The following is a 54,305-nucleotide window of genomic DNA, read 5'->3' as shown; positions in this document are numbered from 1 at the left end:
TATAGAGGCGACCATAGAGAATGATGGGGGTTCCAGATTCGCGCAGGTCATCTTTTGAGTATCCGCGACCCTTGGAGAACGTGCAGATGTCCCCCAGCTTACGCTGTTCCCAAGCGCGCATCATTGCTCTGTTCCGTCCTGAGTTTGTTGGACCTAGATTCAATGCACGATAGGGACAGACACATGGGAACAGCGTAAGCTGGGGGATGACTTCGCCTTCCTGCGCAACAACACCCTCTCGCGGGCGGACCTGAGCGACTCTGAAGGCTCGGCGTTGGACGTCCACTACGGCGACCTTCTTGTTAGATTTGGCTCCATCTTGGACCTTGGCAGGGAGACACTTCCTCATATCGCCGACGATGGAATTGCTGCAAAGCTGACTTGCGATAGACTCCGGGACGGCGACATCGTCGTCGCAGACACGGCGGAGGATCCGAGTGCCGGCAAGTGCTCTGAGCTGCGGGGGGTAGGTGGATCGACGGTCTTCTCCGGCTTGCACACGATGCCGCTTAGGCCTCTGCGCGAATACGCTCCCCTCTATCTCGGACACTACCTGAACGCTCCCGTCTTCCGAAAGCAGCTTGCGCCCCTCATGCAGGGAATTAAGGTCATATCCGTGTCTCGCACGGCAATGTCAGGGGCGATTATGAGCGTACCGTCAGTCGAGGAGCAGGACAAAATCGCGGAACTCCTCACCCTCCTCGACGACCTCATCGCACTTCACCAGCGTAAGCAGGCGTTTTGGCTCTCCTTGCTATTTTATGAGGTGTTCTTCTCAACGATGCGCTGCATCGACTCGTCAGATTTGTTCCTAAGCCCCTTTTCTTTCATCTGCTCATCACGTATCTCTTTGTCATCTCTTGTTGGCGCAAGTCGTTATCCATTTGAAAGGAGGAGAACGTTATGTTGCATGAGGTTGGCCGCGCCGATGCTTTTTGCGAATACTACCGACAGTGGATTGTTATCTATAAAGAGGGCGCTGTTAGAAAGGTGACACTCAAGAAGTATCTGCTTACGCAGAGCTGGCTTGAGAAATTGATTCCCGATCTCCCTGTAGAGGGACTCGACAGAATGGCGTATCAACGGCTCTTAAATGCCTATGCCGAACATCATGAACGCCAGACGGTCATGGACTTTCATCATCAGCTGAAGGGGGCAATCCTTGATGCTGTTGACGAGGGATTGATGGACCGAGACCCCACGAGAAAAGCAATTGTAAAAGGTAAGCCACCTCGAGAGAAAAAGGTTCAATATCTTAACCAGTTCGAGCTCCATAAACTTCTGAGCAGTCTCGATTTGACATCCCAGCTCAATTGGGATTGGTTGATACTTCTCATCGCAAAGACGGGCTTGAGATTTTCCGAAGCGTTGGCGCTAACCCCGAAGGACTTTGATTTTGCGCGTCAGGTTTTATCTGTAGACAAGACATGGGATTACAAAGAGGGAACCGGGTTTATGCCGACAAAAAACAAGTCTTCGATAAGAAAAGTTGCTATTGATTGGCAGCTTATCGTTCAGTTTTCCGAGCTAATCAAAGGGCTGCCTGCAGATCGTCCCATTTTTGTGCATGGCAGGGTGTACAACTCCACGGTAAATGGCATTTTGGAGCGTCGGTGCCTGAGTGCTGGAGTCCCGCCTATTTCTGTGCATGGGCTAAGGCATACCCACGCCTCCCTGTTACTCTTTGCTGGGGTATCAATTGCTAGTGTCGCCCGACGCTTAGGCCATTCAAGCATGAATACGACGCAAAAGACCTATCTCCATATCATTCAAGAACTGGAAAACAAGGATATAGACCTTGTGATGAGATCGCTGTCAGGGCTCACGTAGCATGTTGGTGGCTTGCGCCGACAAGTGACAAACACACAAAAAAGTTAGGGGATAGGGGAGGCGAATCATCCTTCTTTCATGCTGTGGTAGCCGTGCTTTGCGACGATAAGATGGTCGAGTACGCTGATGCCCATGAGCTCGCCAGCTTCGGTGAGCTTTTCGGTTATGAGCGCGTCCTCATGCGATGGCTCAAGGCTGCCGCTTGGGTGGTTGTGGGCAAGGATGATCGATGCGGCACGGTCCTCTATTGCCTTGGCGAATATCTCTCGAGGATGGACGATGCTTTGATCGAGCGTGCCTTGAAAGACTATCGAACTATCGATAAGTCGGTGCGCTCCATCCAAGGTGAGCACGACAAAGCATTCTTGCTTTCGTTCTTTGATGAACCCTAATTGCTCATAAGCATCGTTTGGACAATTGATGACGGGGCGATCAGAGGGAATGAGGTATCTGCGGCCAAGCTCAAAGAGCGCAACGATCTCACACGTCTTTGCCGGACCCATGCCGGGAATACTGAGCACTTCCTGATAGGTGACCGCATCGCCACGCACTTTGAGCAGCCTGAGAAGACGCCGAGCAATCTGCTCGGCAGAAGCCTGCTGGTTGCCACTCCCAATGAGAATGCGCAGCAGTTCAACATCGGTAAGTTTTGCTGGGCCAAACTTCTTGAGCTTTTCTCTTGGCATGAGTGTCGTCATTGCTGTGCTCCGTCCCGGTGGTTTCGTTTGCCTATTCAGCCGCAAGGCATAGCTAGTATCTGCCCATTACACAGAAGAAGTTGCGTGTGCTTTGGCAGTGGGATTGGTGTCACGCCCCGTGGATAATCGGGCCATCTCGTATACTGCATGAGGAAAACTGATGGCGGGTGCGCCGCAGCGCGCCGCTTCATGGGAGGAATTCGTGGCAGGTTACGAAAAACGCGGCTCGCGTAAAGATTCGGCTTCAAATAAACACGGTCAGGGCGGCAAAACATGGTCGTCGTCCGGAGCTTCGTCTGAAGCCTCCTCCGTGCGTGCGGGAAGGAAGCAAAAGCGAGAGGTCGGTGGGCGAATGGGAGGCACCGCAGGTCGTCCGCGCATGATGGGGGATGTCATCGAGGGCCGCCGCGCGGCAGCCGAGGCTCTGCGCACGGGCTTTCCCGTCAAGCGGGCGCTTGTCGCTGAAGGAGACCTGCGGGACACGACCCTCATATCGTTGATCGGTGCTATTCAAGCACACGACATTCCGGTTGAGTACGTCTCGCGAGCCCAGCTCGACGAGCTCTCGAGCCATGGTGCGCATCAGGGCATCGTGCTCGAGGTGGGGGCCTTTCCCTACGCCGCGCTCAACGATGTCATCGCCCGCGCCGGCGAGGGGCCTGCGCTGGTCGTGGTGCTCGACCATGTGACGGATGCCGGCAACTTTGGCGCCATTGTCCGGTCTGCCGAGGTGGTCGGCGCGGCGGGCGTCGTCATTGCCAACAAGCGCGCCGCCGAGGTCAACGTCGGGGCCTACAAGACATCCGCCGGGGCCGTCATGCACCTCCCCATTGCGCGCGTTCCCAATATCGCCCGCGCACTCGAAGACCTGAAGGAGGCCGGCTTCTGGGCGGTCGGTGCAAGCGAGCATGCACAGGCGAGCTGCTGGGAGGCGGGCCTCGAGGGGCGAATCGCCCTCGTGATGGGCTCCGAGGGCGAGGGTATCTCGCGTCTGGTTCTTGAGACCTGCGACGACCTCACTCGCCTGCCGCAACGGGGTAAGACGGAGAGCCTCAACGTCGCTCAGGCGACGACGGCGCTCTGCTATGAGTGGCTTCGGGTAAACGCCTCATCGTTGGGCGCGGCCCCTGTCGCGGGTGCATCCGACGGGGTGCCGCTTTCTGGCGAGAACCTTCTGTAGGGGGGCGCCGTGGGCAAGAAAAACCGTGCAAAGGCAAAGGCGAAGCGATTCGGGGAGGGCTCGGCAAAGCCCATCGTCTCTGCGAGCACCTTCGGTGTGGGAAACGCCTTCGCTAATCCGAATTACGACGTTACCCTTCCTGCGCGACGCAAGCCGGGCGAGTGCGAGCTCCTGGTGGTCGATGGCTACAACATCATCCATTCCGACACGAGGTATGAGCGTCTCATCTTTGACCGCTCGGACGACCCCTATTCGCGTGACGTGTACGACGCCGCCCGAACGGCGCTCATTGCAGACGTGGCGGCATTTGCCCAGGGTCGCTATGAGCCGGTGATCGTATTTGACGGGGCGGGCAACGTGAACACAGACCGGCCGAATCTGCCTCAGGCGGGAGTTCGCATCGAGTTTTCTCCGACGGGGGTTTCGGCGGACACGATTATCCAGCGGCTCTGCACGGATGCGCGCGAGAGGGGCCGGGCGTGCTCTGTGGTGACGAGCGACGGAACCATTCAGGCGACCGTCATGGGCAAAGGCGTCACGCGCATTTCGGCACGCATGTTTTTGGGCGAAGTCAAGCAAGTGGATGCCGATGTGGCGGAAGTCGAGGAGGCTCCTCAGATCAAGCTGACGCTTGGCAGCCGCCTTTCGCCCGAGGCGCGGGCAAAGCTCGACGCCCTTCGCGGCCGCGTGCGCTGACGGATGCACGCGCCGATGGATGTATATATAGCTATGGGCGCGGAGCCCGCGGGCCAGCGATTGCTCGAGTTTCCCTAGTGCGTTAGGGCCGGAGCACCGTATAGAAAGAAACGCGTTACAGAAAAGGGCCCGCCATCGAGGGGATGGCGGGCCCTAGCGCTCTCTGGAGCCAGCGACAGGAATCGAACCCGCAACCCAGTGATTACAAATCACTTGCTCTACCGTTGAGCCACGCTGGCGCAGGGCATCATCTTACCCGAAAGGGGCGTTCGCGCACAACGGCAGCACAGCTTAAGCAAACATTGATCTCCAAACGAGACCAAGGGGGGCGCTACCAGCACCATCCATAAAGTGTTCATCGTTAGGAAACATAAAGTCGCAGGTCAGAGCTATAAGATACGCCCGGCACCGTGTATTAAAGCAATTTTGTTGACACGCCCCATCGGAACGTCGTACTATTCACCTGCTCGACGCGAGAGCGGGCTTGTGCATGAGCCTAATCAGCGCCGAGACTTGCAAACATGGGAGTGTGCCCGAGTGGTTAATGGGGACGGGCTGTAAACCCGTTGGCTCTGCCTACCAAGGTTCGAATCCTTGCGCTCCCACCAGCAAGTGCCTGTGTAGCTCAGTCGGTAGAGCACCTCGTTGGTAACGAGGAGGTCACCGGTTCAAGTCCGGTCGCAGGCTCCAGTACGGCGGTGTAGCTCAGCTGGTTAGAGCACACGGTTCATACCCGTGGCGTCACTGGTTCGAATCCAGTCACCGCTACCACGGTAACACGGTGGCTTTCCCATCTTGGGGAGGCCACTATGGTTAAGAAGGCATGTCCCATCGGGGACGACCTTAAGGAGGAGGGCTTTATGGCCAAGGAAAAGTTCGAGCGTACTAAGCCGCATGTTAACATCGGCACCATCGGCCACGTGGACCACGGCAAGACCACGCTGACCGCCGCCATCACCAAGGTTCTCTCCGAGACCGACGGCTGCAAGGCTGACTTCACTGCGTTCGAGAACATCGACAAGGCTCCCGAGGAGCGCGAGCGCGGCATCACCATCTCCGTCGCCCACGTCGAGTACGAGACCGCTACGCGTCACTACGCTCACGTCGACTGCCCTGGCCACGCCGACTACATCAAGAACATGATCTCCGGTGCTGCCCAGATGGACGGCGCTATCCTGGTCATCGCCGCTACCGACGGCCCCATGGCTCAGACCCGCGAGCACATCCTGCTCGCCCGTCAGGTCGGCGTGCCCTACATCGTCGTCTTCCTGAACAAGTGCGACATGGTCGACGACGAGGAGCTCATTGACCTCGTCGAGATGGAGACCCGTGAGCTCCTCTCCGAGTACGACTTCCCGGGAGACGACATCCCCGTCATCCGTGGTTCCGCTCTCGGCGCCCTCAACGGCGAGGAGAAGTGGTATGACTCCATCCGCGAGCTCATGAAGGCCGTGGACGAGTACATCCCCACCCCCGAGCGCGACGACGCCAAGCCCTTCCTGATGGCCGTCGAGGACACCATGACCATCTCCGGCCGTGGTACCGTTGCTACCGGCCGTGTCGAGCGTGGCGTGCTCAAGCTCAACGAGCCCGTCGAGATCGTCGGCATCAAGGAGACCCAGTCCTCCGTCGCCACCGGCATCGAGATGTTCCGCAAGACCATGGACTTCTGCGAGGCTGGCGACAACGTCGGCATCCTGCTCCGTGGCATCAAGCGTGAGGACATCGAGCGCGGCCAGGTTCTCTGCAAGCCTGGTTCGGTGCACCCGCACACCAAGTTCACCGGCGAGGTCTACGTCCTCACCAAGGAGGAGGGCGGCCGTCACACCCCGTTCTTCAACGGCTATCGTCCGCAGTTCTACTTCCGTACGACCGACGTTACCGGTACCGTCAAGCTGCCTGAGGGCACCGAGATGGCTATGCCTGGCGACCACATCACCATCGAGGGCGACCTCATTCACCCGATCGCCATGGAGGAGGGCCTGCGCTTCGCTATCCGCGAGGGTGGCCACACCGTCGGCTCGGGCGTTGTCAGCACCATCATCGAGTAACTTGTAGCTTCAAGATACTCTGAGCTGATTTCTTGGAACCCGGTTCCTATTTTCGGGAGCCGGGTTCTTTTTGTGAGCGACCAGCGGGGTCTGAGCGCGTTTTAAGCGCACATGCCCTGGCGCCAGTCGTGGCACGCTGGTCAAAGTTATGTGTCGAATCTGTAGGGCGTTCAACTCATTGATTTAAGCGTTGACGTGGCAGAATTCAGATGCTATTGTGTTCCATCGTGCCCGTACGGGGCGGTATTTGGAGGTAATGAGTTTCATGCGTACATTAGTCACCCTTGCGTGCACTGAGTGCAAGCGTCGCAACTACACGACGACCAAAAACAAGGCCAACATGCCTGATCGTATGGAGATCAAGAAGTATTGCCCCTGGTGCCGTCGTCACACCGTGCACAAAGAGACTCGCTAGTCTCATAAACATACGCCAGTAGTTCAATTGGTAGAGCATCGGTCTCCAAAACCGAGTGTTGAGGGTTCGAGTCCTTCCTGGCGTGCCAGCATCTATCCCGTAAGCCTCGGAAACGAGGCTTACGGTTTCTAACTGTCAAGCGCTTTTGCGCCGGAGGTTCAGCATCATGGCCAACAAGAAGAACAAGAAGAAGGCACAGCAGAAGAGCAGCCAGCCTGCCGCCGCTGCCGCGGCCGATGCTAAGGTCGACTCCAAGAAGGCAGTCGCCAAGAAGCCTGAGGCCAAGCCTAAGGCCACCAAGGAGAACTCCAAGGCTGCAAAGGCTAAGAAGAAGGGCGAGAAGCCCGGTCTTCTCACTCGTGCCAAGAAGTACCTTGGTTCGATTCGCTCCGAGATGCGCCGTGTTACATGGCCCAGCAAGAAGGAGCTCATCAACTACTCCGTCGCCGTCTGCGTCTCCCTTGTGGTCGTCGGCGTCGTGATTTTTGTTCTTGATATGGCTATCGGCGAGGGTCTCGCTCTTGTTGCTGGACTGAGGGGGTAGGCCATGTCGAAGCGTTGGTATGTGGTCCACACCTATTCTGGATACGAGAAGAGCGTCAAGACCGATCTTGAGCATCGCATCGAGACGATGGGCATGCAGGATCGTATCTTCGATATCGAGATTCCCACCGAGACCGTCACTGAGATCAAAGAGGGCGGCAAGCGCGAGACCAAGGATGTCAAGATCTTCCCGGGTTATGTCCTTGTCCGTATGGAGATGGACGACGACGCTTGGACGTGCGTCCGCAACACCCCAGGCGTCACGGGTTTCCTTGGCGCCAACGGCAAGCCTTCTCCGCTCTCCCGTGACGAGTACAACAAGATGATGCGTCGCTCCAAGAAGGGCGATGCTCCTAAGCGTACCGCTGTCAATCTCGAGGTCGGAACCACGGTCAAGGTCACCTCTGGGCCGCTGGCCGACTTCGATGGTCAGGTTTCCGAGGTCAACGCCGAGTCCGGCAAGGTCAAGGTCACCCTGCTGATCTTTGGTCGAGAGACCCCTGTCGAGCTTGGCTTCGATCAGGTTGCCGTTATCGGCTAAGGTTGTTTGTTCGCGAGCGCGTGTTTCCACGGGGTCCGCTCAACCTCGCAGGTGCTTCTAGCACGTGAACGCTGACGATAGATTGTTCTGCAAGTATTTCTCCAGGAAGGTTTGAAAGATGGCTGAGAAGAAAGTCACCACCGTCATCAAGCTTCAGATTCCTGCCGGCCAGGCTAACCCGGCTCCTCCCGTCGGCCCCGCCCTTGGTGCCGCTCAGGTGAACATCATGCAGTTCTGCCAGGCGTTCAACGCTGCCACGCAGGACAAGATGGGCGACGTCATCCCTGTCGTCATCACCGTGTTCGAGGATCGCACGTTCTCCTTCGAGTGCCACACCCCGCCTGCGGCTCACCTCATCAAGAAGGAGCTCAAGCTCAAGAGCGGCTCCGCCGTTCCTCAGCGCGACAAGGTTGGCCAGCTCACCCAGGAGCAGCTCACCAAGATCGCCGAGATCAAGATGCCGGACCTCAACGCCAACGACATTGAGGCCGCCAAGAAGATCGTTGCCGGCACCGCCCGTTCCATGGGCGTCACCATCGCCGAGTAACTCATTTGGTAACTACGGGTGCGTCATAGGGGCGCACCCGTTTAGCGTGCAATAGGGCACGCGTTCGATGTGGGAGGGCTCAGCCCGTTTACCACAGGAGGTGCAACATGCCGAAGCATGGAAAGAACTACCGCGCTGCTGCGGAGAAAGTCGACTCCCAGAAGCTCTACACGCCGCTTGAGGCCGTGAAGCTGGTCAAGGAGGTCGCTCCCGCCAAGTTTGACGAGACCGTCGAGGCCCACTTCCGTCTGGGCATCGATACCCGTAAGGCCGACCAGAACGTTCGTGGCTCCATCTCCCTGCCTCACGGCACCGGCAAGACCGTGCGCGTCGCCGTCTTCGCCGAGGGCGAGAAGGCTCGCGAGGCCGAGGCCGCCGGCGCTGACGTCATCGGTTCTGATGACCTCGTCGCCCAGATCCAGGCTGGCGAGATCAACTTCGATGCCGCTATCGCTACCCCGAACATGATGGCCAAGGTTGGCCGCATCGGTAAGATCCTTGGCCCCCGTGGTCTTATGCCCAACCCCAAGCTGGGCACGGTGACGATGGACGTTGCCAAGATGGTCGCCGAGCTCAAGGCCGGCCGTGTTGAGTATCGTGCCGACCGCTATGGCATCTGCCACGTGCCGGTTGGACGCATTTCCTTCGACGACCAGAAGATCGTTGAGAACTACGCTGCTCTCTACACCGAGATTCTGCGCGTCAAGCCGTCCTCTGCTAAGGGTCGCTATGTGAAGAGCATCGCTCTCACCTCGACCATGGGCCCTGGCGTCAAGGTCGATCCTGCTGTCCAGCGCAACTTCATGGCCGAGTAGCCTTCGCTGCTTCCGCTCACCATCTGCACCACAGAGCGCCCGTCTGCCTTGGCAGGCGGGCGTTTCTCATGCGTCTCATACTTTGGTATGATGACGCGACCGCGCTCCCATGCCAGTATGGTACCTGGCTGGGGATGGACCCAGGTAAAATCCAAGAGGCGGGGGTGCAGGGCATGAGCAACGTCGTCGCGGTGAACGAGTCGGTGCGCGTCGCCTTTGAGCAGGCTATGGAGGCCGGGCGCGTCGTGTACTTCTCGGCGCCGTGCGGATTCGGCAAGACGGCGACCATCGACTGTGTGCTCGCCGGATGGCGCGTGCTCAGGCTCGACGCCTCCGACCCGGCCTTCGAGCTCCCCGCCGACGCCGGCGACGGCACCTGGGACGTCCTCGTCATCGACCACATCCCCGACATGCTTGATGATGAGCTCCAGGGGCTCTGCGCGCTCATCCGGTCGCTCCCGGAGAAGCGCTTCGTGCTGGAGAGCCGCTCGGCGGTGCCTGGGGAGATGCTGTCGTTCCAATACGCCGGGCTGCTCACGCCCATCGGCACCCACGACCTCATGCTCGACCGCCAGGCGACGGCGAAGGTGTTCGAGGCGTACGGCGTCGAGCCCACCACCGTCGAGCTCTCGAACATCCTCGCCGTCTCGCACGGGTACCCCCTCGGTATCAACATCCTCGCGCGTCGTATGGCCGAGGGCGCCCCTTGGCGGCCCGAGACGGCGGATCTGGTGCGTCGCGAAATCTTCTCCTACTACGACGAGGCGGTGTTTCGCCAGTTCGACAAGCCCACGCGCCGCATGCTCATGAAGCTCGCCCCGTTCAACGAGGTCGAGGTCGAGCTCGTGGTGATGGTGACGGGCGACAACGCGGCCGGCGAGATGCTCAGCCGGGTGCTGCGGAAGACCTCGATGTTCATCCAGGACCGGTTGGGCCGCTACCGGTTCTGGCCGATCTTCAAGAGCTTCCTCGAATGGGAGCTCTACCAGTGCCACTCCGCGGAGCAGGTGCGCGACATCTTCGACCGCGGCGGCATCTACTACGAGCTGCACGAGGACTACGGCAACGCCCTCGCGTGCTACAGCAAGAGCGGCAACCACCGCAAGATCTCGGAGCTCCTGGAGCGCAACGCCGAGCTCCATCCAGGGGCGGCGCACTACAGCGAGCTGGAGCGCTACTACCTCGAGCTGCCCGACGCTGAGATCCTGGCGTCGCCCGCCCTCATGCAGGCGATGAGCATGCTGTGCGCGATCAAGACGGACTACGAGGGGTCCGAGCGGTGGTACCGCGCGCTTAGGGACTACGGCATGGCGCTCAAGCGCTCCGACGTGGCTCGCAAGGAGGTGAGAAGCCGGCTCGCCTGGCTCGACATCGCCCTGCCTCAGCGCCCGGTCGAGGCACTCGTCGAGACGATCCCCGCCGTGGTGAAGCTCATAATGAACCACGATGTCGAGCTCACCCCCTTCAGCGTGACGAGCAACCTGCCGAGCATCATGAACGGCGGCAAGGACTTCTCGGAGTGGAGCCGTCGGGACGACGTGCTCTACGCGACGCTCAAGCGGCCCGTGGAGGTGCTGCTGGGGCGTGACGGCGTGGGCCTGCCCGACGCGGCGGTGGCCGAGAGCAAGTTCGAGAAGGGCGAGGACGTCATGACGAGGCTGCTCTCGCTCATGTCCCGCCTGACGGAGATACGCCGCAGCGGCACACCGGACATCGAGTTCGCCGTGGTGGGCCTCCTCATCCGGGCACAGGTCGCCGCCGGCCGCCCGGGGGACGCGCGCGAGGCGCTCGCCAGCATCAAGGAGAGCTTCTCCGAGCGCGGGCTCGTCCGCTTCGGGCCGACCATCGCGGCGATGGAGTGCCGCCTGGCGCTGCATGTGGACGATGACGCGACGGTCGAGGCATGGCTTGCGGCCGAGGCGCCGCGCGACCCGCTGAACGTGCACGTCATGAAGCGCTACCTCTACCTCACCAAGGCCATGGCGGAGCTCGCGACGGGCGATCCGCGGGCGGCCCTGCTCACCCTGGCGCCCCTCGGGCGCTATGTCGAGCAGTGCCATCGCCATCTCGACGGCATCAGCCTGAGCCTGCTCGCGGCGATTGCCCATCGGCGGCTTGACGACCCCGCCTGGCGCGACGACGCGGCCCGTGCGCTCGACGAGGCATGCCCCTACTGTTTCGTGCGGCCGGTCGCCCAGTTCGGCACGGCGGTGCTACCGCTTCTGGATGCGTGCGGGTGGGACCGAGACGGAAAGTTCTTGAAGCGCCTCGTGGCAGCCGCGCGCGAGCAGGCCGCCTACTACCCGGACTTTCTGGAGCCGAGGCGCGACGTGGTGGCGCCGCTCTCCGGCGCGGAGCTCCAGGTGCTGCGCCTCCTTTGCGCGGATAAGAGCAACGCCGAGATCTGCGCGGTGCTCGACATCCAGCTGGCGACGGTGAAGACCCATGTGAGCAAGATCTTCCGCAAGCTCGGCGTGAACCGCCGCACGGAGGCGAAGACCAAGGCGCTCAAGTTGCATCTGGTGTAGGCGCTCCCGTCGTCCGCTTCGGGCGGGTACGGGCGCCGGCGCGGGCGAGAACCGTTCGCCTGTCCGGTAGGAATTGTGCGTATGGCACCCATGAGCTGGCAAAATAGTGTCTGCCGCCCGCACCCGGAGGCGCCGCTCTCATACTTTGGTATGATTTACAGCCATCCCTCCCTCTTCAATAATCGTGCGCAACGGCGCGGCCGCGGCCGCGGCACGGACACGGCGTCGCCCTGCTTCCAGGATTCCTTCCGGGGCGGTGCCAGGCATGAGGAGGAGTTGCGTATGAGCATGAGGAACGTCATGCGGGAAGGGGTGAAGCCACTCGCCACGGGCATGCTCGTGGGCCTGATGGCGCTGAGCTCGTTTCCCACGGTCGCGTTCGCGGGGGAGAGCGACCCGCAGATGGGAGAGGTCATCTACGACTGCGCCCAGGGTCTCACGTACTACAGCGTGGACAGCAGCCACATCGAGGACAGCAGTCGCCTGTTCTTCCAGGACCTCATGACCGGCAAGACCAAGTTCCTGTCCGACGCCTACACGGTGCCGGGCAATCCCGCCGACCTCAACAAGGCCGACGGCTCGGGCGTGCCCGACGTCGACTCGTCGACCTGGGAGTCCCAGGCCTCCCGCTGGCAGGAGCTCGGCCAGGTCATCCAGGGCACGTACGGCAGCGGCACGGGAGACTCCAAGTTCAAGGCCGATTTCGACTACGCCCTCGGCGAGCACCTGGCCACCAGGCGCGACACCACGGGCGAGGTCTCGGTCGAAGACGTCCACCGCTCCGGCGGGGACGACGACTACTACGTCTACGGCAGCGGCTTCACGTCGGCGAGCTCGGTGGCGGACGCTGTCGACCAGATGGAGGACGACATCTGGGCGGCGTACCGCAACGCGGGCGGTGGTCGCAAAGACCAGAAGGACACGAAGGACGACCGCCTCGACGACGTGGCGATCGAGGAGAACACGGCGCTCGACAACTACACCTCGAACGACGTGTGGTACATGGACATCGGTGCCTACAAGACGAGCGGCAAGAACAAGAAGGGCCACTACCAGGCGCTCGGCTTGATCTTCAGCGACTTCAAGGTCTCCACGGTGCTCCCGGACGACGATGACTACTACACGCACGTCAAGAACAACGCCGCCTCCGACGGCGAGGTGTTCCTGAGCGACCTGAAGAACGAGACCAACCGCGACATCACGGGCGCCCAGACGCTCACCTCGACCGTCCAGGAGACGGCGACGAGCACCATCAACCGCAACACCTCGCTGGCCCAGGCGTTCAACATGTCGCGCACCGCCACCATGGGCGCCGGCGGCTCAGTCGTGGTCGCGAAGATGAACTCGAGCTTCGGCTTCACCATGGGGCTCACGACGACCGGCACCATCCAGGCCGGGTGGACGGACTCCGAGGCACTCACCGACTCGCTGACCAACACCTACACCGTCAATGTCCCGCTCGAGCCCTACACGAACGTCCTGCTGAAGCAGTACGAGAGCACGACCACGACGACCACGACTTACAACTGCCCGGTCGCCCTCGAGTTCGACGTCGCGGTGGTGGAGTGGACGCTCGACCCCTCGAACAACAACGCCAAGGCCGACACGCGGGTGCTCGCCGAGTTCAAGGACTCCGCCGCATCCGACCTGTACCAGCGCGCCATCGTGGAGAGGTCGCTCACCGACGGCGACGGCATCAACTGGAACTCGCTCATCGGCTCGAACACGACCCTCGAGAAGCGCGTCCAGCAGCTCGCGACGAGCTACGCCACCTCGACGACCGGCGCCACGATGGAGGTCACCGACAACTCCGTCACGCAGGAGGTCTACGGCAAGGAGGCCCTGCGTCCGCTCGACCGCGTCTCCGTCAACCATGCGGCGCTCTACACCGCGCGCCTCGGCAACATGAGGCCGGGCGACCGCTTCGTGGTGAACAACATCGCGCTCTCCGGCTACAACGACCAGAACGCCTCATACTACGGTTTCAACAAGCTCAACGGCCACTGGATCCTGGTCGACGATACTGGCGACGAGGTTACGGACAGCCCCATCGCCAGGCTTGAGAAGAACCCTGCGAGCGGTCTCACCTCCTTGGTGGCGGGCGACCAGTCCGGCACGCTCACGCTCCGCTACGTGATCGACGAGGACGCGTACACCTCGAGCCTCTACCCGGGCCACTACACCACCAACGACGAGCTCAGTCGCACGGCCACGCTCGAGGTGCACGTGAACGCCGCGCCCGAGGTCTTCCAGGGCTTCATCGCGGTGTCCGGCGAGCTCACGGGCATCGTGGGCGACGCCCCGCAGGCCATCGAGGGCGACGACGCGCTGACCGCCACGGTCTACGATCCGACGGGCAAGGAGGTCGCGCAGGCCGTGACCTGGGAGGCGCAGGAGCTCACGGGCATCACCGTCGAGGACGGGGCCGTGTCCTTCTCCGTTCCCGGCACCTACCACGTCCGCGCCCGCGTCGACGACGTGTACTCCGACTGGTGCGCGGTCACCGCACAGCCTGCACGTGCGCTGGGCAAGGCCGAGATTCCCGAGAGCATGCAACTCAACACCGAGGCGCTCCAGATGTCCGACGTCCCTGTCGCCACGTACGACCAGTACGGCGATGAGTTCGCGACCGACGAGCCGGTCGAGTGGTTCGTCGTCTCCGGCGGCGCGACCATCGAGGACGGTATGCTGGTCCCCGGCGACTCCGGCACGATCGTCGTCGAGGCCACGGTGGGCGACGTCACGTCCAACCGGATGACGGTGAGCGTCACCCCCGAGGACACCAAGGCGGTCGCGTGGGGCATCGACAAGGGCGTCACGACCATGGACTTCGACAACTTCGACGGTGACGGCTCCTGCACCCGTGCCATGGCGGTGACCATGATGTGGCGCGCCGCCGGTTGCCCCGAGCCCGCAAGCCTCGACACCCCGTTCACGGACGTGGACGAGAACGTCTGGTACGGCAAGGCCGTGGCCTGGGCGTACGAGAACGGTGTGACCGACGGCACGACCCCGACCACGTTCGAGCCGGGCAGCACGGTGAGCCGCGCCGAGATCGTCACGTTCCTGTGGAAGCAGAACGGCCGCGGCATCATCATCGCCGATGGAAGCTCATTCCAGGATGTCCGATCGACCGACTGGTTCGCCAGGGCGGTCAAGTGGGCAGCGAACCGGGGCGTCGTCATCGGGACCTCCCCGACCACGTTCTCCCCGTTCGAGAACTGCACGCGCCAGCAGATCATGCTCATGATCTACCGCAACGCGATGCGGTGAGCATTCGCAATACGGCCCGGGGCTGACGCCTCGGGGGATGGGGCGGGGCCGAGCGGCCCCGCCTTTCCTGTTTGTCGGGCCGGGACGTGCCCGGGCGCCGTCAGTCCGAGGATTGAGCCTCCCAGTCGATGCTGATGACGAGCTGCGTTTCGGGCAGGCCGGTGATGCCGATGCATGCCTGCGGGTGGTCCCGCAGCCGTTCCATCGAGGCGCGGTCGACCTGGAACCGGTGCGTCACGCCGTCCTCTGCTAAGGGTCGCTATGTGAAGAGCATCGCTCTCACCTCGACCATGGGCCCTGGCGTCAAGGTCGATCCTGCTGTCCAGCGCAACTTCATGGCTGAGTAAGCAAGGTTTCTAAGACAGAAATCCCTTCGGGTCATGTGAAGCCCGGTCTCGTTTTGCGAGGCCGGGCTTTTTTGTATCTAGTTTCGCGCCTGCCACTATTCCTGATGTAACACTTAACTAAAGAAAGTATATCGACAGACATAGTACTCTATGTTAGATTGAGCTTAGCAGGAAACGGCGCCAACCTAGGAGGTGACGCAATGGCTACGCGAGACGCGGTAAGCGATTTGATTCGTGGCAACATTGACGCAATCATCCTTTGCACGCTCTCCCGAGGCGACAGCTATGGGTATGAAATTCTCAAAGAGGTCGCTCAAACGAGCCATGGACAGTATGAGATGAAAGAGCCCTCGCTCTATACCTGCCTCAAGCGGCTTGAGGGACAGGGATTTGTCTCGAGCTATTGGGGTGATGAGACGCAGGGGGCACGTCGTAAGTATTACCGAATCACCGATGCGGGATCCCAGGAGTTGATGGACGCAACAGAGCGCTGGGTAAAAGTCCGCGACATCATTGATAGGCTGCTGAACCAGAACGGGGGAGACCGATGAACGAGCTTCGTATGTATGTGGAACACCTCTTCGAGGGCAAGGTCCTTACGTCCGAGAACATTGAGCTCAAAGAAGAGATCTATGGCAACTTGATGGCGCGGTATCAGGATTATCTTGCTGACGGCATGTCAGAGGACGAGGCCCTGAAGAAAACCAAAGAGAGCGTCCCTAGCATCGATGATGTCCTTTCGCCTGACGGCGAGCTGTCGGAAGATGGGGGCAGCGATACGCGGAGGCTGGACGCTGACGATGCTGCGTCAAGCGCTCCTACCCAGGTGATGGATTCGCCTTCGGGCGATTCGTCGTCCGATGAGAAGGCGCGGGTCGCAGGGGCGCCTGTTCCGCCTATGGAGGCAGATGTCCAGCAAGCGGGAACGAGCAAGGCGCCCAGGAAGAAGTGGCCGGTCGTCGTTGGCATCGCGGCTGCGGCTGTATTGGTGCTCGGCGGCCTCTGGGTTGCCATGAACATGTTTGTGGAGCCCGCAGTCGACCGCGTAGAAGACACGGTTGCCAACGTGCAGGACATCACGCAAGGCAACTCGGGCGGCAATGCTGGCAACAACGCGGGAAACTCTGGGCAGACGCCCACGTTCACCGATCCCGAGGACCAGCGCGAGTACGAGGCGACCACAGCCCTCATGCAGGAGATAGAGGACAGCACGGCAGACTTGCTGCAGATCTATGCAGGACGGGCAATGAGCTCCGAGGTGGCAGACCTTGCTGCCGAGTTGCCGCTGGGCGCCCATCGCCGCGAGGCGGGGTTGGACGATACTGCCACCGGGGTCGCCTATATTGACTACACGGAGGTGTCTGAGGACATCGATGGAGACGCCATCGATCTCGCCCTTGCCTACAATGCGACCGCCATCTTCTCGGTGTATCCCGATATATCGATGGTGCGCGTAACCCTGCAAGAGGCCAACGACAGCCAGTGGGATGCCGATACCTATGTGTTTGAGCGCACGAGCCTCGAATCGAGCTTCACCAGCGTGAGCGACGGACTGGTCACCCAGCTCAACGGCTCGCTGTTTGAAAGCACGGATGCTTGGTCACAGGTGAAGGGCTATCTTGATCGGGTAGAGTTTGCAGAGCGTGTCGTGGACCGTGCCGAGACCAACTAGGTCCGTCGCATCTTTCAAATGGCAAAAACTGTGTGAGAAGGCGGCGCGCCGGGGTATTCAACCTGGCGCGCCGCCTGACGGCCAATTGGTGGCAGCCGAATGATCGCCTATACCGCCTATCAGATTGTCGCTTGCGTTGGCACTTTAGTTTGCTACACTACAAACCATCGCCACGTCCGCAAGGCCGGCGAGAGACGAAGGGATGAACGCATGGAGTTCGCAATGAACATCGCAGCTTGGGCCGTCGAGGCTCCTGCCGCCATGCAGCTTCTATCCCTAGACGCCCTACTACTAGGTGCATGCGCGCCGGGGGTGTCGGCCAGCCTGTAGGCCCGTTTGGATTAACCGTACCACCAGGCACCCGCGACGCGTATCTGCCCCTCGCCCTGCAGGGCTTGGCGGACCGTCCGGGTGCCTTTTGCGTAAGCGCGGCATGTGTGTCATCCCCTGCAGAGCACGATTTGGATGCAACGGCTCACAGTAGGAGGAACCATGACCCGCAAGATCGCCATCTTTGACACAACGCTGCGCGATGGAGAGCAGTCTCCCGGCGCAAGCATGAACACCGAAGAGAAGCTCATCATCGCCCGGCAGCTCATCCGTATGAACGTCGACGTCATCGAGGCCGGCTTCCCCATTTCTAGCCCGGGCGACTTCAAGAGCGTTGCCGAGATCGGCCGCATCGCGGGCGATAGGTGCACGGTCTGCGGCCTCACCCGCGCGGTGGACAAGGACATCGAGGTTGCCGCCGAGGCGCTCAAGACCGCAAAGCGCCCCCGTATCCATACCGGTCTGGGCGTGTCGCCGAGCCATCTGCATGACAAGCTGCATCTTACCGAGGATGAGGCGATCGAGCGCGCGATTCGTGCGGTCAAGCTGGCGCGCAACTTCGTTGACGATGTAGAGTTCTACGCCGAGGATGCCGGCCGAGCCGATCAGGACTTCCTCGTTCGCATCATCGAGGCTGCGGTAAAGGCCGGCGCCACGGTCGTCAACATCCCAGACACCACCGGCTACAACCTGCCTTGGCACTTCGGGCAGCGCATCCGCGACCTGCGCGAGCGCGTCGACGGCATCGAAGACGTCACGATCTCGGTGCACACCCACAACGACCTGGGCATGGCAACGGCGCTGGCGCTTGAGAGCGTCCGCAACGGCGCCACGCAGATCGAGTGCACCATCAACGGCCTGGGCGAGCGTGCGGGCAACACCTCGCTCGAAGAGGTCGTCATGGCCATCCGCATGCATGGCAGGGAGCTCGACGCCCACACCGACATCGTGACGCAGGAGCTCTGCCACGCATCGAAGCTCGTGAGCTCCATCACCGGCATCAACGTGCAACCCAACAAGGCCATCGTGGGCGCCAACGCCTTCGCACACTCTTCGGGCATACACCAGGACGGCGTGCTCAAGGCGCGCGACACCTACGAGATCATCGACCCGGCCGACGTGGGCGCTGCCGGCTCGCAGATCATCCTGTCTGCCCGCTCCGGCCATGCGGCGCTGCGCCATCGTATGTCTGAGCTGGGCTACACCTTTGCCGATGACGAGTTTGAGAGCATCTATCAGGCGTTCTTGGAGGTTGCGGACAAGAAGAAGGAAGTGTACGACGAGGACCTGGAGTCCATCGTGCACGAGCGCGAGCGTGTGTCGAAGGCCATCTGGACGCTCGACGCCGTTCAGGTTTCCTGCGGCTTCCCGCTTACGCCGACCGCGACGCTCACCTTGGTGGACGAGAGCGGCGAGAAGCACACCGTCGCCGCGTACGGCACGGGTCCTGTGGACGCTGCATACAAGGCTGTCGATGAGATCGTGAAGGTCGAAAACGACCTCTCCGAGTTTGCCATCAAGGCCATTACGCGCGGCATCGACGCCATGGGTGAGGTGACGGTGCGCGTGACGGCGGCTTCGGGCGAGGTGTACACCGGTCGCGGCAGCGACAACGACATCATCGTCTCCTCCACGAAGGCCTACGTCAACGCTTTGAACCGCCTGATCTCCGATCAGCGGGAGCATGCGGCGTAGGTCGGACCTGGCCGGGCTGCTGGATGATTCCATCCTTCGCGGGTCCTCGCGCTGCGCGCTGCGGAAGCGCTCGGGACGAAACATCCGGCAGCCCCTCGGTACCGTGCTTGCACGCGAATGGTTCGGCCTCCGTGCTTGGCAACCTCGCTTGAATCTAGCGCGCCGCGGCGCGGCGCCCTATATAAGGGGAAGCCTCGCGAAAACGTTCATGTTCGCCCTTTGATCGGGCGTCGTACCTGGAAAGAAAGGGTTACACAAGTCTCGGGGCAACATCCTGAGCGCTTCCGCAGGCAGCATGCCGAGGACCAGCGAAGGATGATGCCCCGAGACTCACGGAAGGATTTCAGAAAGGAACTTACGACCATGCCACGTCCCATGACTGTAGCTGAGAAGATCCTGGCGGCGCACGCCGGCCTCGAGGAGGTGCGGCCCGGCCAGCTCGTCGAGTGCGACCTGGACCTGGTGCTCGCCAACGACATCACCGCGCCCATCGCCATCGACGTCTTCCACGAGCTGGGAGCGAAAGAGGTGTTCGACCGCAGCCGCGTATGCCTCGTTCCCGACCACTATGCGCCCAACAAGGACATCAAGAGCGCCGAGCAGACCAAGAAGATGCGTGACTTTGCCCATGAGCAGAAGATCGTGCATTACTGGGAGCAGGGATGTGCGGGCATCGAGCACGCCCTCTTGCCCGAGCAGGGCGTCGTGGTGCCGGGCGACCTGGTGATCGGTGCCGACTCGCATACCTGCACCTACGGCGCGCTCGGCGCGTTCTCCACCGGCGTGGGCTCCACCGACGCGGGCGTGGGCCTGGCGACAGGACGTGCCTGGTTCAAGGTTCCTCCCACCATCCGCTTCGAGATCGAGGGCGAGCTCGTCGATGGAGCCTCCGCCAAGGACATCATCCTGCACATCATCGGTCTGATCGGCGTCGACGGCGCGCTCTACCAGGCGATGGAGTTTGCCGGCTCCACCATCCGCAACCTCTCCATGGAGGGGCGCATGACCATCTCCAATATGGCGATCGAGGCGGGCGGCAAGGCCGGCATCATCGAGGTCGATGACATGGCCCGCGCCTGGCTGGAAGGACGTTGCGAGCGTCCCTATGTCGAGTACCACGCCGACCCCGACGCGGAATACGCCCGCGTGATCAAGATCGACGCCGCCGACATCAAGCCGTGCGTTTCGTGGCCGCATCTTCCCAGCAATACCCATCCGGTGAGCGAGTCGACGCATATCGCTATCGACCAGGCAGTTATCGGTTCGTGCACCAACGGACGCATCGAGGACATGCGTGCTGCCGCCGAGGTGCTGCGTGGTCGCAAGGTGAACCCCAATGTGCGCTGCATCGTGATTCCCGCGACCCAGGCGGTGTTCCGCCAGTGCATGGACGAGGGCCTGGCACAGGTGTTTGTGGATGCGAACTGCGTGTTCTCCACGCCCACCTGCGGCCCGTGCCTGGGCGGATACATGGGGATCCTCGCGGCGGGCGAGCGCTGCGTGTCCACCACGAACCGCAACTTCGTAGGCCGCATGGGCGACACGACCTCTGAGGTCTATCTGGCGAGCCCCGCCGTCGCCGCGGCTAGCGCCGTCGCCGGTCACATCTGCGCTCCGTCAGACCTGTAACTTCCCCAGGGCCTCGGCGGCATCATCCGCTGCTCGGACAGTCCTCGCTCGCTGCGCTCGCTGCGGAACTCGCGACGGACGATGCCGCCGAGGCCGGCGCTACAAGGTCTACTTCGCCTGGCTAAATCAAGCGAGGGGCCTTGAGCGGCAGGGGGCTCTTTGGCGCGAGGTCCTGGGCGCATTCCCTCGCGCGCAGTTTCCGCAGGCCGAAGGCCGAGGACTGTTTGAGCACGTGGGAATGCGCCCAGGACCACGGGTGACAAGAAAGGATATCTACCATGAAGTTCGAAGGCACCGTTTTTAAATATGGACGCGACGTCGACACCGACGTGATCATTCCCGCTCGCTATCTCAATAGCTCCGACCATGCGCATCTGGCGGCGCATGCGATGGAGGATATCGACCCCACCTTCGCCACGACCGTGAAGCCTGGCGATATCGTGGTCGCGGAGGAGAACTTTGGCTGCGGCTCGAGCCGTGAGCATGCCCCGGTGGCACTCAAGGCAGCGGGCGTGTCGTGCGTCATCGCAAAGAGCTTTGCACGCATCTTCTACCGCAATGCCATCAACGTGGGCCTTGCCATCCTGGAGTGCCCCGATGCGGTCGATGCCATCGAGGCGGGTGCGCGCGTCGCGGTCGACACCGATGCCGGGACCATCACCAACCTGGATACCGGTGCGACCTTCACGGCGGAGCCGTTCCCGCCGTTCATCGCCGAGATCATCGAGGCGGGCGGCTTGGTCGAGCGCACCCGCGCCAAGCTCGCCATGGGATGATTGGGGACGGGTTCATTTCATCCATTTCATGAAGGAGGATGCACGCGCATGCCGCTGGACAATCCGTTTGCGGCGGGCCCGAGCTCGCAGAATTGGAGTTGCAACGTGAAGAAGACCTATAAGATTTGCTGCCTGCCGGGTGACGGCATCGGCCCAGAGATCATTGCCGAGGGCAAGAAGGTGCTCGCCGCCGTGGGAAAGAAGTACGGCGTGGGCTTTGAGTGCGCCGACGAGCTTATCGGAGGTGCGGCGATCGATGCATGCGGCAATCCGTTGCCGGACGGCACGCTCGAGGCGGCTCGCGCTTCCGACGCCGTTTTGCTCGCGTCTGTCGGCGGACCCAAATGGGACACCACCGATCCCAATGCCCCCCGTCCCGAGCAGGGCCTGCTCAAGATCCGCAAGGAGCTTGGGCTCTACACCAACCTTCGGCCCGTGCAGATCTTTGCCGCGCTTGCAGGCGCCTCGACGCTCAAGCCCGAGGTGATCGACGGCGTGGACATGATGATCGTGCGCGAGCTGACCGGTGGCCTGTACTTTGGCCGCCGCGAGCGTTTCTACGACGAGGATGGCGCCGGCGCGGACGGCAAGCCCGGTCAGCGCGCCTACGACACGCTTGAGTACCGCGAGTACGAGATAGAGCGCATCGCGCGGCAGGCGTTCGACGCCGCTCGCAAGCGTCGCAGCAAGGTGTCGAGCGTGGACAAGGCGAATGTGCTCGAGACGAGCCGCATGTGGCGCGAGATCGTGCATCGCATCCACGACGCGGAGTATCCCGACGTGGAGCTCGAGGACGTGCTCGTGGACAACGCCGCGATGCAGCTCATCAATCGTCCGGCGACCTTTGACGTCGTGGTGACTGAGAACATGTTTGGCGACATCCTCTCCGACGAGGCCGCGCAGATCACAGGGTCTTTGGGCATGCTCGCGTCGGCAAGCCTGGGCGACGGCGTGGCGCTCTACGAGCCGAGCCACGGCAGCGCTCCCGACATCGCCGGCCAGGGCATCGCGAACCCGCTCGCGCAGATCCTCTCCGTCGAGATGATGCTGCGCTACAGCTTCGATATGGCGGATGCGGCAGATGATATCCGCCGTGCCGTGACGGAGGTCTTGGACGAAGGGCTGCGCACGCGCGACATCGCCGACGGGTCGACGCCTGCAGAGAAGACGCTGGGCACCGAGGCGATGGGCGACGAGGTGGCCAAGCGCATCTAGGAGGATCGAGACCGCGGCGCCCCATGAGGTGCGGCGCAAGCGTTTCTGTGTCGGGTGGGGGCATGTCGGGGCCGGCGTGCCCCCCGTCTGCTGCGCCGCCGCCGGAACTTGATGGGGCATGGCGCGCGGGAGGCTGTTGCCAGCGGTTTGGCATCACGATGACAGGCGCTCGGCTTCGGAAAGCCGCTTGCTGATATTCGCCTTCGCATAGAGAACGCGGGCGACTACCACGGTCTTGCGATCCTCTTCGACCCAATAGAATGCAACATATGTTGCGCAGCGCATGGTCCGGTATTCGTGCTTGAGCGGTCGAATGGGCGTGTAGACGGCTCGCCGATACGGCATGTCGCTCAGCTGGTCCACGGCGCGTACGATATTCTCCACGGTGCGTTCGGCCGCTGCGGGATTCTTGAGCGCATGGGCGATATAGCGGGCGATCTCTTGAAGATCCCTGAGGGCAAGCGGAAGATATTCGACGCTATACATGAGTAGAGGCCCTCTGTGCTTCCGTCGTGCGTTGAGTCATGTCAGCATCATCGGTCGAGTGCGGTATGAGTGCGCTCGATTCAAGTGTTGAGCGTATCGCTGCGAGCACTTCATCTGGTGAATAGCGCTTTGAGGTGGTTTCTGCCTCGCGCTCTGCGTCTTGCAGCTTGGTGTAGACCGAGCTGTCAAATTCTAAGGCAGCAAATGCTTCCATGCTCATGACGACCATGTCTCCCACCCCATTTTTGGTGAGGAAGACAGGTTCGCCGCTTTTATGTACGTCGCAGGAAACTTCAGTAAACTTATTCCGCAAGTCTGAGACAGGTCGAATCTTTTGCATTGGGAGTCCTCTCGCTCATGGAAATAATTCTATCATAATTATGATAGATGATGAGGGGCTTGCCGGACCACCCTTCACGGATCGGCACGTCAGCACAGCCGGCTTCGACGGAGGGCCCTAACTAGATCGGAAGACGACGTCGAGGAATCGGGTATGCATGGGAATGCCGGGCGAATGTCCTGAGGGGCGGGTCGCTGCGGCCACGACTACCGCTTGCGCCATTCGTGGGGCGTGGTGCCGGTCCACTCGCGAAATGTGCGATAGAACGTCGTGAGGTTGCTCGTGATTTGGCGCATGAAGCCGAATCACGCCCGAAGTCTTCTCGATGCGTCTTGCGCAGGATTGTACGCTTGCGATGTTTGGGGCCCTATCCCATAAGCGATCCGTTGAAGTAGACGATGGCGGCAAGCGCGCCGATGATGCTTGCTCCAAACAACGTGCCGCCGATGCCCAAAAGCACCTTGCTCCAAAGAGGGGCGGGGCGGCGAAGGGTCATGCCGCCGCAGCCGATGGCGCATGCGAACATGCCGGCACCTAGAGCGACCATGCATGCTCCCTCTACGAGTGCGAGCGACGGAAGGTCGGAGGCGGCGACGTTGGCATAGTGGTAGCTGTGCAGCGAGCTCACATCGCCGGTGGCTATCATATTCACGCCCGGCACGATGCCAAGCAGCGACAGGACGATGCCGACGGCGGCGCAGGCAAGCATGGTCATGCGCGGCTTGGTGTTCATAAGTGGCCAGCTTCCGTTGGGGGCGAAGCTCATGAGCGCCCCGTTGTGGCGGATGACGGCGACGAACATGCCTGCGATGCTCGCCACAAGCAGGACGGCTCCCACGATGGAAGCCCAGCTGGGAAGGATGGTCGGGGTGATCAGCGCAATCGAGACGCCCGTGCCGATCAGGCAGCCTCCTGTCTCGCGGGCAAGTGCGGGCCGTTCTGCCACGGGTGTGGTGGCATAGTGATATCCGTGAAGCAGGCGGTAGTCTCCGGAGTAGACCATAAAGGCACCCATAAGCGCGATGCAGACGGCAACGCCGAGGCTTAAGACGATAGTTTCCATGACTCGACCTCTCGACGGGTGGCGCGGGCACAGGGCAGCGCTGCCACGACTGCGCGGCGAGACGGGTGTCTCGCCGTGGGTTAGCGCGGGATTATAGTCAGTCGTCACGGGATGGCAAGGGCCGACGCCAATGGCGGGATGTTGTCGGTGAGCGGACGAGCGGCGCGGTTGGCCTTGGCGGCGTGCCTGGGCTACCCAAGCTCGCGGGCAATGGCGCGAACGACGGCGTCAGCAGCGACGGAAGTTTTCGAGGCGTCTTCGATCGTGAAGATCACCTTGCCCTTGATGCCCAGTTCGCTCACTTCAGAGAAGAATACTTTAGGGCCATCGGTAATGGGGGATACGGCGCCAGCGGCCTGCCGCGCCTGATCGATGATGGTGTCAGAGAGCTGGTCGAGGTCGCGAGCCACCTTTCCGTGCCGACCATCTTCGGCAGGGTCGGGGCCCGCCTCCTCCGAGGAGCTGTGGCCCCCTGCCGGAATCAGCGTCTCGACGTCGACGTGGCGCGACACGGCGAAGGGTACGGCGACACGGCTGGCGGGAAGCAGGTGGACGAGCGCCGTCTTTGAAATCACCGAGTTTGGAATGATGACCGTCTGCCCAAGGCTGTCGCGAATGGTGGTGTGCCTCCAGGTCACGTCTTGGACCACGCCCATCGAAGATCCGACCTCGATGTTGTCTCCAGGCTTGACGATACCCATGAGCGTGACCTGTAGACCTCCGATAAGGTTGGAAAGGGTGTCCTGGAAGCCCAGCGAGACCGCAATGCCTCCGACGCCGAGGGCGGTGATAAACGCGCTGACATCTTGGCCAAAGCAGGTGCCCAGAATAAAGCTGCCGCCCACGACGTATACCGTTGCCCTCACGATGTTGACGATGATGCTCGATGTGGGCAGCGGATTGCTGTCGTGATGAAGCAGGCGCTGCGCGGTATGCGCGGCGACGTTGGCGAGGGCAAGCGTGATGGCGGCAAAGATAACTGACCAGATGATGCTCTGGACGAGGGGGATTTGCAAAAAGCCGAGAATATCGGCAAGAAGCTGCGGCATGGCGGTCCTTTCGTGCGGTAGGTCTCTTTCATGATACCCACAGCGGGCTGCCGCTTCCGTGTGGCGGGAGAGTCCGGCGCGTTGCTCATTGCCGTGACGGAAGTCGATGCGTGCAGCGGCCTGCCTGACTTGTAACGGCTGGCCGCCAGGGCGCGATGCGGAGGCGTCGGGGCGATGCTGGCGGCTACTGCATCGATTCGCGCCGGACCTTGCGGTCCAGCAGCAGCGTTATCGCGACCAAAGCAAGGGCGACAATCGAGAACGCGCCGCCCACCAAGCCGACCTGGGCCATGCCCGGTCCGGAGACCACGGCCCCTCCCACGGCGGTGCCAAAGGCGATGCCGGTGTTGAACGACATGGGTTCGAGCGAGCTCGCCAGCGTGAGCGCCTTGGGATGGCGCGTGCGGGCGACGCGCATGAACAGGCTGATGCAGGGGACCGAGACGATATACATGGACAGTCCGATGGCGAGCACCACGACGAGGGCTGCGGGCATGGTCGAGCCGAGGGCGAACAATCCAAACAGAAGCGCCGCCTGCACCAAAAAGCTTGCCAGGAGGGACTTCATGCCAAAACGGGCGTCGAACCAGCCGGAAAGCAGGTTGGAGAAGAAGCATGCGACGCCATACGCCATGAGCACGGTGCTGGCGCCAAGGGCGTCAAGCCCCAGGATGGTTTCGAGGTAGGGAGTCACATAGCCGTAGAACACGTAGACCGATCCCACGCCAAAGATGAAGATCGCCATACCGGTGAGAATCTGCGGTTCCAAAAACAGCACTGCCTGTTCGCGCATGGTGGCGGGCTCGTCGGTGCTGCCGGTGCGCGGAAGCACCGCCAGCAACGCCAGGCTCGTAATGACCGCCATTGCGAGCACGCCGACCATGGCCAGGTGCCAGTCCATGGTCTCGGCAATCATCTTTCCCGCAGAGGTCGATATGACCATGGCAACGGAAAAGGCCGCGTATACGATAGAAATCATCATCGAGGTCTTCTCGACGCCTACAAGCTCGGGAATGAACGTTACGCCGACAGCGAGGAGCGCTCCCGATACCGCGCCAAGCAACACCCGCGAGGCGAGGAGCAGCTCGAAGGTCGGCGCAAACGCCATGGCGACGTTCGAGGCGATAAACACCGCTGCGTAGGCGACGAGCAGTTGGTAGCGTTTGAAGCGCCCGGTGGTGATGGCGAGCACGGGCGTGCAGACCGCATAGGTGATGGAGAAGAAGCTGATGAGCTCGCCGACGCGGGCGAGGCTCACGCCGAACGCCTCGGCCAGCTCGGTTTCGATGCCGATGACCACAAACTCAGAGCATCCGAGGGAAAAGCCCAGCAGCGTGAGCAAGGCTACGCAGGCGAGCGCGTGGGGCGTGAGACGCCCACCTCTCTTGTCGGGAGAAGTCTTGGGGGTGGCGGTCGCGTGCGTGGGCTGGGACATGGGCTGCCTTTCCAGAGTCGAATCGGTTCAAACATTCGTAATTGTAGCAGCGCGTTTGTTGCCATGCCTAAACCTTTGCATGCCCGTGTCTTTAGTGGGGCGAGGCGCCGGCGGCAGCATCGCGGTAAACTTCTGATGCAGATAGGACGCCAGAGGGGAGCTTCATATGCAGTTTGGACGCTAAGCGCTTCAAATGGGGCAGTTATCGTCCATTGTGCATAAGAAGATCTGCTGGAGCGTCCAAATTGCAATAAAAGCCGGGCGGCGTCGGAGTCGACGTCGAGGTCGGCGGCGACGGAGGGCCTCGCCGGGGCCACGCCGCCATGCTCGGTGGCAGGTGCAGCAAGGAGGACGTCGTTGACGGGGCGGGTGAGGTGTCGGATGAAGCAGCAGGTGAAAACAGCTGGCTCGGTGGAACGCGCGGACGGGCGTCCACGTCCCTCCGTGATTCAAGTGCGAGGCGCGCGCGTTCACAATCTCAAGAGCATCGACGTCGACATACCGCTGGGCCAGCTCGTGGGCATTGCGGGCGTGTCGGGGTCGGGCAAGAGCTCGCTTGCGCTCGGAACGCTCTACGCCGAGGGGAGCCGGCGCTATCTGGATGCGCTTTCAACCTATACGCGTCGCCGCATCAGCCAGACGGCGCGCGCCACGGTGGACGAGGTGCGCCATGTCCCGGCTGCGCTCGCCTTGCGCCAGCGTCCGGGCATTCCCAGCGTTCACTCGACCTTCGGAACCTCGACCGAGCTGCTCAATTATCTGCGTCTCCTCTTTTCGCGCCTGGGGAGTCACCGGTGTCCCCGTTGTGGGGCGCATGTTCCTCCGAGCATGAACGTGGCGCTTGAACGGCCGCTTGTCTGTCCTGAATGCGGCGCGGAGTTTCGGGGCCCCGGCGCCGAGGAGCTCGCCTTCAACAGCGCGGGTGCCTGCCCAACCTGCGGGGGCACAGGTATCGTGCGCACGGTCGACGAGGCGTCTCTTGTTCCGGACGAGTCGCTTTCCATCGACGAGGGCGCGGTGGCGCCGTGGAACACGCTCATGTGGGACCTCATGAAGCAGGTCGCGCGCGAGATGGGCGTGCGCACCGACGTGCCGTTTTGCGAGCTCACGCCCGCCGAGCGCGATATCGTCTTTCATGGCCCGGCCGAGAAGAAGCACATTCTCTACCATGCCAAGAAGGGCGACAATTTCGCCGAGCTCGACTTCACCTATTTCAACGCCGTCTACACGGTGGAAAACGCGCTCGCCAAGGCCAAAGACGAGAAGGGGCTTGCGCGTGTCTCGAAGTTCCTGCGCGAGGAGGTGTGCCCCGATTGCGGCGGAACGCGTCTTTCCGCAGCCGCCCGCGGACCCCTGATCGATTGTATGACGCTTGCCGACGCGACGGCGATGACTCTGGACGAGCTGGCCTCTTGGGCGCCTGGCGTTCCGGCGCTCATGCCGGCCGACCTTGAGCCCATGGCGAAAACCATCGTGGCCGAGATGTCCGAGCCCATCGAGCGCCTGCAGCAGCTGGGGCTCGGATACTTGAGCCTCGACCGCGCCTCGTCGACGCTCTCCACCGGCGAGCGGCAGCGCGTGCAGCTTGCCCGAGCCGTGCGCAATCGCACGTGCGGCGTGCTCTACGTGTTGGACGAGCCTTCAATCGGCTTGCATCCGTCCAATGTCGAGGGCCTGCTGGGCGTGGTGGACGACCTTCTGGACGACGGCAACTCGGTGGTGCTGGTCGACCATGACGTGCGGGTGCTGCGTCACGCGGACCACCTGGTCGAAATCGGTCCCGGCTCGGGTGCCGATGGCGGGCGGATCATCGCCCAGGGCACCGTCGCCGAGGTCGAAGCGGCGCCAGAGACGCGCATCGGGCCGTTTCTTTCGGGCGAACGGCGCATCCGCACGCGCGGGCGGGCGACGTCTGGCGAGCTGTTCGCGCAGGGCTCGGTGCTCCTTGAGACCGATGCCATACATACGGTCAAGCCTCTTGAGGTCAGGATTCCGCGCGGAAGGCTCACCGCGGTTACGGGCGTGTCGGGTTCTGGCAAGACGACGCTGGTGCTCGAGAGTCTTATTCCGGCGTTGAAGGCGGCGTCGGCGGGGGAGCGGCTTCCCTCGCACGTGCGCGCGATTGATGCTGGCGGGATTCGGCGGGCGAGCCTCATCGACGCGACGCCGATCGGGGCAAACGTGCGCTCGACGGTGGCGACCTACTCGGGCGTGCTGGACGACCTTCGCCGCGCCTTTGCCAAGCTGCCCGAGGCGAAGGAGCGCGGCCTCAAGGCAGGCTCCTTCTCGTATAACACGGGCTCGCTGCGCTGTCCCACCTGTGACGGAACGGGTCAGATATCGCTTGACGTGCAGTTCTTGCCGGACGTCGACATCCCGTGCCCCGATTGCGGCGGCTCGCGATACGGCGGCGCGGCGGCGGAGATCCGTCTTGGCGGCGATGTGAGCCTGCCCGAGCTTCTGTCGTATACGGTCGACCAGGCGCGGGATGTGCTCGAGTCGACCACGCTGCGCTCGGCCAAGGCGAAGCTTGCGGTCCTATCTGACTTGGGGCTGGGGTATCTCACCTTGGGCGAGGCGACGCCGGCCCTTTCGGGCGGCGAGGCGCAGCGACTCAAGCTGGCAAGCGAGCTCACGCGCAACCAAGAGGACGCGCTGTTTGTGTTCGACGAGCCCACGATCGGATTGCATCCGCTCGACGTCGAGGTGCTTCTAGGCGTCTTGCAGCGCCTCATTGATAACGGCGCGACCGTTGTGGTGATTGAGCACGACCTGGACATGATCGCCAACGCCGACTATGTGGTGGACATGGGGCCGGGAGGCGGCGACGCGGGCGGGCGCGTGGTGGTTGCCGGAACCCCCGAAGAGGTGGCGTCGTGCCCTGCCAGCGTGACGGGCCGATACATCGCCGAAGAGCTGGGGTGACGGGGCCCTCGCGAAGGGCCTGCCCGCCGGCGTCCGGACATGGGCCCAGCGATGGGGCGTCTTGCCTTCAGCGACGTTCCTTGCAGCTTGTTGCGTCTTTTCGCGGAGGCGCGCGCTCTCGGCCGCGTCGCGCGGACGACCTGATAGCATATCCCCGTATGTCAGGCGGTGCCGGCGCATGTCGGCGCCGCTTCATCGTGTACCCGCGTTTCGAACCAAGAGGGGAAGACCATGATCAAAGAGATCGTGAAGGACGAAGAGTTTCTGAGCAAGCCGGCGGAGCCCGCGACGGTCGAGGATGCCGAGGTCGGCCAGGACTTGCGCGACACCATGGAGTCGCTCGACGACTGCGTCTGCCTGGCCGCCAACCAGATCGGCTCCACGAAGGCCGTCATCGCCTACGAGGACGCTGGCCGCATCTGGGTGATGTTCAACCCCAAGATGGTCGCTTCCATCCAGCCCTACGAGGCGGTTGAGGGGTGCGTCTCTCGCGAGGAGCCCAGCCAGGTCAAGCGCTTCAAGATGATTCGCGTCTCCTATCAGGTGCTTTCGAACGGCAACCTTGTGAGGAGGACCAAGCAGCTGTCTGGTTGGACCGCCGAGATCGTCCAGCACGGTCTCGACCATCTTGCGGGCAAGCTGGTGTAGCTTTTGTCGCGACCGAATCTGGGGATGTGGCTGCCCCTGGTGGGGCTTGCCTTTGCCGCCTTCATGTTCAACACCTCGGAGTTCATGCCGGTGGGGCTGCTGACCGACATCGCTGGTTCGTTCAGGCTCAGCGAGGCGCAGGCCGGCATGATGATTTCCATCTATGCATGGGCGGTGATGCTGCTGTCGCTTCCGCTTATGATGTGGGGCTCCCGGCTGCCCATGCGCACGCTCCTGCTGCTGGTAATCGGTCTGTTCTTAGCTGGTCAGGCAGCCTCTGCGGTGGCGCCGACCTTCCCGTTGCTAGTTGTCGCGCGTCTGCTGGTCGCCGCGGCGCACGCGGTGTTTTGGTCTATCGCCTCGCCTCTGGCGACCCGCGTCGCCGACGACCGCCATGCAGCCACGGCTATGAGCATGGTGGTGACGGGCTCCTCGGTGGCGATGATTTTCGGCATGCCGCTCGGCCGCGTCATCGGGCTGTCGGTTGGCTGGCGCATGACGTTTGCTTGCGTGGGGGCGGTCGCCCTGTGCGTGCTGCTGCTCATGGCCGCGGTCATGCCACGTCTGGAGAAGGGTGAGCCGTTTACGCTTGCGCAGATGCCGACGCTGCTGCGCAATCGCTCGCTCATGGCGATCTACGCGGTAACGATTCTGGCGGCGACGGGATACTACACCGGATACAGCTACGTCGAGCCGTTCTTGCAACAGGTCGCCGGTCTTGCCGATGGCACCATCACCGCGGCGCTCATGGCATTCGGCTGCGCGGGCATCGTGGGCAGCCTGCTGTTTTCGCGTCTCTACGACGGACATCGGACATCGTTCTCACGCGTCATGCTGGCGGGCCTTGCATTGGCGTTGCTGCTGATGGCCGTGACGGGCATCGCCCCCATGGCGGCGTTCGGGGTCTGCTTCATCTGGGGTCTGAGCGCCACGGCGTTCAACGTCGCCTTCCAGGCGGAGATCATCCGCGTGACCCCTCCCGATGCGTCCGCCGTTGCCATGTCGATCTTCTCGGGCCTGTTCAACTTGGGAATCGGCTGCGGCACCTGGCTTGGGGGCATGGTGACCGATTCGATCGGCATTGGCCAGGTGGGCCTTGTGGGCGGTGTCATCGCTGTCTTGGCATTCATTGCGTGCTGCGCGACCATGGGCAAGCGGGCTTTCCCGGCGGCCCGGGCGTAGTCGCTGGGCGTTGCACTCCGAGAGTCATCATGCGCTATACGAGGGGGGTCCTTGCGGACCCCCCTCGTCATATCTCACACATGGGGTGGCCGTTGCCCGGCAGCATCAAGTGTTCGAGTCAAGGGCAGGCCAAGGTTTCGCGCGCCCGTTATTTCACGGTGAGCACCGGCACGTCGACCGAGCGCAGGACGCCAAAGCTCACGCTTCCCAGCATGCCGCGAAGCGCTCCCAGCCCACGGCGCCCCATGACGACCAAATCGATGTCATGGTTGGTCACGTACTCGGCGATTCCTTCCACAGGAGACCCCGCGATGATGGCCGTGGAGACGATCTTGCAGGAAGCCCCGTCTTTTGCGTCGTTGATCATGCCCTCCATGTCGGCGCGGACGCGGTGGAGCAGCGCTCCCATGACGCTGTCATATTCGAGCGGGGTGGTGCTGGAAAGCGGGTCTCCAAAGCTGTCGCTGTCGATGGAGGGGCCGGGAATCGCCCCGATGGACACCACGGTGACAACGTGCACCTGCGCCTCCGCGTCGTCGCCGACCATCCCCAGCGCAACGTGCAGCGCGCTGACCGCGTGCTCCGATTCGTCGTAGGGGACAAGCACGTTTTTGAACAACATGGCCACTCCTCCCACCCAAGGTTGTACGCTTAGTTGGGTTATACCCCGACCGGGCCTCATGGGCGCGGTCTGTCGAGGGAGGCCCGGGGTTCATCCGGCGACGGGCGCGTTTCAGGCGCCTTTTATCTTGAGCTCCTGCAGACGCGCTTTCTGTTCAGGCGAAACGCGCCGGCTCTCACGCGCCTTCTGAAGGGCCTTGTTGTGGGTCCAGGCGTCGAGGCGGGGCGGGCGCGCCTCGAAGAGGGGCAGCGTCGAGGAAGGCTGCTTGATGAGCGCACATGAGAAATACCAGGCGCGTGCCATGTTGATGTAGTACTCGCCGCGGTCTATCCGCGCGACGATCTCAAGCTGGACGGGGTCAAAGGCATCGCCGAGGAAGAGCTCCATCAGCTGCACGACGCCGAAGCGAACGACATACTCGCCGTGCGGTCCCGTCGCGGCGGTCCATGCGGTTATGCGGTCCAGGACCGCCGGGAGATCGTGCTGGAATGCCGGGACGCGAATGAGGTCGCAGGTCGCCCAGTTGTCCACGTACGGCAAAAAGGGGTCGAGCAGCTCAAAGGCTTCTTGTGGCGTGCGCGACATGATTCCGATGAGCTCGGCGTGGAGGTTCATCTCCTCATAGAGGTCGTGCGTCGGGTTCTCGAGGAACGCGCGGGCTTCGTCGGGATGAGATCGCGCGAGGGAGCGCGCATACCGCCTCAGGGCGGGGGTTCGCACGCCGAGAATGCGCGCCGGGTCAACCGTGGGGACGAGCTTTGCCTGAAAGGCTTGGTACGCCGGGTCGGCAAGGGCTGCCAGGTCAGAGGTGATATCGATGGACATGCGCTGCTCCTTTGGTGCGATGGCCCAGGCGTCTCTCGTATTGTAATGCCGTGACTCCTGCGCACTGCGGACCAGGCGCACCGCGTCGCGAGTTTGACCCGTCATGCCGCAGGCCCGACGCACCGCGCCGAGTGCGCAATGTCTCGCGGGTTATTCGTACGGGATGCCTCGTTCAAATCGGCTGCTGGCGCAAATAATTCGACAAAGGGCCCCAATCTGTGCAAAAAGTCGATTTGTCGGTCGAGTTGGGCGTGTATGCATGACCGATAAGTCGACTTTTTGAACATGGAGGGACCTCTGTGTGCAAATAATCTCTTTGTCGGTCGCCGGTAGGCGGCTTTGGCGACCGACAAAACGACTTTTTGCACAGATTAGGCCTGTCTTTCGATTTTTTGTCTTTCTATATGAATATGCTATGCATAAAACTTCGGTCAATTGAGGTGCGTTATGAATGTTTCTCAATTTGCGAGGCTTCTCCAGTTTTCGTGGTCCCTATGAGCGCCCGGGGAGGGCTATGGGAAGGTTGGACCAAGCGGGGGAAAGCCGATGGATGCGCCCCTCATCGATGCGGCGCTGCGTGGTGCGCGCATAGGGGATTTGGGGATAGCCAAATCCCGCGATCATGCCCACATAGTGGTCCTCAGGAAGCCCGAGGAGCGTGCGGACGTTCGGCATGAGCGCGAGAACGTCCAAGGGAAAGGTCATCATGACGGCACCGAGCCCGCGCGAGGTGCAGAGCAGCTCGAAGTGCGTCCCCGCGATGATGACGTCTTGCACGGGCTCGCCGTGGCCAAGCGGGGCGTGGGGGATGAGGATGTGCGGCGCGCCGCAGAAGAGCATGTCGGGGCGCACCGCCTTCTCCCAGCGCTTGAGGTCGCCGTAGCTCTGCTCGTCGTAGCCTTCTGGATAGATGCCCTCGTCCGCCAGACGCTCCATTTCGGCGCGGGCGAGGGCCCGGAGGCGATCCATCGTCTCCGCGCTGTCCACAAGCGTATACTCCACGAGCTGCTTGTTGCCTCCGTTGGGGGCGTTGGCGAGCAGCTCGAGCATCTCGTCGATCGTTTCGCGGGGAACGTCCCTGTGCAGATATCTCCGACAGGACCGGCGTCCGGCGACGAGCGCGTCCATGACCGGTTCAGCCGTGGTAGGGTCTGGCATGGGCATGCTGTCTTCGGGGCGTCTGCCCAGCACGCTCACGGCGGCTTTCGGGCAGACGGCAAGACAGTGCTGGCATTGCCAGCAGCCGTTCCATCCAAACTCGTCAAAGTCTTGGATGCACGGCTTGCCATCTGCGCCCATATGAAGGATGCCGCCTGGACATACGTTGATGCATCGGCCGCAGCCGATGCAGGCGTCGCTCACGATGAGCTGTGCTCGATTCATATTCGACCTCCTGCGGCATGTCGGGACGATTCGGCGTCTCGCTATGCTACGTGCACGCTTGCTGCCCCGCTGAACTCGCAGTCGGCAAGCTGGTCGTCGGGCAGCTGGCAGAGGCGTCGCTCCTGCGCGACGAGGCGGCGCACGAAGTCGGTCGCCGGTGCGCGCAGCAGCTCGGCGGGCGCGGCATATTGCTGGATGCGGCCGCCGTCGAGCACCAAGACGCGCGTGCCAAGCTTCAGTGCCTCCGAGATGTCGTGCGTCACAAAGAGCACGGTGATGCCGGTCTCACGATGGATGCGGGCGATCTCCTCTTGCAGCTGGGAGCGCGTAATCTCGTCCACCGCTCCAAACGGCTCGTCCATGAGCAAGATCTCTGGCGAGGCGGCAAGCGCCCGCGCGATGCCCACGCGCTGCGCCTGCCCGCCCGTGAGCTCATCGGGATAGCGGCTCTTGAGCGCGGCGTCGAGCCCTACGATCCCCATCCATTTTTCCACGGCGGCAGCGGTGCGCCCGTGGTCGCGGCGATTGAGCAGGCTCGGCACGTAGGCGATGTTTTGCTCCACCGTGCGGTGCGGAAAGAGCATGCTGCCCTGGATTGCGTATCCGATCGAGCGCCTGAGCTCAACGAGGTCCTTCTCTGCCACGTCCTCTCCGTTCACGAGCACCTTGCCGGAATCGGGGGAGATGAGGCTGTTCACCATCTTGAGCGCTGTTGTCTTGCCGCCTCTCGAGGCGCCGACGATCGTCACGAACGCTCCCTGCTCGACCTTCATGTCGAGGTGGTCGAGTACGATGTGCTCCCCGTAGGCCTTGCATACGTCCTTGAATTCGATGACTGTGTCCACGGCTTTTCCCTTCTGTCATGATGTGACGCATCCTGTTCTGGCGACGGGCCCGCGCGCCCGTGGGAAGCGGGGCCGCGCGGAGACGTCGCCACGGAGTTACTCGTGCGCCTCGTTGCGCACGATGTTGCCGCAGAGGTAGGACGGGAAGAAGCCCTGGTCGTCCTCGAGGACCGCCGCGTCGGCGGTCGAGAGCTGGCCGTCGGTGGTAAAGATAACCATGACGTCGATCTGGTCCTGGTCGAGCGCCTGGTACTTGAGGCCGATGTCCAGGTCCATGGTGCTGCCGAAGGAGAGGCCGTAGGTCTCGCAGAGCGCGTCGTAGCCGTCCTCGCGCTCGAAGAAGTCGTACTCCGCGCCAAAGGTGAGCTCGGGTGCGACGGCGGCCAGGTCGGAGTATGTCTTGAGGTCGTAGCGCTCAGCGACCTCGCGGCGCACCACGAGCCCGTAGGTGTTGTTGAACCCGTACATGCCCACCCAGCTCATGTCAAAGTCGTCCTGGTAGCGCTGGGCGAGCGTTGCGAACTGGTCCTCGGTGTAGACGCCGGTCTCGCCGAGGCCCTCGTTCCAGGTGGTGCCGGTGTACTCGGGGTAGAGGTCGAACTCCCCGGCCTCCATGGCGGGCATGATGTTGGCGATGCCGCCCCCCACGCCCTGCGTGAGCTCGACGTCAAGGTCGGTGTCCTGCTCGATGAGGATGTCGAGCGCCTCGCCCATGACGTACTGCTCGGTCATGGGCTTGGTGGCCACGCGGATGGTTCCGGCGGACGGCGCGGGCGCGAGCGCGAGGGCGGCGACGACGGCGCGCGCGGCGAGAGCGGCGACGGCCGCGATGCGGTTGTGTCGGCGCGCCTGGGTACTTCTCATCTGCATACGGCGATCGATCACGCCCAGCACGAGGTCAACGATGAGCGCAAGCGCCGCGATGAGGAGGCTGCCCGCAATGGTCATGGCGGCGTTGTTGGTGGTGATGCCGCGGTAGATGGCCACGCCCAGGCCGCCTGCACCGATAAACGACGCGATGCCCGCGAGCGCAATGGTCATCGTCGCCATGCTGCGGATGCCGCTCATGATGACGGGCAGCGCCAGCGGCAGCTTGACGCGCACGAGCGTCTGCCAGCGGGTGCTGCCCATCCCGCGCGCGGCCTCCAGGATGGCGGGGTCGATGTTCGAAAGGCCCGTGTGGGTGTTTCTTACCATGGGCAGCAGCGCGTAGACCGTGAGCGTGAACGCGCGACGATAGATGGGGCTTGTTCCAAGGTCAAAGAGCTCGAGCTCCCCGTTGTCGAGGACAAACGCCTCGAGCACATAGCGGGCGTCTTTTGGATAGACGTCATTCATGGATGGATTTGCGTCGAAGATGCGGTCGATCCAGTCATGATGGGTTACACCTTCTTCGACACGGCCGAGTGCTACGTGGGTGAAGACGCTCAGGGCGGCGAGCTCTACAACGAGGACGCGGTGGGGGAGCCCCTGCGCTCGGTGCGCGACCAGGTGGTCATCGCCACGAAGTTCGGCGTGCGCCATAATCCCGACAAGACGCTGCGCCTGGATTCGCGCCCCGAGATCATCCGCTCCTCGATAGATGGCAGCCTGCATCGTCTGGGCGTTGATTGCATCGACCTCTATTATCAGCATCGCATCGATCCCAAGGTTGGGCCAGAAGAGGTCGCCGGTGTCATGGCGGACCTCATGCGCGAGGGCAAGATCCGCGCCTGGGGCATCTCGGAGGCGACCGAGGATTACCTTCGTCGTGCCGACGCGGTGTGCCCCGTCGCCGCGGTGCAGAATCGCTATTCCATGCTCGCTCGCTGGCATGAGCTGTTTTCCCGGTCCTTGAAGAGCTGGACGTGGCGCTCGTGGCGTTCAGCCCGATGTCGAACGGCTTCCTATCGGGCAAATATAATCCTTCGACAACCTTTGAAGGCGCGCAGGACTTCCGCGACGGCATGCCTCAGTACACCGAAGAGGGTTACGAGAAGGACCGCGCGGTGCTCGACCTTATCGGTGAGATTGCCGACGAGAGGGGCGCTACGATGGCACAGGTCTCGCTTGCCTGGATGCTCTGCAAGAAGCCGTGGATCGTGTCCATTCCGGGCAGCCGCAAGCCTGAGCGCCTGCGTGAGAATCTGGGTGCGGCCGATATCGAGCTGGCTGCGGACGAGGTCGAGAGCATCGACACCGCCCTCGACGGCATGGACCTCGCCGTGTTCGGCGGCCACGCGGCCGCGTAGGGCATCGCCCGCGCTCCGGGCGGTTTCGGGCTGCCCTGAGGTGCGTCGCTATGCATCTAGTGCATAGCGACATGCCGCCTTCGGTGGCCGCGGGCTCCGGTTGCACGGGGCACAATACAGCTGGAAGACAAGGTGGCCAAGCGGGCGACGCGCCTCGGCAAGGGACGACGCTCTTTGGCACGACAGGAGGACATCATGGAGTATGTGGAGCTAAACAACGGCGTCAAGATGCCCGTGGAGGGTTTGGGCACCTTCCTTATGAGCCCCGCCGAGGCCGAGGCGGCCTCACTTGCGGCGCTTGAGGCGGGCTACGAGCACATCGACACGGCGAACGCCTACATGAACGAGAAGGCCGTCGGCCGTGCCATCGCGAAGAGCGGCGTGGATCGAGCCAGGCTGTTCGTGTCCACCAAGCTGTGGCCGAGCGTCTATGAGGCGGGTGACGCTGCAATCGAGGGCACCCTCAACCGCTTGGGCCTCGACTACGTGGACATGCTCATCCTTCACCAACCGGTGGGCAACTACCTCGCCGCCTGGAAGATCATGGAGAAGGCCTACCGCGAGGGCAAGGTCCGCGCGCTCGGCCTCTCGAATTTCCCGCAGGAGAAGATCGCCGAGGTCATCGAGCATGCCGAGGTCAAGCCGCAGCTCGTGACGGTGGAATGCCACCCCTATCATGCCCAGAAGGACCTTCGCGCCTACCTCGCGCCGTACGGCACCGTGATCGAGGCCTGGTATCCGCTTGGCCACGGCGACAAGGCCATGCAGGAAGAGTCGGTCTTCGTGAAGCTTGGCGAAAAGTACGGCAAGGCCCCGGCCCAGGTCATTCTTCGCTGGCACGTGCAGATGGGTACGTCCATCATTCCGGGTTCCAAGAATCCGGCGCATATCGCAGACAACGTCGCGATCTTCGATTTTGAGCTTACCGAGGACGAGATGGCAGAGATTGCGAAGCTCGATGGCACCAAGACCTACTATACCGCCACCGAGGAGGCGCTCGCCGGCTATCTCAACATGAAGCCGGATTTTGACGCCCAGGAGTAGCAGGGCAAGGGTGCGGTCGGCCACGTGGACTGACCGGCCGCATGTGGCGGGCTCGTCCCACCGGCTTTGACGGACGTCTGGGCGCATCCATCCATATGTTCTACTATGCACGCTTCAGTATGCATCTGTAGCATACTAGGATAGGCGATTGGTCTATGTACCGCGGCGTGCCCTGGCAGCATCATGGCCTTAGTTCGACAACCGGCCGGCGCAAGCCGGGCGCGAAGGAGGAAGCCATGGAGTACAAGACCCTTTCCAACGGTGTGCAGATGCCGATGCTTGGCTACGGCGTGTTTCAGATCGATGACGCCACCACAGAGCGTTGCGTCGAGGATGCCATCGCAAGCGGCTATCGCATGATCGATACCGCGCAGGCCTACGGCAACGAGCGCGGCGTCGGGGCGGGCATCAAGGCCTCGGGCGTCGCGCGCGAGGATCTTTTCATCGTGAGCAAGGTTTGGGTCTCCAACTACGGCGAGGGCAAGACCTACGAGTCCATCAAGCGCTCGCTCGAGCTTCTGGGCGTCGACCAGATCGACCTCATGCTGCTGCACCAGGCATACAACGACTATCATGCCGCCTGGCGCGACATGGAGCGCGCCTACAAGGACGGCCTCGTCCGCGCCATCGGCGTCTCCAACTTCGACCCCACGCGCCTGCTTGACATCTGCACCTTCGCCGAGGTGGCGCCCATGGTGAACCAGGTCGAGACGCACGTGTTCTGGCAGCAGCATTATGCGCACGAGAGCATGGAGAACCTCGGCGTCGCACACATGGCCTGGGGCCCGTTTGCCGAGGGTGCGAACAACTTCTTCCAGAACCCGCTGCTTTCCGAGATCGGCCAGGCGCACGGCAAGTCGGTGGGCCAGGTCGCCCTGCGCTATCTTCTCGACCTCGGCGTCATCGTGATCCCCAAGTCCACCCATAAGGAGCGCATGGACGAAAACTTCGACGTCTTCGACTTCGACCTCACCGAGGACGAGAAGGCAAAGATCGCCGAACTCGACTGCAATCGCTCCATCTGCTACGACCATGCAGACGTGCAGCTCATCGGAGGCCTGCTCAACCTGGTGAAGGGCCAGATCGAGGCGCAGGCGTAAGGACGGCGCTCTGCGACACGGCCGCGGCTTCACGGCATCAGGGCCTGAGCTGCTCTGCCCCGCCTGGGCGCAAGCGCGCGCCGGCGTACACGCCGAACAGTTTGTCCAAACAAAGACGGGCGACTCCAGAAGATGGGGTCGCCCGTTGGCGTTATCTGCGGTACATGTCCACGATATCGGTGACGGCCTTGGGCGCGTCGACCATCGCGACCACATAGAAGGTCGCGTGCGCGTCGGCGTCTTGGATGGGGATGCGCACGCGTTTTTGGTCTGGATGGCTGAATTCAGAGACATCGGTGACAAATCCGAGTACATCAGAGGTCTTCAGCAGCTGGGCCAGCACGTTTGAGTCCTTCTGCACGATGATGCGGGCGTTGGGGACCGCGGCGCGCGTCATGTCTCCCCAGAAGCCGACGTCGGCATTCATGAGGAAGGTCCGCCCGTCGAGTTCGGACATCTTGATGCTCGACCGCTGGGCGATGGGGTCGTTCTCAGGCGCGTAGATAAAGAGGTTCTCGACCATGAGCGGCGCGCAGATCACATTGGGAAGCCCGATTGGCCTGCGGGTGATGACAAGGTCTGCCGAGCGGTCGAACAGGCGGCGTTCGACCTCGCGCTCGTCCTCGATGGTTTCAGTGGTGAGGATCGTTCCGGGAAAGCGTTCGGTCACGTGGGCGGTGAGCTGCCAGACCGGTGCCGGCGCGATCGATGAGACGACGAGCGTGCGGTTGGTGCGGGTCAGGTCGTCAAAGGCGTCGCGCATGCGGCGCTCTTCTGCCAAGATGGCGCGAGCGTGCCCGAGGGCGAGCTCTCCCGCCTCATTGAGCTCTACGTGGTTGCGAGACCGCGTGAAGAGCTCGCAGCCCAGCTCGCGCTCAAGCGAGCGCATCGAGCGGCTGACCGATGGCTGAGAGGTGTGCAGCGCCTCCGCGGCAGCAGAGAAGGTGCCCGTGCGGGCGATGGCGTCAAGCTGGCGAAGCTGTTCAAATTCCACGCAAAGACCTTTCCACACTATGGCATTCATCGCCACTTTCCCCGCAGGGCGCTGCGATTATTCAGATGTTTCCGAGCTGTAACCAATTGGTCGAGAAGTGGCCTATGCGCAACGGCGTCTCTGGTGCGCCCTTCCTATTGGTGCATGCCGCCGCCGTTCCACGGCGTGATGGCCTGCAACTCGGTTTCGAGGCGTGGACGCGCGACCTCGGCATCGTAGGCTGCCTGGGCCCTGAGCCAATACCCAACATCAAGTGAAGGCCGGCCTTGCGTGGCGACGAAGCCGTCGATATCTTATGCATGAAAGATATAGTTCTATCCATTGTTGTGGCGGCATGCGCATGGCGGCCGCGCCTACCGACTCGAGGAGATTGCCTCGCAGCATGGGCCGCAAGCTGGGTGTGCAGTTCTGGGGCCCACCGAGCTGCTGTTCGGGCGGCTGCCAGCGGCTATGAAAACATCCAGTCGTCCGACACGGTGTTTGCCCCAAGCTCGAAATGCAGCCGGGCTATGCCAAGGTCTATGTGGCCGCAGGAGGGCGTGGGCAGGGTGCGGGCGTGCGCGGCGCGCCTGTCCTCGTCGAGCTCAAAGCAGAAGCGTTGCTGGTTGAGCGCGGTGGGGGCAAGCTGCGCCGCCTTGAGTCCGGAGACGAACCAGGCCGGCATCGTGTCGAGTGCATTGGAGCCGGTGCGTGCAAGCTTCTCAATCGGCTTGACGCTGTGCGACGCTCCGTCGTTCTCGCCGTATCCAATCGCTATGCAGCACACGAACCGCTCGCCCGGCGCTATGCGCGCCGCGCTCGCCCTCCTTCGGAACGTCAGGGCCACCCAACATGTGTTGAGCCCTAAAGGCTGGGCGAGCAGCACGACGCGTCCGCCGGCCGTCCCGCAGTCCTCATCCAGGGCCGGGCGCTTGGGTCCCACAAGGGCGATGTGGTTGCGGACGTCTCGAAACGAGCCGTAATGCGCAAGCGTTCCGTCGAAGGCCTGGGGGTTGTCAAGGCAGAGCTGCATGGATAGCCCGAACTGCTCGTTGCAGACGTCGATCTCGCGCTGGATCTGTGCGAGCGCCTCGCCTTCAAGGTGCCGGTCGGAAACGAAGCTCAAAGAGGCATGCCCCGGCGTGGCGAATGGGGGTCCTGGCGGCAAGCCTCGGTGCGGCGAGCGGGGCCCGCGGCGTTCCGGCCGGGCACGTTCTTCGGAAGAGGGCAAAACGTGCGCCCCTATAATCTCAGGTTGTACAGCAACAAGATGATGGGAGAAGTCAATATGGCTGAAAGCGCTTTGGGCGCAGCCGCAGACCAGGCAGGCTTTATGGACCGCCTGCTTTTGGCGCAGGCGACGGTCGATCTCGATGTTGAGCGGCGTGGCGAGCAGGGATTGCTCGAGCGCCTGCTGGGCGACGCGAGGACAAGAGTCATGCTCGTCGATTTGGGCAAGGTGGCCGTGCCCAGGCGGGAGGTTGCCGATGCGCCCGAGGCGCTCGACTGCACCGACGACCCCGCGGCACCCCGGCCAGACGCGACGGCTCCGAGCGGGCTGCTCGAGCTCGCGATGCTCTCGCCTGCCGACCTGCGGGTAGACGGCGACGTCGCACGTCTTGCCCCCTATGTCATCTACCTTGGGATGGAGCGGTCCGAAGACGGGGGCGGCGCAGGCGCCTCCACGGTTTCTTACCTCGCGCTCGACGTCGCCCGCGCGGCGCGGGCGGCCGGCGACGCGGGGGCGACAGGCTCGCTTTGCGCGGGCGCATCCGACGCAAGGCGGCGTGGGGGACAGGCTCTCGTATCGGGCGAGATGTCCAGGAGGCAGTCTTCGGCCTCGGCCGACGGGGCGGCATCGCCCGTTGCCTGCCTCGCCACCTGCCTCCGTGCATCCTATGGCTGGATCGAGCTGCGGGCGTTTGCGCCGTGCGCCTCTGCTCGCGATGCCGGGCTTGCGACGAGCGCCGCCGCCGTTGCCATGTGGCATGACCAGCAGCGATATTGCCCGGCGTGTGGCTCGCCCGTCGTGCCGGCGCTGTCAGGATGGGCGCAGACCTGCTCGAGCCCCGACGACGCCGACCGTTTGCTCTTTCCGCGCATCGAGCCGGCGATCATCACCGCCATCGTGGATGATGCGGACCGCATCTTGCTGCAAAACAACGCTGCCTGGCGCAGGCGCTTCTTCTCGGTTTCGGCGGGTTTCGTCGAGGCGGGGGAGAGCCTCGAGCACGCCGTGCGCCGCGAGGCTGCCGAGGAGGTAGGCGTCGAGCTCGACCGGGTCTGGTATCTGGGCTCGCAGCCGTGGCCGTTTCCAGCCAGCATCATGCTCGGATTTCGCGCTCATGCTCGCACCACGACGATAACGCCCGACCATTCCGAGGTCGCCTCGGCACGCTGGTTCACGCGCGATGAGTTGAGGCAGGCGGTCGAGTCCGGCGGGCTCGAGCTTCCGGGGAGGGCGTCGATCGCACGCCATCTCATCGAAGACTGGTTTGGCGGGCAGCTCGGGTAGCTCGCCGCTTTGCGTCGGCTCTGCTTTCTTGGGTCTTTCTGCGTTGGATAGGACGGAAGAGGACCTTTCTCCATTTCATCTTCTGTTGCAAAATGGCCGCATGGTTCAAACTTATGCCAAGGGAAATGGTGAAGGGAGTGCGTGCGGCATCGGCGCGTGTGCTTGCGCCCGATGTCGATCCATCGGATTCGGGAGGGAATCATGCGGTATCGCAAGCTCGGTACGACCGGTCTCGACGTGAGCGAGATCGGTTTCGGCGGCGAATGGATGGACGGTACGGCCGAACAGGCTTTGGCCGTCGTGCGCGCGTGCCAGGAAGCCGGGGTGAACATCCTCGACTGCTGGATGCCCGACCCCACGCGCCGCTCCAACCTGGGTGATGCGCTGCGCGAGCTGGACAGCCGCGGGCAATGGATCATCCAGGGGCATCTTGGCTCCACCTGGCAGGACGGCCAGTACGTGCGCACGCGCGACCTCGACGCCGTCAAGCCGGCCTTTGAGGACCTGCTGCGGCGTTTCCATACCGACTATATGGACCTTGGAATGATCCACTACGTGGACAAGGTCGAAGAGTTCGAGCAGATCGTGGCGGACAGCCCCTTTATGGGGTACCTGCGCGAGCTGCGCGCCTGCGGCACCGTTCGCCACGTGGGCCTCTCGACCCACAATCCCGAGGTCGCCAAGCTCGCTTGCAGGCATCCCGAGATCGAGATGATCCTCTTCAGCGTGAACCCTGCCTTCGACATGATGCCGGCGAGCGAGGACCTCGACGACTACTTTGGCGAGAAGGGCGAGCAGTCGGCGCTTGACGGCATCACGCCGGAGCGCGCCGAGCTCTACGCGCTCGCCGAGCAGACCGGGACGGGCATCACCGTCATGAAGGGATACATGGGCGGCAGGCTTTTCGACCCCGCCCAGTCGCCCTTTGGCGTAGCCCTCACTCCCGTGCAGTGCATCCACTACGCGCTCACGCGCCCGGCGGTGGCGAGCATCATGGTGGGCTTCTCTACGCCCGACCATGTCGCCGAGGCGATTTCCTACGAGGGTGCATCGGCCGAGGAGCGCGACTACGCGACGGTGCTCGCCGGCGCTCCGCGCCATGCCTATATGGGCCAGTGCACCTATTGCGGACACTGCGCGCCCTGCCCCAAGGGCATCGATATCCCCACGGTCAACAAGTTCTATGACCTCGCGGTCATGCAGGACGAGGTGCCCGATTCACTTCGTGAGCACTATCGCGCGCTCGACGTGCGCGCCGACGCCTGCATCGCCTGCCACGCCTGCGAGGGCCGCTGTCCCTTCGGTGTGAAAGTGGCCGACAAGATGGCCCAGGCAGCGGAGCTCTTCGGCTGCTAGGGCCTTTTCTGGTTCCAAGGGGCCTGCCGCGCCGTGGCGTCATGCCGTGGCAGGCCTCCTGCGCCTGGCGACGCGCCTTCGTCCTCTGCAGGGCCACAGCGGGGCTTGAAAACTATGCTTTACGTGCATACTGGAATGCCCGATGGGTGGGCGTTGCCTGATGCTGCCGATGCAACAATTGCTGCAGCAATCATACGAGAGGAGCATCGGCATGAACGACATGGCCACCCAGGTATCGGTAAGCAGAAGGTCCCTGCTCAGGGGCGTGGCGTCCCTTGCGGCGCTTGTTGGGACGACGGCGCTGCCTTCGGGCTGCGACGCGGGGAGCGATGACGCGGCTGCTTGCGCCTGAGGCCCGCGGTCGGCGAGGTCGCGGAACAGCCAGGGTCGACCGGGTGTTTCCGGGCGCGGCGCCCATCGCTTCTGCGCGGCCGCCGCGGGCTGGCGTATCTGAGCGCCGCGCGCTCGCTGCCCGGGGAGCTCTTCTGGGCGTCCGCCATGGCCGAGAACGGCATCTTGAAGATCGGCAAGGCCACGGCCTTCCAGGCGCACATGATCGAGCACCAGCTCGGCGCCTATACCGACTGCAACCACGGCTTCGGCCTGGCGGTGATCCATCCGACGATGTACCGCCACATGATGGCCGGCGCGCCCGAGAAGTTCGCGCGCTTCGCCACCGAGGTCTGGGGTATCGACGCCGCGGGCAAGAGCGCCGAGGAGCTCGCCGCCGCGGGTATCGACGCGCTCGAGGCGTTCATCGCCGAGATCGGCCTGCCGTCCACGCTCTCCGAGATGGGCATCTCCGGCGAGGGCACCGATGACATGCTGCGCGCCGTCGCCGACTCCACGATCATCATCCCCACATGCCCGAAGGTGCTCGACGCCGACGAGATCTTTGAGATTCTCGAAGCAGTGAAGTAGCCCGCCGAACGGCTGCCGGGCGACCGAGATGCCCTTCGCGTCGGCGGCATGCGGCCGGGGTGTCGCCGTCTCCTTCTTTGGGGCCGAGCGCCGTCGCGCCCGTTCTTGAATGTTTGGTGGGCGCCGCCTCCGATGGATTGGTTGACGCCGTCGCTTCCTGCTAGGATGCCGCGTAAACCAGGACAAGGAGGCGCCAATGCCCAAGACCGTGCTGATTGCTGAAGACGACAAGGACATTGTCGAGCTGCTCACGCTCTATCTGTCCGGCAGCGGCTACGAGGTGCTTTCGGCTCCCGACGGCGAGCAGGCGCTTGAGCTGCTTCGCTCTCACGAGGTCGACGTGGCGCTTGTGGACATCATGATGCCGCGCATGAACGGATACGACTTCATCAAGGCCGCGCGCAAGACGAGCGACGTGCCCATTGTGATCGTGTCGGCGCGCAGCATGCCGGCAGACAAGATCGTGGGCCTCGATGCCGGGGCCGACGGCTACATTACAAAGCCGTTCGACCCGCTTGAGGTGACCGCCTACATCCGTGCGATGATCCGCCGCCGCGAGCAGGGCCGTGAGTCTGCTGGCGCCGCAGGGGAGGACGACGCCCCGGCGACGGATGTGCAGGCAGCGGATGGCGCCGGCGAGACCGCCGCGCCCACATCGCCCGACGCCATCACATGCGGCGAGCTCGTCTTCGACCCGCATCGCCTCACCTTGTCGAAGCGTGGCGAGACGGTGCCCCTTACCGCCGCCGAGCTCAAGATCATGGCGGCGTTCATGGCGGCGCAGGGCCGCGTGCTCAGCAAGGGCAACCTCTACGCTGCGGTCAACGGCGAGCCGGCGATTGGCGGCGCAAGCAGCGTGATGGTGCATATCTCCAACATTCGCGCCAAGCTGGAGGACGACCCGCTGCGTCCGCGCTACATCAAGACCGTTCGCGGCCTGGGGTATAGGCTCGATGGCTAGGAGGCGCGGCTCGGCATCCCCGCGCATTCGAGGCGCTTGGAAGGCGCTGCGAACGAGCCTCGCGGTGAGATGCCTTACGGTGGTGGTGGCCTATGCCTTGGTGTTGGTCGTGCTGCTGGGCGCGCTCGGCCGTGCCGGCGACGCCCTGCTTGCAAGCGCGTTTCCCTCTATGGAGATGGTGCTCGAGCACGAGGACGCCCTTGAGCAGGACGACTTCACCGTGCTCCAGTCGGATGCCTTCCGCAACTGTCAAATCATCATATTTAACGACGGCGGCACGCGGCTCTATGCCACGAGCGAGAAGGTCGCCGGCAAGGTTCGCGCCTCCGACCTCTCGCTGATCAACGACTATGACGAGGATTCGTTCTACGAGGTGTTTCAAGAGCGCACCGAGGAGGGACTGCGCTATCGCGTGCTGCGCTGCTCGTACGACAGGTACGACGGCTACAGCAAGAACGTCGATGCGTGGTGCGTGCTCGACGAGGACCTCGACATCCTTGCCGGCGACCTCTTCGCCGACCGCGACTCCCTGACGCAGCGCGAGTTCGACCTCATCAAGGGCGTCTACGATGCGCAGCTGACCGTCGAGCGCTACGACTACGTCACCGTTTCGGGAGCTTCGCGCACGCTGGTGCTGCTTGCGCCCATGGTGAGCGATGTGCGCTACCAGCAGGCGCTCGACGATGCGGGACGCATCACGCTGCTAGGCATCCCGGTGATGCTCGTCGCCACCGGCATTGCCGTGTGGCTCCTTATGCGCCTGGTGCGCCGGGCGGCCCGTCCGCTCGATGCGGCGATCGATGCCTATCGGCGCGGCGAGGGCGATGCGGCGACGAGCTCTCAAGTCCCGAGCGAGCTCGCGAGAACCTACGACAACTTCGTCGACCTTATGGACCAGCTTGCCGAGGCGCGCCTTGAGCGCCAGCGCATCATAGCCGACGTCTCGCACGACCTGAAGACCCCGCTTACGGTGATACGCGGATATGCGCAGGCCTTCTGCGAGGGCCGCATTCCCGCCGAGAAGGCCGACGGCTACCATCGCGCCATGTACGAGCGGGCGTCTGCGGCAGGAGACCTCATCGACACGCTGTTCAGCTTCGCCACGATGGAGCACCCCGACTACGAGCCGCATCTGGTGCCTGCCGACGTCTGCTCGTTGGTGCGTTCGGTGGCGGATGACGCGGCGCCGGCGGTGGAGCAGGCGGGCTGCACGCTCGAGGTGGCGGCGGCGGGGGAGCTGCGCGCGCTCGTGGACAACCAGCTGTTCCGTCGCATGCTCGTGAATCTTATCGACAACGCCTGGTCCCACAACGAGCCCGGCATTCGCATTCGTGTCGCTTGCGAGCAGGGTGAAGGTGGCCATGTCGAGGTGACGGTGGCGGATACCGGCCAGGGCTTTTCGCCCGAGCTTGCCGCCCGAGCCTTCGAGCCCTTTGTGACGGAGAACACCGCGCGCGCCGCAGGCGGAGGCACGGGGCTGGGGCTTTCCATCGCCCGCCGCGCCGTCGAGCTCATGGGCGGCTGCATTCGCCTGGACGACGGGCCCGCATCGCCATGGTCGACCGTGCTGGTGATCACCCTGCCCCTGCATGCCAAGGAGGAAAAGGGCTCGCCTGCCGCCAGCTAGACGCCCTGTTCGCGATCGTGCCGCGCCCCGGCGCCTCGCTGTCCACGATCGCGACGCGGCCGGTGGCCTGGCATACCTCACGCCGCCGCCCGACGGGACCCGGCCGCACGTCGTCCCTGTCGCACATGCGGCCCTTCAGCCCGGACCTCCCGGTCCAACTCTCTGCTTGCGGTCCCGCGCCAGGTTTAACATGCAACTATTTACGTTTTTCGGTATAAAACGTAAACAATTGCATGTTTATATAGGACCCGACAGCCCCTTGGGCCGAAAGGCGTACATCGCAATGCGGGACGCTCTCATCCAAAGCTAAAGGAACCTTTAGACTCCGTTCAGCCGGCCTGAAGGTTGCTCCTCCACACTTATGCATCGTACCGCGAGGCACAGACAGGAGGAGCGCATGTACACACGTGGGGCAATGGAGGCCGAACAGGTCCTGGACCTGAGGGTCGGCGTGCACCAGAGATATCGCCACACCGCTCTGTGTTTTCTCGAGCGCGGGGCCCTTATGCATCCGGCGAAGGTCGCCGTGGTTGACGAGGTCGGCTCGTACACCTACGGGCAGCTGTTCGGCCTTGTCCGGAGCGTAGGGACCGCGTTGGCGAAGGCGAATGTCGCCGGCAGCCCGGTGATCGTGTTTGCGGAGAAGGGCGTGCCGGCGTTGGCGACGATGCTCGGCACGCTTGCCGCGGGCGGGTTCTATGTGCCCGTCGATTCGACGGTGCCGGCGCTTCGCGCGGGCCTCATCGCCGAGGTCCTGGGCGATCCCGTTGTGGTGGCGGACCGCGCGTGCCAGTCGCTTGCGCGCGAGGTCTTTAGCGACCACGACGTGCTTGTCGCCGAGGACCTTCTTGGAGGTCCCATCGACTCCGAGCGCCTCGATGCCATCGCGCGCGAGACGGTAGACACCGATCCCGCCTATGTCTTGTTCACGTCGGGCTCGACGGGTACGCCCAAGGGCGTGGCGGTCAGCCATCGCGCCATCGTCGAGTTCATCTCGACGTTCGTGCGGACCCTGGAGATCTCGTCTACCGAGGTGCTGGGCAACCAGGCGCCCTTCGACTTCGATGTCTCGGTGAAGGATATCTATGGCTCCATGGCCGCCGGCGCCACCTTGGTGGTCCTGCCGCGACGCCTGTTCTCAAGTCCGGCCGAGCTCGTGGACGCTCTCGTCACGCATCGGGTGACGACGCTCATCTGGGCGGTTGCGGCGCTTTGCCTGCTCTCTCGCCTGCATGGCCTTGAGTACGGGCGGCTGCCCCTGCTGCGCACCGTCATGTTCAGCGGCGAGGTCATGCCGTATGAGCATCTGTGCCGCTGGCGGAAGCATCTGCCGCGCGCCCGCTTTGTAAACCTGTACGGGCCCACCGAGGTCACGTGCAACTGTACCTACCATGTGCTCGTCCCCGCCCGTTCCTACGCCGAGGGCATCCCGCTGGGGCGGCCGTTTCCCAACCGGCGCGTGTTGCTGCTCGACGAGCGGGGCGAGCCTGTTGCGGGCGAGGGCGAGACGGGCGAGCTCTATGTCGGCGGCTCGGCGATCGCGCTCGGCTATGTGGGCGACGAGGAGCGTACCCGCAAGGCGTTTGTCCAGCGCCCCGGCGCAGCCATCCTGCCCGAAACGTTCTATCGAACGGGCGACCTTGCCCGCGTGGGGGCGGGCGGCGAGCTCTTTTTTAGCGGCCGCGCGGACAACCAGGTCAAGCATCTGGGGCACCGCGTCGAGCTGGAAGAGATCGATGCCGCCTTCGAGCGCCAGCCCGGGGTAGAGCGGTGCCGCTGCGTCTACGACGCCCGCCGCGAGCGCATCTGTGCCTTCTTTGAAGGCGACGCCGAGGCGTCTCGCCTCCGCGAAGGGGTCGCGCGCTATCTTCCCGCCGCGCTGGTGCCGGGGCGCATCGCACGCGTCGACGCGATGCCGCTCACGAAAAACGGCAAGGTCGACCGCGCCCGCCTGCTTGAGCTTTCATCGCGCCCGCGCCGATCGGCCCGCACGGCGCCATCGGCGACCGGCGGGCCTGCATCCGAAAGGAGCCTCTAATGTATTCATCTGCATTTCGATCCCGTGGGACGGTGACGACCCCGCTTTCAAGCGAGGCCTCCTTCGCGGGGCGCCTCGATGCTGCGGCGGCCTCCATGGGCGAGCCCGGGCGCCCCGTCGCATCGGCGTGCGAGGGGGCTGGTGGCGGCGCGTCGTGGCGAAGGGGGGATGCCCTGCTTGACGATGACGCGCTGCTCGCGCTTGCCGACCGCTTCGGCACCCCGCTCTATATCTTTGACGAGCGGGTGCTGCGCGAGCGCGCCTCCTTCCTGCGCTCGATGCTTCCTCGCGGCACGGGGCTGTGCTATGCCATGAAGGCGAACACGTTCGTGCTGCCGGGGCTCGTCGAGCTGGTCGATCGCGTCGAGGTATGCTCTCCAGGCGAGTATCGCATCTGCCGCGAGGTCTCCGTTCCCAGCGAGAAGCTCGTGGTCTCCGGCGTCCACAAGGACGCCGAGACCGTCGATGCCGCGCTTGTGGACGGCTCGGGGCGGGCGGTGCTCACCATCGAGTCCGCGGCGCAGATGGAGCTCGTCGAGCTCTGCGCCCGCCGCCGCGGCGTGCGCACGCCGGTGCTGCTGCGTCTTACCAGCGGCAACCAGTTTGGTCTCGACGCCGCCTTGGTGCGCGAGCTTGTGGGCCGCTACGGGACGTCCGAGACGATCGACCTGCGCGGCATCCAGTTCTTCTCGGGCACGCAGAAGACCTCGCCGCGCCGCGTGTCTCGAGAGTTGGAAAAGCTCGATCGCTTCCTTGCGTCGCTCGAGGAGGGGTATGGCTGGACGGCGACCGAGCTCGAGTATGGCCCCGGCTTGCCGGTTGCCTATTTCGAAGCCGACTCCTTCGACGAGGCGGCGTATCTTTCCGCCTTTTCCGAGGCGCTCTCCAAGATGGCGTTCGCCGGGAAGGTCACGCTCGAGGTCGGCCGAAGCCTGGTCGCGAGCTGCGGCACCTATCTCACCCGGGTGGTCGACACCAAGACGAACCGTGGCGAGCGCTACGCCATCGTCGACGGAGGCATTCACCAGCTCGTCTACTTTGGCCAGTCGATGGCCATGCACCAGCCCGCCTGCCACCTTCTAGGCGATGCCGCCGGCGGAGAGGCCGAGCCGTGGAGCATCTTCGGGTCGCTCTGCACGGTCAATGACGTGCTGGCCAAGCAGATGCCGCTCGTCGGCATGGGGCAGGGGCGCGTGCTCGCCTTCGCCAACGTGGGCGCCTACTGCATGACGGAGGGCATCTCGCTGTTTCTCAGCCGCGACCTTCCCCGCGTGGTGGTGCTCGATTCCGGTGGCGAGCCGCGCCTGGTGCGCGACGCCTTGCGAACCGACGTGCTCAACACGCCGTCCGTCTGCCCCCGATAACGCTTTCCCCCGCGGAGCGGCTCGTTTTTCAGCCCATGGTTGCCGCTCCGCACACTTCCCCTTCTGGCGCGGGGGCGCATCCGGCATCTCTCCTCCCCGCCGGGGCGCCCTCCCGTCCCATCGCCTTTTCCTGGACGCCGCGGCGGCAGCGTCTGGTATCCCTCAAACGAAAGGATCGCATCATGGACGCCATTCTGGACATTCTCGAAGACCTCAAGTCGGGAGAGGACTACCGCGGTCGCACCGATCTGGTGGATGCGCGCGTGCTCGACTCGCTGACCATCCTTGCGCTCACATCCGAGCTCGAAGACACATTTGACATCTCGATCCCTGCCGTCGAGATCGTGGCGGCAAACTTCAACTCGCTCGAGGCGATCTGGGCCATGGTCCAACGTCTGCGCGACGAGGACTTCTAAGCGCTAGGGAGCGAATCCAGCAATCATGAAATCGTATTTCTCGCTGATGGTGCTGGGGCTGTTCGTGCCCGCCGCGGTGGCGCTCTACCAGCTTGCGCCCCGGCGGGCGCGCCCGTTGGTGCTCCTGGCGGCAAGCTATGCCTTCTTCTGGAGCATCAGCGGCAAGCTCCTGGCATTCCTGCTGTTCTCGACGCTTTCTGTGTGGGCGACGGGGCTCGTGCTCGAAGAGCTCCAGCGGCGCCGGGCCGCCGAGATGCGCGACCCCGACGTCGACCGAAGGGTCGTCAAGCGCCGGTTCGCGCGCTACATGCGCGCCGCGGTCGCGGCGTGCGTGGTCGCCAACCTCGGAGTGCTCGCCGCCCTGAAATACCTTGCCTTTTTTGAGGCCGTCGCGGCACCGCTCCTGGCGCCGCTCGGCATCGAGGTCCCTCAGGGCGGCCTGAGGCTGGGCGTGCCCATCGGCATCTCGTTCTATACGCTTTCGGCGGTATCGTATGTGGTCGATGTCTATCGCAAGACCTCGCCCGCCGACCACAACCCCGTGCGCCTCGCGCTGTTTTTGGCGTTCTTCCCCCAGATCATGGAGGGTCCGATCGCGCGCTACAACGAGACGGCGTGCTCGCTGTGGTCGGGCAGGCCCGTCACGGCCGAGAACCTCTTCGGGGGGACGGCGCGCGCGCTTTGGGGCCTCGCCAAGAAGCTCATCGTCGCAGACCGCGTCAACGTGTTTGTGAAGACGGTCTTCGACGGGAGCGCATCGGTCGATGGCGGCGTGGTCGCGCTGGCGGCGGTGCTCTACACCATACAGCTCTATTGCGACTTTTCCGGCACCATGGACTTTGCCGTGGGCGTGGGGCGCATCTTTGGCACGCGCCTTCCCGAGAACTTTCGCCAGCCCTTCGCCTCGCGCACGGCTTCTGAGTTTTGGCAGCGCTGGCATGTGACGCTCGGCGCATGGTTTCGCGACTACGTGTTTTATCCCGTGTCGCTCTCCAAGCCGATAAAGCGCCTCACGAACGGGTCGAGGCATCTTCTGGGCAATCGCATGGGGCCGCTGGCGGCAAGCGGCGTGGCGCTTGCATGCGTGTGGTTTGGAAACGGCCTGTGGCACGGGGCAGGCGGGCAGTACCTGCTCTTTGGCGCGTACTACTTCGTGCTCATATGGCTCGGCGGCCTGATGGCGCCGCTGGCCGAGCGGCTCTGCCCGAGGCTCGGCATCGACCACGACGGGGCGGCGTGGCACGCCTGGCAGCGGGGGAGGACCCTCGTCGTGATCTTTATCGGCGAGCTGATCTTCCGCGCATCGAGCGCTCCGGAGGCGCTCGGGCTGCTAGGGACCCTTGCCAGCGGCTTCTCGCTTGCCTCCTTTGCGGATGGCACGGTGTTTTCGATGGGGATGGACGCGGCGGACTTCGGCGTGGTCGCCTGTGCCGTGGCGGTCCTCGCGGCCGTGGGGCGCCTGCGCGAGCGCGGGGCGCATCCGGTTCGGCGCGCGTGGGAGCTTCCCGTCCCCGTACGCGCGGCGGCGATGGTCGCGCTCGCCTTCGTCATCGTGATCTTCGGCGCTTACGGCGGCTCCTATGTTCCCGTCGACCCCATGTACGCCCAGTTCTAGCGGCGGGCGGGCTCGCCGGCCTTTTGCCCTGAGGCGCCCTGCCGCCGGGCGGGTCTGCCGCGGCAAGGGCCCCTTGCTGCCGGGGACGCCCCTGTCCGCCCTTCCGGCGCGCGGAGGCCATGCATGGCGGCACCCGTCACATGGCGGCCGCGTCTGCCGTGCCGCATCTGCTGCCGCACATCTCACAAGAAAGGAGACCCCTCATGATGCGTGTCGCCCGTGGCGCCCGCCGCGTGCTGGGCGCGCTTGCCATAGCGGCCGCGGTGATCGCGCTTCTTGCCCTATCGTCCCGCGTGGTCATGCCAAAGAACAACCAGACCGAGTTCGGTCAGATAAACGCCGCGGCAAACGGCGTCATGGGCGAGCCTGCGGACACCATCGACGTGCTGTTCCTCGGTGACAGCGAGGCGTTCAGCTCGTTTTCGCCCCTGCAGCTCTGGGGCGAGCAGGGCATCACGTCATACGTGTGCGCGACGAGTGCTCAGCGGCTGTATTACACGACATCCCTGCTCGCCCGCGCGCTCGAGAACCAGGGCCCCCGCGTGGTGGTGCTCGAGACA

The 54,305-nt window shown here is 63.4% G+C and carries 48 protein-coding genes, 5 tRNA genes and 3 pseudogenes (1 of these 56 cut by a window edge); 41 read left to right on the top strand and 15 right to left on the bottom strand.

The window, feature by feature from the left end; genetic code table 11:
• Positions 1 to 274 precede the first annotated feature (274 nt).
• The gene (locus tag H6A15_RS04840) at positions 275 to 994 is read left to right on the top strand and encodes a hypothetical protein (RefSeq protein ID WP_204672620.1); all 720 of its coding nucleotides are present in this window, start codon (positions 275 to 277) and stop codon (positions 992 to 994) included.
• Positions 904 to 1,830 carry a site-specific integrase gene (locus H6A15_RS04835; protein WP_204672619.1) on the top strand — a complete coding sequence of 309 codons (927 nt, stop codon included), beginning with the start codon at positions 904 to 906 and terminating at the stop codon, positions 1,828 to 1,830. The genes H6A15_RS04840 and H6A15_RS04835 overlap by 91 nt, the downstream gene beginning before the upstream one ends.
• Positions 1,831 to 1,895: 65 nt before the next feature.
• Here the strand turns inward: H6A15_RS04835 and radC are convergent, their stop codons facing one another.
• Positions 1,896 to 2,528, bottom strand: a complete 633-nt coding sequence (gene radC, locus H6A15_RS04830; RefSeq protein ID WP_204672618.1) for a RadC family protein — start codon at positions 2,526 to 2,528, stop codon at positions 1,896 to 1,898.
• A 379-nt stretch (positions 2,529 to 2,907) separates the two neighbouring features.
• On the opposite strand from radC, the gene rlmB reads away from it, so the two are divergent.
• Positions 2,908 to 3,708 (top strand): 23S rRNA (guanosine(2251)-2'-O)-methyltransferase RlmB, encoded by an 801-nt coding sequence (rlmB, locus tag H6A15_RS04825; RefSeq protein ID WP_428840693.1) that lies wholly within the window; start codon positions 2,908 to 2,910, stop codon positions 3,706 to 3,708.
• Positions 3,709 to 3,717: 9 nt separating this feature from the next.
• The gene (locus H6A15_RS04820; protein ID WP_204672616.1) at positions 3,718 to 4,404 is read left to right on the top strand and encodes an NYN domain-containing protein; all 687 of its coding nucleotides are present in this window, start codon (positions 3,718 to 3,720) and stop codon (positions 4,402 to 4,404) included.
• Positions 4,405 to 4,568: 164 nt separating this feature from the next.
• Here H6A15_RS04820 and H6A15_RS04815 read toward each other — a convergent pair.
• Positions 4,569 to 4,643 (bottom strand) — tRNA-Thr (locus tag H6A15_RS04815).
• Between the two features lie 284 nt (positions 4,644 to 4,927).
• Here H6A15_RS04815 and H6A15_RS04810 point away from each other — a divergent pair.
• The 19 genes and pseudogenes from H6A15_RS04810 (at position 4,928) to leuB (ending at position 22,781) form a co-directional block, all read left to right on the top strand.
• Positions 4,928 to 5,012, top strand: a tRNA-Tyr gene (locus H6A15_RS04810).
• A 6-nt stretch (positions 5,013 to 5,018) separates the two neighbouring features.
• Positions 5,019 to 5,094 (top strand) — tRNA-Thr (locus tag H6A15_RS04805).
• Positions 5,095 to 5,098: 4 nt separating this feature from the next.
• Positions 5,099 to 5,175: transfer RNA gene (locus H6A15_RS04800), tRNA-Met, on the top strand.
• Between the two features lie 89 nt (positions 5,176 to 5,264).
• On the top strand, positions 5,265 to 6,455 hold the full coding sequence (gene tuf, locus H6A15_RS04795; protein ID WP_204672632.1) for an elongation factor Tu: 1,191 nt from the start codon (positions 5,265 to 5,267) through the stop codon (positions 6,453 to 6,455).
• A 265-nt stretch (positions 6,456 to 6,720) separates the two neighbouring features.
• A complete protein-coding gene (rpmG, locus tag H6A15_RS04790; RefSeq protein ID WP_079989048.1) occupies positions 6,721 to 6,870 on the top strand; it encodes a 50S ribosomal protein L33 in 150 nt (49 codons plus the stop codon).
• A 12-nt stretch (positions 6,871 to 6,882) separates the two neighbouring features.
• A tRNA-Trp gene (locus H6A15_RS04785) sits at positions 6,883 to 6,958 on the top strand.
• Between the two features lie 78 nt (positions 6,959 to 7,036).
• Positions 7,037 to 7,414 carry a preprotein translocase subunit SecE gene (gene secE, locus H6A15_RS04780; protein ID WP_204672615.1) on the top strand — a complete coding sequence of 126 codons (378 nt, stop codon included), beginning with the start codon at positions 7,037 to 7,039 and terminating at the stop codon, positions 7,412 to 7,414.
• Positions 7,415 to 7,417: 3 nt separating this feature from the next.
• Complete coding sequence (gene nusG / locus H6A15_RS04775) at positions 7,418 to 7,954, top strand: transcription termination/antitermination protein NusG (RefSeq protein ID WP_204672614.1); 537 nt, start codon at positions 7,418 to 7,420, stop codon at positions 7,952 to 7,954.
• 118 nt (positions 7,955 to 8,072) lie between these two features.
• Complete coding sequence (rplK, locus tag H6A15_RS04770; RefSeq protein WP_204672613.1) at positions 8,073 to 8,501, top strand: 50S ribosomal protein L11; 429 nt, start codon at positions 8,073 to 8,075, stop codon at positions 8,499 to 8,501.
• 107 nt (positions 8,502 to 8,608) lie between these two features.
• Positions 8,609 to 9,316, top strand: a complete 708-nt coding sequence (gene rplA, locus H6A15_RS04765) for a 50S ribosomal protein L1 (protein ID WP_204672612.1) — start codon at positions 8,609 to 8,611, stop codon at positions 9,314 to 9,316.
• A gap of 173 nt (positions 9,317 to 9,489) precedes the next feature.
• The gene (locus H6A15_RS04760) at positions 9,490 to 11,844 is read left to right on the top strand and encodes a LuxR C-terminal-related transcriptional regulator (protein WP_204672611.1); all 2,355 of its coding nucleotides are present in this window, start codon (positions 9,490 to 9,492) and stop codon (positions 11,842 to 11,844) included.
• Between the two features lie 282 nt (positions 11,845 to 12,126).
• Complete coding sequence (locus tag H6A15_RS04755; protein ID WP_204672610.1) at positions 12,127 to 15,117, top strand: S-layer homology domain-containing protein; 2,991 nt, start codon at positions 12,127 to 12,129, stop codon at positions 15,115 to 15,117.
• 233 nt (positions 15,118 to 15,350) lie between these two features.
• Positions 15,351 to 15,464: pseudogene (locus H6A15_RS04750) on the top strand (50S ribosomal protein L1); the annotation flags it as partial.
• A gap of 200 nt (positions 15,465 to 15,664) precedes the next feature.
• A complete protein-coding gene (locus H6A15_RS04745; protein ID WP_204672609.1) occupies positions 15,665 to 16,015 on the top strand; it encodes a PadR family transcriptional regulator in 351 nt (116 codons plus the stop codon).
• Positions 16,012 to 17,136 (top strand): permease prefix domain 1-containing protein, encoded by a 1,125-nt coding sequence (locus H6A15_RS04740; protein ID WP_204672608.1) that lies wholly within the window; start codon positions 16,012 to 16,014, stop codon positions 17,134 to 17,136. The genes H6A15_RS04745 and H6A15_RS04740 overlap by 4 nt, the downstream gene beginning before the upstream one ends.
• 492 nt (positions 17,137 to 17,628) lie before the next feature.
• The gene (locus H6A15_RS04735) at positions 17,629 to 19,161 is read left to right on the top strand and encodes a 2-isopropylmalate synthase (RefSeq protein ID WP_204672607.1); all 1,533 of its coding nucleotides are present in this window, start codon (positions 17,629 to 17,631) and stop codon (positions 19,159 to 19,161) included.
• 375 nt (positions 19,162 to 19,536) lie between these two features.
• Positions 19,537 to 20,790 carry a 3-isopropylmalate dehydratase large subunit gene (gene leuC, locus H6A15_RS04730; protein ID WP_204672606.1) on the top strand — a complete coding sequence of 418 codons (1,254 nt, stop codon included), beginning with the start codon at positions 19,537 to 19,539 and terminating at the stop codon, positions 20,788 to 20,790.
• 278 nt (positions 20,791 to 21,068) lie between these two features.
• Positions 21,069 to 21,566 carry a 3-isopropylmalate dehydratase small subunit gene (locus H6A15_RS04725; protein ID WP_204672605.1) on the top strand — a complete coding sequence of 166 codons (498 nt, stop codon included), beginning with the start codon at positions 21,069 to 21,071 and terminating at the stop codon, positions 21,564 to 21,566.
• 48 nt (positions 21,567 to 21,614) lie between these two features.
• On the top strand, positions 21,615 to 22,781 hold the full coding sequence (leuB, locus tag H6A15_RS04720) for a 3-isopropylmalate dehydrogenase (RefSeq protein ID WP_204672604.1): 1,167 nt from the start codon (positions 21,615 to 21,617) through the stop codon (positions 22,779 to 22,781).
• Between the two features lie 153 nt (positions 22,782 to 22,934).
• Here the strand turns inward: leuB and H6A15_RS04715 are convergent, their stop codons facing one another.
• The 6 genes from H6A15_RS04715 to H6A15_RS04690 all read right to left on the bottom strand — a co-directional run bounded on the left by H6A15_RS04715 (position 22,935) and on the right by H6A15_RS04690 (position 27,154).
• On the bottom strand, positions 22,935 to 23,267 hold the full coding sequence (locus tag H6A15_RS04715; protein WP_204672603.1) for a type II toxin-antitoxin system RelE/ParE family toxin: 333 nt from the start codon (positions 23,265 to 23,267) through the stop codon (positions 22,935 to 22,937).
• Positions 23,260 to 23,607, bottom strand: coding sequence for a type II toxin-antitoxin system Phd/YefM family antitoxin (locus tag H6A15_RS04710; protein ID WP_204672602.1), 348 nt, complete (start codon positions 23,605 to 23,607; stop codon positions 23,260 to 23,262). Before H6A15_RS04710 ends, H6A15_RS04715 begins: the two co-directional genes overlap by 8 nt.
• Positions 23,608 to 23,813: 206 nt before the next feature.
• A complete protein-coding gene (locus H6A15_RS04705; RefSeq protein WP_204672601.1) occupies positions 23,814 to 23,903 on the bottom strand; it encodes an AraC family transcriptional regulator in 90 nt (29 codons plus the stop codon).
• 71 nt (positions 23,904 to 23,974) lie between these two features.
• Entirely contained in the window at positions 23,975 to 24,670 is a 696-nt protein-coding gene (locus H6A15_RS04700; RefSeq protein WP_204672600.1) for a hypothetical protein, read from the bottom strand.
• A gap of 191 nt (positions 24,671 to 24,861) precedes the next feature.
• The gene (locus H6A15_RS04695; protein ID WP_204672599.1) at positions 24,862 to 25,719 is read right to left on the bottom strand and encodes a mechanosensitive ion channel family protein; all 858 of its coding nucleotides are present in this window, start codon (positions 25,717 to 25,719) and stop codon (positions 24,862 to 24,864) included.
• A 184-nt stretch (positions 25,720 to 25,903) separates the two neighbouring features.
• Positions 25,904 to 27,154: an MFS transporter gene (locus H6A15_RS04690; protein ID WP_204672598.1), complete on the bottom strand. Its 1,251-nt coding sequence runs from the start codon at positions 27,152 to 27,154 to the stop codon at positions 25,904 to 25,906.
• A gap of 381 nt (positions 27,155 to 27,535) precedes the next feature.
• On the opposite strand from H6A15_RS04690, the gene H6A15_RS04685 reads away from it, so the two are divergent.
• From H6A15_RS04685 to H6A15_RS04675, 3 genes are all read left to right on the top strand, one after another.
• The gene (locus H6A15_RS04685; protein ID WP_204672597.1) at positions 27,536 to 30,079 is read left to right on the top strand and encodes an excinuclease ABC subunit UvrA; all 2,544 of its coding nucleotides are present in this window, start codon (positions 27,536 to 27,538) and stop codon (positions 30,077 to 30,079) included.
• A gap of 231 nt (positions 30,080 to 30,310) precedes the next feature.
• A complete protein-coding gene (locus H6A15_RS04680; RefSeq protein WP_204672596.1) occupies positions 30,311 to 30,727 on the top strand; it encodes a peptide deformylase in 417 nt (138 codons plus the stop codon).
• Between the two features lie 3 nt (positions 30,728 to 30,730).
• On the top strand, positions 30,731 to 31,909 hold the full coding sequence (locus H6A15_RS04675) for an MFS transporter (RefSeq protein ID WP_239462346.1): 1,179 nt from the start codon (positions 30,731 to 30,733) through the stop codon (positions 31,907 to 31,909).
• Between the two features lie 148 nt (positions 31,910 to 32,057).
• On the opposite strand, the gene H6A15_RS04670 is transcribed toward H6A15_RS04675, so the two are convergent.
• The 5 genes from H6A15_RS04670 to H6A15_RS04650 all read right to left on the bottom strand — a co-directional run bounded on the left by H6A15_RS04670 (position 32,058) and on the right by H6A15_RS04650 (position 37,108).
• Complete coding sequence (locus H6A15_RS04670; RefSeq protein WP_204672595.1) at positions 32,058 to 32,531, bottom strand: universal stress protein; 474 nt, start codon at positions 32,529 to 32,531, stop codon at positions 32,058 to 32,060.
• A gap of 111 nt (positions 32,532 to 32,642) precedes the next feature.
• Positions 32,643 to 33,356 carry a DNA alkylation repair protein gene (locus tag H6A15_RS04665; protein WP_239462345.1) on the bottom strand — a complete coding sequence of 238 codons (714 nt, stop codon included), beginning with the start codon at positions 33,354 to 33,356 and terminating at the stop codon, positions 32,643 to 32,645.
• A gap of 492 nt (positions 33,357 to 33,848) precedes the next feature.
• Entirely contained in the window at positions 33,849 to 34,739 is an 891-nt protein-coding gene (locus H6A15_RS04660) for a nitroreductase family protein (RefSeq protein ID WP_204672594.1), read from the bottom strand.
• A gap of 41 nt (positions 34,740 to 34,780) precedes the next feature.
• The gene (locus H6A15_RS04655) at positions 34,781 to 35,584 is read right to left on the bottom strand and encodes an ATP-binding cassette domain-containing protein (RefSeq protein WP_204672593.1); all 804 of its coding nucleotides are present in this window, start codon (positions 35,582 to 35,584) and stop codon (positions 34,781 to 34,783) included.
• Positions 35,585 to 35,680: 96 nt separating this feature from the next.
• Positions 35,681 to 37,108, bottom strand: a complete 1,428-nt coding sequence (locus H6A15_RS04650; RefSeq protein ID WP_428840692.1) for an ABC transporter permease/substrate-binding protein — start codon at positions 37,106 to 37,108, stop codon at positions 35,681 to 35,683.
• On the opposite strand from H6A15_RS04650, the pseudogene H6A15_RS10715 reads away from it, so the two are divergent.
• The 4 genes and pseudogenes from H6A15_RS10715 to H6A15_RS04630 form a co-directional block, all read left to right on the top strand.
• Positions 36,998 to 37,333, top strand: a pseudogene (locus tag H6A15_RS10715) (aldo/keto reductase); the annotation flags it as partial. The gene H6A15_RS04650 and the pseudogene H6A15_RS10715 sit on opposite strands and share 111 nt — an antisense overlap.
• Positions 37,334 to 37,416: 83 nt before the next feature.
• A pseudogene (locus H6A15_RS10545) lies at positions 37,417 to 37,815 on the top strand (aldo/keto reductase); the annotation flags it as partial.
• Positions 37,816 to 38,010: 195 nt separating this feature from the next.
• Positions 38,011 to 38,859 (top strand): aldo/keto reductase, encoded by an 849-nt coding sequence (locus H6A15_RS04635; protein WP_204672591.1) that lies wholly within the window; start codon positions 38,011 to 38,013, stop codon positions 38,857 to 38,859.
• 236 nt (positions 38,860 to 39,095) lie between these two features.
• A complete protein-coding gene (locus tag H6A15_RS04630; RefSeq protein ID WP_204672590.1) occupies positions 39,096 to 39,959 on the top strand; it encodes an aldo/keto reductase in 864 nt (287 codons plus the stop codon).
• 151 nt (positions 39,960 to 40,110) lie between these two features.
• On the opposite strand, the gene H6A15_RS04625 is transcribed toward H6A15_RS04630, so the two are convergent.
• Both H6A15_RS04625 and H6A15_RS04620 read right to left on the bottom strand, forming a co-directional pair.
• Positions 40,111 to 40,953, bottom strand: a complete 843-nt coding sequence (locus H6A15_RS04625) for a LysR family transcriptional regulator (RefSeq protein ID WP_204672589.1) — start codon at positions 40,951 to 40,953, stop codon at positions 40,111 to 40,113.
• A gap of 448 nt (positions 40,954 to 41,401) precedes the next feature.
• On the bottom strand, positions 41,402 to 42,058 hold the full coding sequence (locus H6A15_RS04620; protein ID WP_204672588.1) for a nitroreductase family protein: 657 nt from the start codon (positions 42,056 to 42,058) through the stop codon (positions 41,402 to 41,404).
• 162 nt (positions 42,059 to 42,220) lie between these two features.
• Here H6A15_RS04620 and nudC point away from each other — a divergent pair, with 162 nt between their 5' ends.
• From nudC to H6A15_RS04565, 11 genes are all read left to right on the top strand, one after another.
• Positions 42,221 to 43,447, top strand: coding sequence for an NAD(+) diphosphatase (gene nudC, locus H6A15_RS04615; RefSeq protein ID WP_204672587.1), 1,227 nt, complete (start codon positions 42,221 to 42,223; stop codon positions 43,445 to 43,447).
• Between the two features lie 201 nt (positions 43,448 to 43,648).
• The gene (locus H6A15_RS04610; protein WP_204672586.1) at positions 43,649 to 44,803 is read left to right on the top strand and encodes an aldo/keto reductase; all 1,155 of its coding nucleotides are present in this window, start codon (positions 43,649 to 43,651) and stop codon (positions 44,801 to 44,803) included.
• A 211-nt stretch (positions 44,804 to 45,014) separates the two neighbouring features.
• Positions 45,015 to 45,155: a twin-arginine translocation signal domain-containing protein gene (locus tag H6A15_RS04605; protein WP_204672585.1), complete on the top strand. Its 141-nt coding sequence runs from the start codon at positions 45,015 to 45,017 to the stop codon at positions 45,153 to 45,155.
• 146 nt (positions 45,156 to 45,301) lie between these two features.
• Positions 45,302 to 45,724, top strand: a complete 423-nt coding sequence (locus tag H6A15_RS04600) for an iron-containing alcohol dehydrogenase (RefSeq protein ID WP_204672584.1) — start codon at positions 45,302 to 45,304, stop codon at positions 45,722 to 45,724.
• A gap of 196 nt (positions 45,725 to 45,920) precedes the next feature.
• Positions 45,921 to 46,685 carry a response regulator transcription factor gene (locus tag H6A15_RS04595; RefSeq protein WP_204672583.1) on the top strand — a complete coding sequence of 255 codons (765 nt, stop codon included), beginning with the start codon at positions 45,921 to 45,923 and terminating at the stop codon, positions 46,683 to 46,685.
• Positions 46,686 to 46,749: 64 nt separating this feature from the next.
• A complete protein-coding gene (locus H6A15_RS10655) occupies positions 46,750 to 48,312 on the top strand; it encodes an ATP-binding protein (protein ID WP_204672582.1) in 1,563 nt (520 codons plus the stop codon).
• Positions 48,313 to 48,709: 397 nt separating this feature from the next.
• On the top strand, positions 48,710 to 50,350 hold the full coding sequence (locus tag H6A15_RS04585; protein ID WP_204672581.1) for an amino acid adenylation domain-containing protein: 1,641 nt from the start codon (positions 48,710 to 48,712) through the stop codon (positions 50,348 to 50,350).
• Complete coding sequence (locus H6A15_RS04580) at positions 50,350 to 51,714, top strand: diaminopimelate decarboxylase family protein (protein WP_204672580.1); 1,365 nt, start codon at positions 50,350 to 50,352, stop codon at positions 51,712 to 51,714. Before H6A15_RS04585 ends, H6A15_RS04580 begins: the two co-directional genes overlap by 1 nt.
• A 182-nt stretch (positions 51,715 to 51,896) precedes the next feature.
• Entirely contained in the window at positions 51,897 to 52,130 is a 234-nt protein-coding gene (locus H6A15_RS04575; protein WP_204672579.1) for a phosphopantetheine-binding protein, read from the top strand.
• Positions 52,131 to 52,155: 25 nt separating this feature from the next.
• Positions 52,156 to 53,745: an MBOAT family O-acyltransferase gene (locus H6A15_RS04570; protein WP_204672578.1), complete on the top strand. Its 1,590-nt coding sequence runs from the start codon at positions 52,156 to 52,158 to the stop codon at positions 53,743 to 53,745.
• A gap of 203 nt (positions 53,746 to 53,948) precedes the next feature.
• Positions 53,949 to 54,305, top strand: partial view of a hypothetical protein gene (locus H6A15_RS04565; protein WP_204672577.1) — the beginning only. It continues 630 nt past the right edge of the window; 357 of the gene's 987 nt are visible here — the first part of the coding sequence; it begins with the start codon at positions 53,949 to 53,951; its stop codon lies beyond the right edge, outside the window.

This window comes from Enorma phocaeensis, from assembly GCF_016901575.1.
In the GTDB taxonomy this organism is placed as follows: Bacteria; Actinomycetota; Coriobacteriia; order Coriobacteriales; family Coriobacteriaceae; genus Limicola; species Limicola phocaeensis_A.
This window is presented reverse-complemented; position numbering and strand designations above follow the sequence as displayed.

Excerpts from the sequence above, each read along its gene's own strand:
- H6A15_RS04835 (WP_204672619.1), top strand. The coding sequence starts at position 904 with ATGTTGCATGAGGTTGGCCGCGCCGATGCTTTTTGCGAATACTACCGA.
- radC (WP_204672618.1), bottom strand. The coding sequence starts at position 2,528 with ATGACGACACTCATGCCAAGAGAAAAGCTCAAGAAGTTTGGCCCAGCA.
- rlmB (WP_428840693.1), top strand. The coding sequence starts at position 2,908 with ATGATGGGGGATGTCATCGAGGGCCGCCGCGCGGCAGCCGAGGCTCTG.
- tuf (WP_204672632.1), top strand. The coding sequence starts at position 5,265 with ATGGCCAAGGAAAAGTTCGAGCGTACTAAGCCGCATGTTAACATCGGC.
- rpmG (WP_079989048.1), top strand. The coding sequence starts at position 6,721 with ATGCGTACATTAGTCACCCTTGCGTGCACTGAGTGCAAGCGTCGCAAC.
- secE (WP_204672615.1), top strand. The coding sequence starts at position 7,037 with ATGGCCAACAAGAAGAACAAGAAGAAGGCACAGCAGAAGAGCAGCCAG.
- nusG (WP_204672614.1), top strand. The coding sequence starts at position 7,418 with ATGTCGAAGCGTTGGTATGTGGTCCACACCTATTCTGGATACGAGAAG.
- rplK (WP_204672613.1), top strand. The coding sequence starts at position 8,073 with ATGGCTGAGAAGAAAGTCACCACCGTCATCAAGCTTCAGATTCCTGCC.
- rplA (WP_204672612.1), top strand. The coding sequence starts at position 8,609 with ATGCCGAAGCATGGAAAGAACTACCGCGCTGCTGCGGAGAAAGTCGAC.
- H6A15_RS04760 (WP_204672611.1), top strand. The coding sequence starts at position 9,490 with ATGAGCAACGTCGTCGCGGTGAACGAGTCGGTGCGCGTCGCCTTTGAG.
- H6A15_RS04755 (WP_204672610.1), top strand. The coding sequence starts at position 12,127 with ATGAGCATGAGGAACGTCATGCGGGAAGGGGTGAAGCCACTCGCCACG.
- H6A15_RS04745 (WP_204672609.1), top strand. The coding sequence starts at position 15,665 with ATGGCTACGCGAGACGCGGTAAGCGATTTGATTCGTGGCAACATTGAC.
- H6A15_RS04740 (WP_204672608.1), top strand. The coding sequence starts at position 16,012 with ATGAACGAGCTTCGTATGTATGTGGAACACCTCTTCGAGGGCAAGGTC.
- H6A15_RS04735 (WP_204672607.1), top strand. The coding sequence starts at position 17,629 with ATGACCCGCAAGATCGCCATCTTTGACACAACGCTGCGCGATGGAGAG.
- leuC (WP_204672606.1), top strand. The coding sequence starts at position 19,537 with ATGACTGTAGCTGAGAAGATCCTGGCGGCGCACGCCGGCCTCGAGGAG.
- H6A15_RS04725 (WP_204672605.1), top strand. The coding sequence starts at position 21,069 with ATGAAGTTCGAAGGCACCGTTTTTAAATATGGACGCGACGTCGACACC.
- leuB (WP_204672604.1), top strand. The coding sequence starts at position 21,615 with ATGCCGCTGGACAATCCGTTTGCGGCGGGCCCGAGCTCGCAGAATTGG.
- H6A15_RS04715 (WP_204672603.1), bottom strand. The coding sequence starts at position 23,267 with ATGTATAGCGTCGAATATCTTCCGCTTGCCCTCAGGGATCTTCAAGAG.
- H6A15_RS04710 (WP_204672602.1), bottom strand. The coding sequence starts at position 23,607 with ATGCAAAAGATTCGACCTGTCTCAGACTTGCGGAATAAGTTTACTGAA.
- H6A15_RS04705 (WP_204672601.1), bottom strand. The coding sequence starts at position 23,903 with ATGCGCCAAATCACGAGCAACCTCACGACGTTCTATCGCACATTTCGC.
- H6A15_RS04700 (WP_204672600.1), bottom strand. The coding sequence starts at position 24,670 with ATGGAAACTATCGTCTTAAGCCTCGGCGTTGCCGTCTGCATCGCGCTT.
- H6A15_RS04695 (WP_204672599.1), bottom strand. The coding sequence starts at position 25,719 with ATGCCGCAGCTTCTTGCCGATATTCTCGGCTTTTTGCAAATCCCCCTC.
- H6A15_RS04690 (WP_204672598.1), bottom strand. The coding sequence starts at position 27,154 with ATGTCCCAGCCCACGCACGCGACCGCCACCCCCAAGACTTCTCCCGAC.
- H6A15_RS04685 (WP_204672597.1), top strand. The coding sequence starts at position 27,536 with ATGAAGCAGCAGGTGAAAACAGCTGGCTCGGTGGAACGCGCGGACGGG.
- H6A15_RS04680 (WP_204672596.1), top strand. The coding sequence starts at position 30,311 with ATGATCAAAGAGATCGTGAAGGACGAAGAGTTTCTGAGCAAGCCGGCG.
- H6A15_RS04670 (WP_204672595.1), bottom strand. The coding sequence starts at position 32,531 with ATGTTGTTCAAAAACGTGCTTGTCCCCTACGACGAATCGGAGCACGCG.
- H6A15_RS04665 (WP_239462345.1), bottom strand. The coding sequence starts at position 33,356 with ATGTCCATCGATATCACCTCTGACCTGGCAGCCCTTGCCGACCCGGCG.
- H6A15_RS04660 (WP_204672594.1), bottom strand. The coding sequence starts at position 34,739 with ATGAATCGAGCACAGCTCATCGTGAGCGACGCCTGCATCGGCTGCGGC.
- H6A15_RS04650 (WP_428840692.1), bottom strand. The coding sequence starts at position 37,108 with ATGGCGCACGCCGAACTTCGTGGCGATGACCACCTGGTCGCGCACCGA.
- H6A15_RS04635 (WP_204672591.1), top strand. The coding sequence starts at position 38,011 with ATGGAGTATGTGGAGCTAAACAACGGCGTCAAGATGCCCGTGGAGGGT.
- H6A15_RS04630 (WP_204672590.1), top strand. The coding sequence starts at position 39,096 with ATGGAGTACAAGACCCTTTCCAACGGTGTGCAGATGCCGATGCTTGGC.
- nudC (WP_204672587.1), top strand. The coding sequence starts at position 42,221 with ATGGCTGAAAGCGCTTTGGGCGCAGCCGCAGACCAGGCAGGCTTTATG.
- H6A15_RS04610 (WP_204672586.1), top strand. The coding sequence starts at position 43,649 with ATGCGGTATCGCAAGCTCGGTACGACCGGTCTCGACGTGAGCGAGATC.
- H6A15_RS04605 (WP_204672585.1), top strand. The coding sequence starts at position 45,015 with ATGAACGACATGGCCACCCAGGTATCGGTAAGCAGAAGGTCCCTGCTC.
- H6A15_RS04600 (WP_204672584.1), top strand. The coding sequence starts at position 45,302 with ATGGCCGAGAACGGCATCTTGAAGATCGGCAAGGCCACGGCCTTCCAG.
- H6A15_RS04595 (WP_204672583.1), top strand. The coding sequence starts at position 45,921 with ATGCCCAAGACCGTGCTGATTGCTGAAGACGACAAGGACATTGTCGAG.
- H6A15_RS04585 (WP_204672581.1), top strand. The coding sequence starts at position 48,710 with ATGTACACACGTGGGGCAATGGAGGCCGAACAGGTCCTGGACCTGAGG.
- H6A15_RS04580 (WP_204672580.1), top strand. The coding sequence starts at position 50,350 with ATGTATTCATCTGCATTTCGATCCCGTGGGACGGTGACGACCCCGCTT.
- H6A15_RS04575 (WP_204672579.1), top strand. The coding sequence starts at position 51,897 with ATGGACGCCATTCTGGACATTCTCGAAGACCTCAAGTCGGGAGAGGAC.
- H6A15_RS04570 (WP_204672578.1), top strand. The coding sequence starts at position 52,156 with ATGAAATCGTATTTCTCGCTGATGGTGCTGGGGCTGTTCGTGCCCGCC.